Origin of the sequence: Actinomadura opuntiae (assembly GCF_030283205.1) — a bacterium.
Classification (GTDB): Bacteria; Actinomycetota; Actinomycetes; order Streptosporangiales; family Streptosporangiaceae; genus Spirillospora.
The window spans coordinates 400669-457274 of record NZ_JASNWF010000004.1 but is presented as its reverse complement, the minus strand read 5'-3'; the positions used below and the strand labels follow the sequence as shown (position 1 = coordinate 457274).

53 protein-coding genes (2 of these 53 only partly in view) are annotated in these 56606 nt (G+C 73.5%); 35 read left to right on the top strand and 18 right to left on the bottom strand.

The features are described from left to right. From QP089_RS10910 to QP089_RS10870, 9 genes are all read left to right on the top strand, one after another. On the top strand, positions 1-624 hold the 3' portion of the coding sequence (locus QP089_RS10910; protein WP_285911379.1) for an SCO6745 family protein. The gene continues 273 nt to the left of window position 1, outside the view; 624 of the gene's 897 nt are visible here — the last part of the coding sequence; the start codon falls outside the window, past its left edge; it ends in the stop codon at positions 622-624. A gap of 309 nt (positions 625-933) precedes the next feature. Next, on the top strand, positions 934-2178 hold the full coding sequence (locus tag QP089_RS10905; protein ID WP_285911378.1) for an HNH endonuclease signature motif containing protein: 1245 nt from the start codon (positions 934-936) through the stop codon (positions 2176-2178). A 49-nt stretch (positions 2179-2227) separates the two neighbouring features. Next, positions 2228-2602: a bleomycin resistance protein gene (locus QP089_RS10900; protein ID WP_285911377.1), complete on the top strand. Its 375-nt coding sequence runs from the start codon at positions 2228-2230 to the stop codon at positions 2600-2602. 28 nt (positions 2603-2630) lie between these two features. Beyond that, entirely contained in the window at positions 2631-2918 is a 288-nt protein-coding gene (locus tag QP089_RS10895; RefSeq protein WP_285911376.1) for a hypothetical protein, read from the top strand. Then, on the top strand, positions 2918-3394 hold the full coding sequence (locus QP089_RS10890; RefSeq protein WP_285911375.1) for an alpha/beta hydrolase: 477 nt from the start codon (positions 2918-2920) through the stop codon (positions 3392-3394). The genes QP089_RS10895 and QP089_RS10890 overlap by 1 nt, the downstream gene beginning before the upstream one ends. A gap of 66 nt (positions 3395-3460) precedes the next feature. After that, on the top strand, positions 3461-3994 hold the full coding sequence (locus QP089_RS10885) for a hypothetical protein (protein WP_285911374.1): 534 nt from the start codon (positions 3461-3463) through the stop codon (positions 3992-3994). Between the two features lie 401 nt (positions 3995-4395). After that, entirely contained in the window at positions 4396-4752 is a 357-nt protein-coding gene (locus tag QP089_RS10880) for a cupin domain-containing protein (protein ID WP_285911373.1), read from the top strand. A 62-nt stretch (positions 4753-4814) separates the two neighbouring features. Beyond that, entirely contained in the window at positions 4815-5906 is a 1092-nt protein-coding gene (locus QP089_RS10875; RefSeq protein WP_285911372.1) for an adenosine deaminase, read from the top strand. A 7-nt stretch (positions 5907-5913) separates the two neighbouring features. Then, complete coding sequence (locus QP089_RS10870) at positions 5914-6570, top strand: PH domain-containing protein (protein WP_285911371.1); 657 nt, start codon at positions 5914-5916, stop codon at positions 6568-6570. A gap of 23 nt (positions 6571-6593) precedes the next feature. On the opposite strand, the gene QP089_RS10865 is transcribed toward QP089_RS10870, so the two are convergent. From QP089_RS10865 to QP089_RS10855, 3 genes are all read right to left on the bottom strand, one after another. Next, the gene (locus tag QP089_RS10865) at positions 6594-8225 is read right to left on the bottom strand and encodes a phospho-sugar mutase (protein ID WP_285911370.1); all 1632 of its coding nucleotides are present in this window, start codon (positions 8223-8225) and stop codon (positions 6594-6596) included. Between the two features lie 2 nt (positions 8226-8227). Then, entirely contained in the window at positions 8228-9028 is an 801-nt protein-coding gene (locus tag QP089_RS10860; protein ID WP_285911369.1) for a purine-nucleoside phosphorylase, read from the bottom strand. A gap of 68 nt (positions 9029-9096) precedes the next feature. Continuing rightward, a complete protein-coding gene (locus tag QP089_RS10855) occupies positions 9097-9543 on the bottom strand; it encodes a gamma-glutamylcyclotransferase family protein (protein ID WP_285911368.1) in 447 nt (148 codons plus the stop codon). A gap of 170 nt (positions 9544-9713) precedes the next feature. Between QP089_RS10855 and QP089_RS10850 the strand changes: the two genes are divergently transcribed. Further along, positions 9714-11099 carry an NAD(P)H-quinone dehydrogenase gene (locus QP089_RS10850; RefSeq protein ID WP_285911367.1) on the top strand — a complete coding sequence of 462 codons (1386 nt, stop codon included), beginning with the start codon at positions 9714-9716 and terminating at the stop codon, positions 11097-11099. 23 nt (positions 11100-11122) lie between these two features. Here the strand turns inward: QP089_RS10850 and QP089_RS10845 are convergent, their stop codons facing one another. From QP089_RS10845 to QP089_RS10830, 4 genes are all read right to left on the bottom strand, one after another. After that, a complete protein-coding gene (locus QP089_RS10845) occupies positions 11123-11443 on the bottom strand; it encodes a DUF5313 family protein (RefSeq protein WP_285911366.1) in 321 nt (106 codons plus the stop codon). 3 nt (positions 11444-11446) lie between these two features. Next, entirely contained in the window at positions 11447-12838 is a 1392-nt protein-coding gene (locus QP089_RS10840) for a hypothetical protein (protein ID WP_285911365.1), read from the bottom strand. A gap of 137 nt (positions 12839-12975) precedes the next feature. After that, positions 12976-14742 (bottom strand): acetyl/propionyl/methylcrotonyl-CoA carboxylase subunit alpha, encoded by a 1767-nt coding sequence (locus QP089_RS10835; RefSeq protein ID WP_285911364.1) that lies wholly within the window; start codon positions 14740-14742, stop codon positions 12976-12978. 256 nt (positions 14743-14998) lie between these two features. Then, the gene (locus tag QP089_RS10830; RefSeq protein WP_285911363.1) at positions 14999-15244 is read right to left on the bottom strand and encodes a type B 50S ribosomal protein L31; all 246 of its coding nucleotides are present in this window, start codon (positions 15242-15244) and stop codon (positions 14999-15001) included. A 508-nt stretch (positions 15245-15752) separates the two neighbouring features. Between QP089_RS10830 and QP089_RS10825 the strand changes: the two genes are divergently transcribed. After that, positions 15753-16025 (top strand): WXG100 family type VII secretion target, encoded by a 273-nt coding sequence (locus tag QP089_RS10825; RefSeq protein WP_151543653.1) that lies wholly within the window; start codon positions 15753-15755, stop codon positions 16023-16025. A 180-nt stretch (positions 16026-16205) separates the two neighbouring features. On the opposite strand, the gene QP089_RS10820 is transcribed toward QP089_RS10825, so the two are convergent. Then, on the bottom strand, positions 16206-20729 hold the full coding sequence (locus tag QP089_RS10820) for an FtsK/SpoIIIE domain-containing protein (protein WP_285911362.1): 4524 nt from the start codon (positions 20727-20729) through the stop codon (positions 16206-16208). Between the two features lie 101 nt (positions 20730-20830). Then, positions 20831-21772 (bottom strand): NAD-dependent epimerase/dehydratase family protein, encoded by a 942-nt coding sequence (locus QP089_RS10815; protein WP_285911361.1) that lies wholly within the window; start codon positions 21770-21772, stop codon positions 20831-20833. 143 nt (positions 21773-21915) lie between these two features. On the opposite strand from QP089_RS10815, the gene QP089_RS10810 reads away from it, so the two are divergent. The 11 genes from QP089_RS10810 (at position 21916) to QP089_RS10760 (ending at position 32817) form a co-directional block, all read left to right on the top strand. Continuing rightward, the gene (locus QP089_RS10810) at positions 21916-22626 is read left to right on the top strand and encodes a TetR/AcrR family transcriptional regulator (RefSeq protein WP_285911360.1); all 711 of its coding nucleotides are present in this window, start codon (positions 21916-21918) and stop codon (positions 22624-22626) included. A 211-nt stretch (positions 22627-22837) separates the two neighbouring features. After that, positions 22838-23734: a hypothetical protein gene (locus QP089_RS10805; RefSeq protein ID WP_285911359.1), complete on the top strand. Its 897-nt coding sequence runs from the start codon at positions 22838-22840 to the stop codon at positions 23732-23734. A gap of 1 nt (position 23735) precedes the next feature. After that, positions 23736-24776, top strand: coding sequence for a hypothetical protein (locus QP089_RS10800; protein WP_285911358.1), 1041 nt, complete (start codon positions 23736-23738; stop codon positions 24774-24776). After that, a complete protein-coding gene (locus QP089_RS10795; protein WP_285911357.1) occupies positions 24777-26078 on the top strand; it encodes a TadA family conjugal transfer-associated ATPase in 1302 nt (433 codons plus the stop codon). Positions 26079-26097: 19 nt separating this feature from the next. Beyond that, positions 26098-27096, top strand: a complete 999-nt coding sequence (locus QP089_RS10790; RefSeq protein ID WP_285911356.1) for a type II secretion system F family protein — start codon at positions 26098-26100, stop codon at positions 27094-27096. Positions 27097-27109: 13 nt separating this feature from the next. Beyond that, the gene (locus QP089_RS10785; RefSeq protein WP_285911355.1) at positions 27110-28024 is read left to right on the top strand and encodes a type II secretion system F family protein; all 915 of its coding nucleotides are present in this window, start codon (positions 27110-27112) and stop codon (positions 28022-28024) included. Between the two features lie 49 nt (positions 28025-28073). Continuing rightward, entirely contained in the window at positions 28074-28286 is a 213-nt protein-coding gene (locus QP089_RS10780; RefSeq protein ID WP_285911354.1) for a Flp family type IVb pilin, read from the top strand. 23 nt (positions 28287-28309) lie between these two features. After that, positions 28310-28771 carry a TadE/TadG family type IV pilus assembly protein gene (locus tag QP089_RS10775; protein WP_285911353.1) on the top strand — a complete coding sequence of 154 codons (462 nt, stop codon included), beginning with the start codon at positions 28310-28312 and terminating at the stop codon, positions 28769-28771. Continuing rightward, on the top strand, positions 28768-29223 hold the full coding sequence (locus QP089_RS10770) for a TadE family protein (protein ID WP_285911352.1): 456 nt from the start codon (positions 28768-28770) through the stop codon (positions 29221-29223). The genes QP089_RS10775 and QP089_RS10770 overlap by 4 nt, the downstream gene beginning before the upstream one ends. Further along, positions 29220-29675, top strand: coding sequence for a TadE/TadG family type IV pilus assembly protein (locus QP089_RS10765; RefSeq protein ID WP_285911351.1), 456 nt, complete (start codon positions 29220-29222; stop codon positions 29673-29675). Before QP089_RS10770 ends, QP089_RS10765 begins: the two co-directional genes overlap by 4 nt. 64 nt (positions 29676-29739) lie before the next feature. Continuing rightward, entirely contained in the window at positions 29740-32817 is a 3078-nt protein-coding gene (locus QP089_RS10760) for a BTAD domain-containing putative transcriptional regulator (protein ID WP_285911350.1), read from the top strand. Between the two features lie 3 nt (positions 32818-32820). On the opposite strand, the gene QP089_RS10755 is transcribed toward QP089_RS10760, so the two are convergent. Continuing rightward, positions 32821-34011, bottom strand: coding sequence for a YncE family protein (locus QP089_RS10755; protein WP_285911349.1), 1191 nt, complete (start codon positions 34009-34011; stop codon positions 32821-32823). A 327-nt stretch (positions 34012-34338) separates the two neighbouring features. Between QP089_RS10755 and QP089_RS10750 the strand changes: the two genes are divergently transcribed. After that, entirely contained in the window at positions 34339-34557 is a 219-nt protein-coding gene (locus QP089_RS10750) for a hypothetical protein (RefSeq protein ID WP_285911348.1), read from the top strand. 24 nt (positions 34558-34581) lie between these two features. On the opposite strand, the gene QP089_RS10745 is transcribed toward QP089_RS10750, so the two are convergent. From QP089_RS10745 to QP089_RS10735, 3 genes are all read right to left on the bottom strand, one after another. Further along, positions 34582-35649, bottom strand: a complete 1068-nt coding sequence (locus tag QP089_RS10745; RefSeq protein WP_285911347.1) for an NYN domain-containing protein — start codon at positions 35647-35649, stop codon at positions 34582-34584. Positions 35650-35849: 200 nt separating this feature from the next. Further along, a complete protein-coding gene (locus QP089_RS10740; protein WP_285911346.1) occupies positions 35850-36089 on the bottom strand; it encodes an acyl-CoA carboxylase subunit epsilon in 240 nt (79 codons plus the stop codon). A 66-nt stretch (positions 36090-36155) separates the two neighbouring features. Then, positions 36156-37748: an acyl-CoA carboxylase subunit beta gene (locus QP089_RS10735; RefSeq protein ID WP_285911345.1), complete on the bottom strand. Its 1593-nt coding sequence runs from the start codon at positions 37746-37748 to the stop codon at positions 36156-36158. A 133-nt stretch (positions 37749-37881) separates the two neighbouring features. On the opposite strand from QP089_RS10735, the gene QP089_RS10730 reads away from it, so the two are divergent. Genes QP089_RS10730 through QP089_RS10720 form a run of 3 tightly spaced genes read left to right on the top strand, consistent with a single transcriptional unit; the run spans position 37882 to position 41300 of the window. Further along, the gene (locus QP089_RS10730; protein WP_285911468.1) at positions 37882-40488 is read left to right on the top strand and encodes a phosphoenolpyruvate carboxylase; all 2607 of its coding nucleotides are present in this window, start codon (positions 37882-37884) and stop codon (positions 40486-40488) included. Then, positions 40488-40931, top strand: a complete 444-nt coding sequence (locus QP089_RS10725; RefSeq protein WP_285911344.1) for a GNAT family N-acetyltransferase — start codon at positions 40488-40490, stop codon at positions 40929-40931. Before QP089_RS10730 ends, QP089_RS10725 begins: the two co-directional genes overlap by 1 nt. 36 nt (positions 40932-40967) lie before the next feature. After that, positions 40968-41300, top strand: a complete 333-nt coding sequence (locus QP089_RS10720; protein WP_285911343.1) for a TraR/DksA family transcriptional regulator — start codon at positions 40968-40970, stop codon at positions 41298-41300. A gap of 18 nt (positions 41301-41318) precedes the next feature. Here QP089_RS10720 and QP089_RS10715 read toward each other — a convergent pair whose 3' ends face one another. Continuing rightward, positions 41319-42092, bottom strand: a complete 774-nt coding sequence (locus tag QP089_RS10715) for an enoyl-CoA hydratase/isomerase family protein (protein WP_285911342.1) — start codon at positions 42090-42092, stop codon at positions 41319-41321. Between the two features lie 65 nt (positions 42093-42157). On the opposite strand from QP089_RS10715, the gene QP089_RS10710 reads away from it, so the two are divergent. Both QP089_RS10710 and QP089_RS10705 read left to right on the top strand, forming a co-directional pair. Continuing rightward, positions 42158-43021, top strand: a complete 864-nt coding sequence (locus QP089_RS10710; protein ID WP_285911341.1) for a biotin--[acetyl-CoA-carboxylase] ligase — start codon at positions 42158-42160, stop codon at positions 43019-43021. Positions 43022-43132: 111 nt separating this feature from the next. After that, positions 43133-44164 carry an adenylate/guanylate cyclase domain-containing protein gene (locus tag QP089_RS10705; RefSeq protein WP_285911340.1) on the top strand — a complete coding sequence of 344 codons (1032 nt, stop codon included), beginning with the start codon at positions 43133-43135 and terminating at the stop codon, positions 44162-44164. A 15-nt stretch (positions 44165-44179) separates the two neighbouring features. On the opposite strand, the gene bfr is transcribed toward QP089_RS10705, so the two are convergent. Both bfr and QP089_RS10695 read right to left on the bottom strand, forming a co-directional pair. After that, positions 44180-44677: a bacterioferritin gene (gene bfr, locus QP089_RS10700; RefSeq protein WP_285911467.1), complete on the bottom strand. Its 498-nt coding sequence runs from the start codon at positions 44675-44677 to the stop codon at positions 44180-44182. Positions 44678-44769: 92 nt separating this feature from the next. Beyond that, positions 44770-45105, bottom strand: a complete 336-nt coding sequence (locus tag QP089_RS10695; RefSeq protein WP_285911339.1) for a (2Fe-2S)-binding protein — start codon at positions 45103-45105, stop codon at positions 44770-44772. A 189-nt stretch (positions 45106-45294) separates the two neighbouring features. On the opposite strand from QP089_RS10695, the gene glgX reads away from it, so the two are divergent. The 5 genes from glgX (at position 45295) to QP089_RS10670 (ending at position 53713) form a co-directional block, all read left to right on the top strand. Then, positions 45295-47451, top strand: coding sequence for a glycogen debranching protein GlgX (glgX, locus tag QP089_RS10690; RefSeq protein WP_285911338.1), 2157 nt, complete (start codon positions 45295-45297; stop codon positions 47449-47451). Then, on the top strand, positions 47444-49696 hold the full coding sequence (treY, locus tag QP089_RS10685; protein ID WP_285911337.1) for a malto-oligosyltrehalose synthase: 2253 nt from the start codon (positions 47444-47446) through the stop codon (positions 49694-49696). The genes glgX and treY overlap by 8 nt, the downstream gene beginning before the upstream one ends. Next, positions 49693-51486: a malto-oligosyltrehalose trehalohydrolase gene (gene treZ / locus QP089_RS10680; protein ID WP_285911336.1), complete on the top strand. Its 1794-nt coding sequence runs from the start codon at positions 49693-49695 to the stop codon at positions 51484-51486. The genes treY and treZ overlap by 4 nt, the downstream gene beginning before the upstream one ends. Positions 51487-51662: 176 nt before the next feature. Continuing rightward, positions 51663-52334 (top strand): response regulator transcription factor, encoded by a 672-nt coding sequence (locus QP089_RS10675; protein ID WP_019629095.1) that lies wholly within the window; start codon positions 51663-51665, stop codon positions 52332-52334. 101 nt (positions 52335-52435) lie between these two features. After that, entirely contained in the window at positions 52436-53713 is a 1278-nt protein-coding gene (locus tag QP089_RS10670) for a sensor histidine kinase (protein WP_285911335.1), read from the top strand. Positions 53714-53757: 44 nt separating this feature from the next. Here the strand turns inward: QP089_RS10670 and QP089_RS10665 are convergent, their stop codons facing one another. Beyond that, positions 53758-54354 (bottom strand): GtrA family protein, encoded by a 597-nt coding sequence (locus QP089_RS10665; protein WP_285911334.1) that lies wholly within the window; start codon positions 54352-54354, stop codon positions 53758-53760. A gap of 300 nt (positions 54355-54654) precedes the next feature. Between QP089_RS10665 and QP089_RS10660 the strand changes: the two genes are divergently transcribed. Then, the gene (locus QP089_RS10660) at positions 54655-55848 is read left to right on the top strand and encodes a 5-(carboxyamino)imidazole ribonucleotide synthase (RefSeq protein ID WP_285911333.1); all 1194 of its coding nucleotides are present in this window, start codon (positions 54655-54657) and stop codon (positions 55846-55848) included. Positions 55849-55898: 50 nt separating this feature from the next. Beyond that, the gene (purE, locus tag QP089_RS10655) at positions 55899-56390 is read left to right on the top strand and encodes a 5-(carboxyamino)imidazole ribonucleotide mutase (RefSeq protein ID WP_285911332.1); all 492 of its coding nucleotides are present in this window, start codon (positions 55899-55901) and stop codon (positions 56388-56390) included. A 24-nt stretch (positions 56391-56414) separates the two neighbouring features. Here purE and QP089_RS10650 read toward each other — a convergent pair whose 3' ends face one another. Then, positions 56415-56606, bottom strand: the 3' portion of a protein-coding gene (locus tag QP089_RS10650) for a CoA-binding protein (protein ID WP_285911331.1). Its footprint extends 228 nt past the window's final position; 192 of the gene's 420 nt are visible here — the last part of the coding sequence; the start codon falls outside the window, past its right edge; its stop codon occupies positions 56415-56417.

Sequence of the window (56606 nt, the reverse complement as noted above, 5' to 3'; positions counted from 1 at the left end):
GCGGCTCGTCGTACCGCCATGGACGGGGCTCTGCGCCGGATTCTCGGTGAACGGATCGGCTCCCCTGAACTTCAGCGGGCGGCGCATTTGGCTCGTCGTGTCGCCGAGGCCGCGGACACGAGCGACCGCCCGATGGCCGCCGCCAATGCCGCGCTGCCGTGGCCGGACGAGCCGCACATGGTGCTGTGGCAGGCCGCCACGATCCTGCGGGAGCACCGTGGAGACGGGCACATCGCGGCGCTCCGGACCCACGACATCGGCCCCGCCGAGGCGCTGGTCTCGCACGCCGCTGTTGGGGCCGCTCCGGCCGAAGTGTTCGCCAGCCGGCAGTGGACGGATGAGGAGTGGGGCGCCGCCCGTGACCGTCTCGCCGTTCGCGGTCTCGTCGACGAGGAGGGGCGCGCGACGGAGGCAGGGGTTCGGTTGCGTGCATCGGTCGAGAAGCGCACTGACGAACTCGCCGCCGGGCCCTGGGAAGTGCTCACCGCCGAGGAGGTCGAGGAACTGGCGGATCTGCTGATGCCTCCGGTGCTCGACATCGTCGGGACGGGGCTACTGCCAATGCAGAGCACCCTCGGAATCGGTATGACGTACGAATACGACGATGTCGAGTCCGCTTCTTGAAGAATGGGCAAAAGGGGCGGTGGGGGCGGCGCTGCGTACGGGGCCGCCCCTCCAAAGTCAAGGGCGCCTTCGGCGTCGCTTCGCGATGGACTTCGTCCACCCTTGACTTTGGAGCCTCTGCGGCCCCTGAGGCAGCGCCAAGGGGCAGGCTCCGCCTGCCCCGCCTGGTCGCGCCGCCCCCACCGCCCGCCCACGTCCGCGTGTTCGACAAATCGATATGCCCGGCCATGCCTTCCCCTTTCCGTCGAGCAGGAGGAATTCGGCCGGTTTAGGTGTGCATTTGTCAGTCACTTAGGGTATGCTTTTGGTATGCAGTCAGTGACGGTCGACCTTGCGGGCGCGTCCACCATGGAATTGGTGAACGCGCTCTCGACGATCGCCACTGAACTCGCCCAGCGAGAAGCCCCTGAATCGGCGGCCGCGTGCCTGGAACTCACCGAAGACCTGGCCGCCGCCTGCGATATGCAAGAAAGCGCACTGGCCGGTTTCATCGGCCGCGTCGACGCCACCGGAGAACAGCAAAGGTGGGGATTCCCCTCCACCCGGGCGTGGCTGCGGTCGAGGCTGGGAATGCGGGAGAACCGCGCCAAGGAACGCCTGACGCTGGCGCGGCAGCGGCACCGCCTGCCGCAGGTGACCGAGCAACTGGCGGTCGGGGAGCTGTCCTACGGCTACGCCGCCACCATCAGCGACTCGGTCGCCCGCCTGGACGACGATGAATGCGCCGAGGCCGAACGGACCCTGCTGGGTTTCGTCGACCAGGGCTTCTCGCCGGGCAAGGTCGGCGTGTTCGGCCGCCGCATCCGCGACGTCATCGCCGAGAACAACGGCACCGACCGCGAACCCGACGATTCCCGGCGCGGCTACGCCAAGTCCTGGATCACCAGCACCGGCTCCCTGGACGGCGGCCGCTACATCAAGGGCTGGCTGAACGCCGAAGACGCCGCCATCTGGGACGGCACCCTCGCCCCGCTGGCCAAGCCGGCCGGACCCGACGACCACCGCGACGTCGCCGAACGCACCGCCGCAGCGCTGTCGAGCGCGCTGTCGGGCGGACACAAAGCCACCAAGGTCACCGTCATCTGCGACCTCGAAACCCTCACCGGCGGCAACGCCCCAGGCCACCTCACCGACGGCACCCCGATCCCGGCCGAACAGGTACGCCGCATCGCCCTGGCAGCCGGAGTCTCCCCACTGATCCTGGGACGCGGCCACAACCCCCTATACCTCGGGTACCGGGAACGGTTCGCCAGCCCCGCCCAACGCCGGGTCCTCGAAACCCTCTACCCCACCTGCGCGGTACGCGAGTGCGAGATCCCCGGGACGCTGTGCGAAGTCGACCACGTCCACGGCTGGGCCCTGGGAAACAGCCCCACCGACATCGACCAGCTCACCCTCACCTGCGGATGGCACAACCGCCTCAAACACACCAACCCTCACCAGATCGGCATCACCAAAGATCCAGACGGGCGATACGTCTACCGGCTCCTTCCACCCCGAGATAGAACGGCGCCTCGGGCTACCAGCCCACCCGGCTTCGGCTGGGCCGCCTGACGAGTTGGCGTACCTGCTGACTGTCGGCGGTGCGGTTTACGGTCGGGGCATGGACGAGTACGCGGTGCCGATCTTGCCCAGCCGGGATCTGGCGGAGACGCTGGAGTTCTATGGGCGCCTCGGATTCGAGTCGCGAGGTGCGCCGACGGAGCGGTACGGGTACGTGATCATTGGCCGGGGAAGTGTTGATTTGCACTTCTGGCATGATCCCGAAGTTGATCCGCTGACCACCGCGAGCAGTTGCTACATGCACGTCCGCGATGCCGATGCCCTGTACCGCGCATGGTCCGACATCGGCGTGCCCACGGACAGTGAGACGAGCAGCCGCCTGGTGCCGCCGAAGGACACCGATTACGGGTTGCGTGAGTTCGCCCTGGTCGACCGTAGCGGCAACCTTCTCCGGATTGGCTCTTCCATCTCCTGAGGATGCGGACGGGTGAAGGGGTGGGGGCGTGACCGAGAACTCGATCCACCGCATGCTGAACACCACCTACAGCCCGGCGCCGCCGCGCCCACCGGCGACCTCGCCTGCCGCACCGCCGGGTGGGGGTGCAGGGACCTCGGCGATGGATCCGGCCGCGATGAAGAAGATCTCCACGGAGTGGTCGCAGGCGCTGCGCCGGCTCGCCGACGAGGCCGACTTCCTCGGGCATGCGGTGACGAAGAGCGCCGCGAACCGTCAGTGGGCCGAAGCGGAGATCCAGCAGCGGATCGCGCAGACCCGCGTGGGAGCGCACTGATGGTGTCGTTCCGGCAGTTGCGGGACGCCAAGCCGGAAGAGCTGGATTCGGCATGGCGGTCCTGGCGGGGTCCGCATGGCCGCCTCCGCGTCCCGCACCTGCCATCTGGCACTCCGGCCGCCTTGCAGGAACTTGTCCTGATAGGTGTCCTCCGCTTGTTCAAGGAGCTCCACGAGCTTGCGCCTCACGGCCATCTGACGGCGGTCGGGCACAGTTATGAGTCCACGGTGATCGGCGAGGCGGCCCGGCAGCCCGGTGACCGGCTCAGGGGCGACGACATCATGGTCGCGGGCAGCCCCGGCATGCACGTCATGCACGCCGGAGACCTCGGGATAGGAGCGGGGCACGTCTATGCGCAGGAGGCGCGCGGTGACCAGGTGCCCGCCTTCGGTCGCTACGGCGGACATTTACACGTTCAACGGTCCGAGTACCAGTCTGGACGAGCAGGCACGGGTGGTCGCGGGAACCGCTACTGACGCAGATCCGAGTAATGATCCCAGCACCTATGGGAAGGCCGGCCACGGCGAGAGCAAGGACACCTGGTGGCAAAACATATTCTGATCATCAAGGCTGTCCTGGTGGGAGCGGCGCTGGCGGTCGCGGCGTCCTGCTCGCTCACCGGCCATCATCCTGAAGCGCATCCCCGGAAGGTCGGGAAGCGGGTCGAACGTCTCCATCGAGAGGTCGTCTCGGCGCTGGGGCGGGCCCCGACGTCGGACAGCGGTGCGTTCGCGCGTCTCTGCGTCGAGGACTGGGAGAAGGGGAAGAGCGTCAAGCCGGAGCCCGGTGACCCTTGGAAGGTCACGTACAACCAGTTCGAGTTCTACGTCGACATCAGGCTGGCGGTCAAAGCGCAGAACGACATTCCGTTGATCTATGGAGCGCTGGTCCGGAATCTGAAGAACGCGGGCGGTTGGAAGGTGGAGGAGCAGAAGAACATGGCAGGGTATCCGGGCGCGGTTTCGGGAGAGAAGGACGATGTGCAGTTGTCCGCTCACGACACTCCCGATGGCCGCGGGGGGCACATCGTCTACGTGTCCCTGCAGAGCGACTGCTACCGGCACCCCAATGCCTGAGGTGGGGTTGGGAGTGGAGCGGCCGCGGGTGGCGGCGGGGCGGGTGAGCGAGCTGGTCGCGGCGGTCGTGGAGAGTCTGGTGGGGTGGGGCGAGTTGAACAAGGCGGCCACGGAGGTCGGGCCGCAGCCGTGTGACGGCATCACGGTGCCCGATGTGGTGATCGGGGTCGTGCGTGATCGTCTGGTCGCTCGCGGGTGGCGCTTGCGGAGGGCGGGCCCGGGAGTCGTGATCGAGTCGCCGTATGCGGGTTATGGTGCGCGGCTGGTCGGGGTGGGGGAGCCGCCGGGGCCGCGTGTCGGGGTGTACGTGGCGTCGCCGTGCTTCCGCTGTCCGGAAGGGGCGTCTTGACCCTGGTCAGGGGAGGCGCGAGCGTGGGAAGTGACGATAAGGGGGGATCGTCATGATGGAGATCAAGAGCATTGAGAAGCCCGATGAGCGGCGCGACTTCCCCAGGGGGCACGTCGAGATCCTGGAGATGTCGGGGCTGGTGTTCGGCCGGGCGACGTTCGAGCCGGGCTGGCGCTGGACCGAGTCCGTCCGGGAGCTCGCGGGCACCGACCTTTGCGAGGTGCACCACAACGGCTACGTCGTCGAGGGCCGGATGCGGATACGCATGAGCGACGGCGCCGAGCAGGAAGTGGGGCCCGGCGACGTGTTCGTGGTGTCGCCCGGTCACGACGCGTGGGTCCTCGGGGACGAGCCCTGCATCGTGTTCGACTTCGCCGGCGGGATCGGCGACTACGCGAAGGCCCGCTAGGCGCTCGCCGTTGGCGAGAGTTGCCGAGGTCGAGAGGGGGTTACGGGCAGTAGATTCTAGAGATGGACGATCGGCCGACTCTTGAGGACATCCGGCGGGCACCGAAGGTGCTGCTGCACGACCATCTCGACGGCGGGGTGCGGCCCGCGACCATCGTGGACCTCGCCCGCGACAGCGGGTACCGGGGGCTGCCCACCACCGACCCGGAGAATCTGCGGGCCTGGTTCGAGGAGGCGTCCAACTCCGGGTCGCTGGAGCGGTACCTGGAGACGTTCTCGCACACCGTCGGGGTGATGCAGTCGGCCGAGGCGCTCACGCGGGTGGCCTACGAGTGCGCCGAGGACCTGGCGGCCGACGGGGTCGTCTACGCGGAGGTGCGGTACGCGCCCGAGCAGCATCTCAGCGCGGGCCTGACGCTGGAGCAGGTCGTCGAGGCGGTCCTGGACGGGTTCGCGAGGGCCCGGCGGGATTTCGGGATCCGGGTCGGGACGCTGGTGACGGCGATGCGGCACCAGGCGCGGTCGATGGAGATCGCGGAGCTGGCCGTCCGGTACCGGGACCTCGGCGTGGTCGGCTTCGACATCGCGGGCGCGGAGGCGGGCTACCCGCCGACCCGGCATCTGGACGCGTTCGAGTACCTCCAGCGGGAGAACGCGCACTTCACCATCCACGCGGGCGAGGGGTTCGGGCTGCCGTCGATCTGGCAGGCGATCCAGTGGTGCGGGGCGGACCGGCTCGGGCACGGCGTGCGGATCATCGACGACATCGAGGTGGACGGCGACGAGGCGCGGCTCGGGCGGCTCGCCGGGTACGTCCGGGACAAGCGGATCCCGCTGGAGATGTGCCCGACGTCCAACATCCAGACGGGCGCGGCGAAGTCGATCGAGGAGCATCCGATCGGGCTGCTGCGGCGGCTCAGCTTCCGGGTCACGGTGAACACCGACAACCGGCTGATGAGCGGGACGTCGCTGTCGCTGGAGTTCGCGAAGCTGCGCGACGCGTTCGGGTACGACTGGGACGACCTGCAGTGGTTCACGGTGAACGCGATGAAGTCGGCGTTCGTGCCGTTCAACGAGCGGCTGGAGCTGATCAACGGGGTGATCAAGCCCGGATTCGCGCAGCTCAAGTGGCGCGGTGCGCGGCCCCTGGCATGATCGGGCCATGCATGAATCGGCTCTGACCATTCGCTCCACCGGCGGACGCATCGCCGCGTACGTGTGGCTGGCGTTCGCCGGGCTCAACATCCTCGACCTGGTGTTCGGCATCACCGGCGACGCCACCTACTCGCTGACCGCCTTCACCATCGCGGTGCTGCTGCTGCTCGGCTGCGGGATCGCCTACACGGTCGGGCTGCGTCCGGCGATCATCGGGGACGAGGCGGCGGTGACGGTCCGCAACCCGCTGCGGGAGGCGCGGGCGCCGTGGGCGGCGGTCCGCGAGATCGAGGGGACGAACGCGGTCACGGTCCGGTTCGACGGCCCGGGCGGGCAGGAGCTGGTGACGCGGGCGTGGGTGCACCAGACGTCGCCGCGCGCGCAGGCGAAGGCGGAGTCGCGGGCCCGCAAGGAGCCGGGCCGGGTGCCGGCGTCGGCGCTGAAGGGGCGGACGCCGGCGGCGTACGCGGCGCGGCAGCTGAACGAGATCCGCGACCGGCAGCGGGCGAAGGCCCGGTCGGGGGCGCCCGGCAAGGCCGCCGAGGCGAAGGCGGAGCGGGCCGCCGCGACCGGGACGGTCACCTGGTCGATCCCGGCGGTGGCGTCGCTGGCGCTGCCGAGCGTCGCGCTGGTCGCGCTGGTGATCGCGGGCGCGGTGACCTGACGGCCAGGTCGTCGCCGGACGGGTCAGGTGAGGCCGAGCGCGGCGGAGACGTCCGCGCGGAGGGCTTCGAGGTCGGCGGCGGCGCGTTGCCGGGTCGCCGCGACGTCGCCGTCCACCGGGTGGACCACTTCCAGGTAGCACTTCAGCTTCGGTTCGGTGCCGGACGGCCGGATGACGACGCGGGCGCCGCCGAGGCGGAACCGCAGGCCGTCGGTGGGCGGCAGGCCGTCCGCGCCGCGCGACAGGTCGTCGAACGCCTCGACGGCGCGTCCGCCCAGCTCGGCGGGCGGGTTCGCGCGCAGCCGGGCCATCGCGCCGGCGATCAGCGAGAGGTCGTCGACCCGTACCGACAGCTGGGACGTGGCGTGCAGCCCGTACCGGCGGGCCTGGTCGTCCAGCAGGTCGAGCAGCGTGCGGCCGTCGCGGCGGGCCTCGGCGGCGAGCGCGGCGACCGCGAGGGCGGCACCGATGCCGTCCTTGTCGTTGACCAGGACGCCCCGGTCGTCGCCGACGCTGTAGCCGAGGGCCTCCTCGTAGCCGAATACGAGCCGGTCGCCCGGCGCGCCCGCCTTCATGATCCACTTGAAGCCGGTGAGGGATTCGGCCGACCGGACGCCGTGCTCCCGCGCGATCGACGCGAGCAGCGACGATGACACGATCGTGGTGACGACCAGGCGGTCGTCGCCGGAGGTGTGCCGCAGCACGTGCTCGGCGAGCAGGCCGCCGACCTCGTCGCCGGTCAGCGCCCGCCAGCCGTCCGGCGTCGGGACGGCGACGGCGCAGCGGTCCGCATCCGGGTCGTTCGCGATCACCAGATCGGCGTTCCGGTCGCGGGCGAGCGCGAGCGCCAGGTCGAGCGCGCCCGGTTCCTCCGGGTTCGGGAACGCGACGGTCGGGAAGTCGGGATCGGGATCGGCCTGCTCGGGGACGACGACCGGCGCCGCGAACCCGGCCCGCTCGAACGCCGCGAGCAGGACGTCCCGCCCGACGCCGTGCATCGGGGTGTAGACGATCGAGATGTCGCGGTCGTCGCCCAGGCGGAGGTCCGACACGGCGTCCAGGTAGAGGCGGGTGTCGTGGTGGACGGTCCACTCCGAGCCGAGCGGCAGCTCGTCCACCCGGCCGACCGCGTCGATCGCGGCGGAGATCTCCGCGTCCCGCGGCGGGACGATCTGCGCGCCGTCGCCCCAGTACACCTTGTAGCCGTTGTCGCGCGGCGGGTTGTGGCTGGCCGTGACCATGACGCCCGCGACGATGTCGTCGAACGACCGGGTGAAATGAGCCAGGACCGGTGTCGGAACGGGGTCGGCGAACACCTCGGCGCGCAGCCCGGCGCCCGTCAGTACCGCCGCCGTGTCCTGCGCGAACTGTCGCGACCCGTGCCGCGCGTCGAACCCGACGATCACCCGGCCGCCGCGCGGCAGGCACGCCGCCAGGCCCGCCGCCGCGCGAATCACCGTCACGCGGTTCATCCGGTTCGGTCCGGCGCCCAGCTCGCCGCGCAGGCCTGCCGTGCCGAACTCCAGCCGAGCCCCGAACCGGTCCGCCAGGGCCCGGTCGTCGCCCGCGTCCAGGACCGCGCGCAGCTCGGTGCGGGTGGCGGGGTCCGGGTCCTGCGCCAGCCACTCCTCGGCGTATCCGCGAAGATCGCTCATGCTCAGAGCTTCGTCAGGACGGTGCCGAGCAGCTCGCCCATCCGGCCCGCCGCCGCGCGGCCCGCCGCCAGGACCTCCTCGTGGTCGAGGGGCTCGCCCGACAGGCCCGCAGCGATGTTGGTGACCAGCGAGATCCCGAGGACGTCCGCGCCGCCCTGCCGCGCCGCGATCGTCTCCAGCACCGTCGACATCCCGATCATGTCGGCGCCCATCGTCCGCAGCATCCGGATCTCCGCCGGCGTCTCGTACGTCGGGCCCCGGAACGCCGCGTAGACGCCCTCCGACAGCGTCGGGTCGACCTCCTTCGCCAGCGCCCGCAGCCTCGCCGAGTACGCCTCGGTCATGTCCAGGAACGACGGCCCCGTCAGCGGGTTCGCGCCGGACAGGTTCAGGTGGTCGGAGATCAGCACCGGGTCGCCGACCCGCTGGTGCTCGGGCCGCAGCCCGCCCGCCGCGTTCGTCAGGACGACCGTGCCGACGCCCGCCGCCAGCGCCGTCCGGACGCCGTGCACCACCGCGTCGACGCCGTGGCCCTCGTACAGGTGCGTCCGGCCCAGGAACACCAGCGCCCGGTGCCCGCCGACCTCCACGATCCGGATCTGGCCGGCGTGGCCCTCGACGGCGGGCGGCGCGAACCCCGGCAGCACCGTGACCGGCAGCTCGTCGTCCGGCGCCCCGAGCGCGTCGGCCGCCGGGACCCAGCCCGACCCCATCACCAGGGCCACGTCGAAGGAGTCGATGGAGGTGCGCTGCCGCAGCTCGTCCGCCGCGGCCCGCGCCAGGTCAAAAGCGTCGTTGCTCACATCGCCGACACTACCGCCGACTCCCGGCCGGGCCGCGTGCGGTGCGGGCCGCGTGCGGTGCGGGCCGGTCAGTCGCCCAGGGACTTGCAGGGGCGGCTGCGCAGGTCCTTGACGTAGTCGTCGGGGGCGCCGGCGGCCTCCGCGGCATCGGCGAGGATGCCGAGGTAGTGCGCGGACGGGAGGCCGCCCTCGTAGTCGTCCAGGACGTACAGCCAGCACAGCGCGTCGCCGTCGAGCGTCTGCACCCGGACGCGGATCTTGCGGTAGACGCCGAGCGCGGCGCCCTCCCAGGCGTCCAGCTCCTTCTCGTCGAAGGACGGGACGTCGTAGATCACCACGAAGACCTGCTCGAAGTCGTCCTCGACCACGGTCGCGAGGGCGCCGTCGAACCCCTGCCCGCCGAAGGTCAGCCGCCAGCCGGCCAGCCAGCCGGTGCCGCGCATGGGGGAGTGCGGAGCCCGGCTCGCCATCTGCTCGGGGTCCATGTTGGAGGCGTACGCCGCGTACAGAGCCACGTTGGCCGAGCCTACGCCACGCGCGGGACCGCGACCGGAGCGGAGCGAGGATCGCGGGTCGCGCGTCTCGGGGGTCTGGGGGTCGTCCCCCAGAGGTGACGCGCCACGCGCGTCCCCGGATCGCGGGGCGCCGGTCTTATCACTGGTCCGAGTAGGAAACAATGGAACATGTGACCCGCATTGTGATCATCGGAGGAGGACCCGGCGGCTACGAGGCCGCTCTCGTCGCGGCGCAGCTCGGCGCGGACGTGACCGTCATCGAGCGGGACGGGCCCGGCGGCGCGTGCGTGCTCACCGACTGCGTCCCCTCCAAGACGCTCATCGCCACCTCGACCCGCATGGCGGTCATGTCGGAGTCGGCGGCCCTCGGCCTGCGCTTCAGCGGCGGCCCGGACGGCATCGTCGGCGGCCTCGAGGCCGACCTGGCCGACGTGAACAAGCGGGTGAAGGACCTCGCGCGGGCCCAGTCGTTCGACGTGGCGGAGCGGCTCGCCTACGAGGAGGTCAAGATCGTCCGGGGTGAGGCGCGGCTGGTGGAGCCGCACGTCGTCGCGGTCGGGGAGCGGCGGATCCGGGCCGACATCGTGCTGCTCGCGACCGGCGCGACGCCGCGGGTGCTGCCCGGCGCCGAGCCGGACGGGGAGCGGATCCTCAACTGGCGGCAGCTGTACGACCTGCCGGAGCTGCCGGAGGAGCTGATCGTGGTCGGGTCCGGCGTCACCGGCGCGGAGCTGGCCGGGGCGTACCTGTCGCTGGGGTCGAAGGTCACGCTGGTGTCGTCGCGGGACCGGATCCTGCCCACCGAGGACGCCGACGCCGCGTCCGTGCTGCAGGAGGTCTTCCTGCGCCGCGGGATGAACGTGATGTCGCGGTCGCGGGCCGCGAGCGTGGAGCGGTCCGGGGACGGCGTGATCGTCACGCTGGAGGACGGCGGCAAGGTCGAGGGCTCGCACTGCCTGATGACGGTCGGGATGGTGCCGAACACCACGGGCATCGGCCTGGAGGAGATCGGCGTCAACTGCGACAAGCGCGGGTTCGTCGAGGTCGACAAGGTGTCGCGGACGTCCGTGCCGCACATCTACGCCTCGGGCGACTGCACGGGCGTGCTGATGCTGGCGTCGGTGGCGGGGATGCAGGGCCGGATCGCGATGTGGCACGCGCTCGGCGAGGCCGTCCAGCCGCTGAAGCTGGGCTGGGTCGCGTCCAACATCTTCACCGACCCGGAGGTGGCGTCGGTCGGCGTGACGCAGCAGATGGTCGACTCCGGCGACGTCAACGCCCGGACGGTCATGCTGCCGCTGTTCACGAACGCGCGCGCGAAGATGCAGGGGTTCGAGGACGGCTTCGTGAAGCTGTTCTGCCGGCCGTCCACGGGGATCGTGCTGGGCGGCGTGATCGTGGCGCCGCGGGCGAGCGAGCTGATCCTGGGCGTGTCGATCGCGGTGCAGCAGCACCTGACGGTCGAGCAGGTCGCGCACACGTTCGCGGTGTACCCGTCGCTGTCGGGCAGCATCACCGAAGCGTCCCGCCGCCTCATGTCGGAGCACGCGTACTAGACGGCGGCGCGGCGAGGCGCGGGTCAGTGGTCGTCGGGGGAGCGCAGGCCGTGCCGGTGGAGGCGGGATCTGCGCAGGTCGGCGGCGCTGATCACGACGGTGAGGGTGCTGGTGAGGAACGCCAGCAGCGGGACGGCGGCGCGCATCCACGCCGGGCCGGGCAGCAGCGCCAGCAGCAGGCAGACCGGCACGATCACGCACAGGTGCCGCAGCAGCAGCCGGGCCCGCCAGCCCGCGTCGGTGAGGTCGTGGCGGACCCAGTCGCGGTTGCGGGGCGGGAGTCGGAAGCCCAGCGCGTAGCGGACCCGGCCTAACGGGCCCGGGTCGCCTGGTACGCGCGTCATGTCCTAGAAGCCGCCGAAGTCGTTGCCGCCGAAGTCGCCCCCGCCGCCGAAGTCGCCGCTGCCGAAGTCCCAGCCGCCGCCGACATCGCCGCCGTCGCCGCCGAAACCGCCGTCCCCGCCGCCGCCGAAGCCGTCGCCGTAGTAGCCGCCGCCGAAGCCGCCGCCCATCACCGAGCCGAGCGCGGTGCCGATCATCAGGCCGCCGAGCAGGTCGAACCCGCCGAAGCCGTAGTAGTACCCGCCGGCGTAGGGCGCGTAGGCGGGGCCCGCGTCCCAGTACGGCCGCCGGGCGCCGCCGTAGGGCACCATCCGGACGTCCGGGTCGTGGCCCTCCAGCACGGCGCGGGCGTCGGCCGCGCAGGCCGGCACGGACCGCGCCACGCCGCCTGGGGGCGCCCACGTCACGTCCTGGACGGACGGCCCGTGCTGCGGGTTGAAGAAGCACGGCGGGCGCCGTTCGGGCACGGCCTCGCCGGCGAGCCGGGCGCGGGTGGCCGTCATGTAGTACCGGCCGTCCTCCAGCGCGGTCGTGACGGCCTGCATGTCCGCGGGTTTCTGGGCGCGTTCGGTCGCCGCCTTGGCCTTGTCGTAGGAGTTCATGGCGCGCTCGTAGACGGCGCGGATCTCGGGGTCGAGGCCGCGGTCCATGACGTTGAGGTCGAGCCGCGCGATGTCCTCGCCGAGCAGGGTGACGTCCTCCTGGACGCCCTGCTTGAGGTCGGCCATCTGCCGGGCGTCGCGCGCGCGGCGCCGCCTGCGGGCGACCAGGACCAGGCTGACGACCCCCGCCGCGAGCAGGATCAGCACGCCGATCACCACGTACCCGACGACCGCGCTGGAGTGGGACTTGTCGTCGACCTTCTTCTCGGCGAGGTTCCCGAACTGGATCAGCCGCTGCTTGAGCGGCGACCCGTCGGTCCGGGTGACGAGCTGGTTGATCTCCGTGGAGCCGAGCTTCTTGGAGATGCCGCCCATCCGGGTGCCGTCCGCGGTGATCGCCACGTACGTCTGGCCCTTGCCGACGCGGTTGGCGACGGCCTTGAGCATCTGCCCCACCGCGGGCCCGGTGACGTCGTTGCGGACGACGACGGCGCGGATGTCGGCGTCGCCGTCCTTGCCGAGCGCCGAGGTGATCTCCTGGCGGTCGGCCTGCGACAGGTTCGCGCCGGAGTCGGTCGTCACGTACAGGCGCGAGCCGAGCAGGCCCTTGGCGATCTGGCCGACGGTGTCCGCCGGCAGGGCCGCCGCCGGGGCCGTGGCGGCCTGTGCCGGGGCGGTGCGGGCGGTCGCGGCCAGGCCGGGCGCCGCCAGGCCCGCCAGCAGGGCCACGGCGAGGATCATCGCCGCGGCGGCGGCGCGGAGCACCGGCCGGACGGTACGGATCGCGGAACTCATGGTTACCAGTCTGCCCCCTCACCCGTACCGACGACCGGGGCCGCATACGCGTTCCGTAAAAACCGCCTTTAGTGACAAACGCGACACCCCCGTCCGAACCGGCCGGACGGGGGCGCCACACGGTGCTGAGCGTGCGCTCAGTCCTTGATGTCGCAGATGACGGCGCCGGAGGAGACGGTCTGGCCGACCTCCGCGGACAGCCCGCTGACCGTGCCGGCCTTGTGCGCGGTGAGCGGCTGCTCCATCTTCATCGCCTCCAGGACGACGATGGTGTCGCCCGCTGCGACGGTCGCGCCGTCCTCCACCAGCGTCTTGACGATCGTGCCCTGCATCGGGCTGACCAGGGAGTCGCCGGACGCCTGGGCGCCGCCGCCCTTCTTGCCGCCGCGCCGCCGGCCCGGCGCCGCCTGGCCCGCCGCAGGGGCCGCGGACGCGCCCAGCCCGGCGGGCAGCACGACCTCGACGCGCTTGCCGCCGACCTCCACGGTGACGCGCTCGCGCTCGCCCGCCTCGGCCTCCTCGCCCGCGGCGGCGGGGTCGAACGGCTCGATCGTGTTGTCGAACTCGGTCTCGATCCAGCGGGTGTGCACGCTGAACGGCGTGTCGTCGTCGGCGGGGACGAACGCCGGGTCGTCCAGGACCGTCCGGTGGAAGGGCAGCACGGTCGGCATGCCCTCGATCACGAACTCGTCCAGCGCCCGCCGCGCCCGCTCGGCCGCCTGCCGGCGGGTCGCGCCGGTGACGATCAGCTTGGCGATCAGCGAGTCGAACGCCTGCGGGACGGTCTGCCCGGCGACGTAGCCGGAGTCCAGCCGGACGCCGGGGCCGTCCGGCGGGTCGAAGGCGGTCAGCGTGCCGACCGCGGGCAGGAAGCCGCGCCCGGCGTCCTCGGCGTTCAGCCGGAACTCGAACGAGTGGCCGCGCAGCGCGGGGTCGGCGTAGCCGATCTCCTCGCCCTCGGCGATCCGGAACATCTCCCGGACCAGGTCGACGCCCGCGACCTCCTCGGTCACCGGGTGCTCGACCTGCAGCCGGGTGTTGACCTCCAGGAAGGAGATCGTCCCGTCCTGCCCGACGAGGAACTCGCAGGTCCCGGCGCCGACGTAGCCGGCCTCCTTCAGGATCGCCTTGGACGAGCGGTACAGCAGCTCGACCTGCTCGTCCGACAGGTACGGCGCGGGGGCCTCCTCGACGAGCTTCTGGTGGCGGCGCTGGAGCGAGCAGTCGCGGGTGGACACCACGACGACGTTGCCGTGCTTGTCGGCCAGGCACTGGGTCTCCACGTGCCGCGGCTTGTCCAGGTACCGCTCGACGAAGCACTCGCCGCGGCCGAACGCCCCGACCGCCTCGCGGACGGCCGACTCGTACAGCTCGGCGACCTCTTCGAGCTTGCGGGCGACCTTCAGGCCGCGGCCGCCGCCGCCGAACGCCGCCTTGATCGCGATCGGCAGGCCGTGCTCCTCGGCGAACGCGACGACCTCGTCCGCGCCCGACACCGGGTCCTTGGTGCCGGCGACCAGCGGAGCGCCGACCTTCTGCGCGATGTGCCGGGCCTGCACCTTGTCGCCGAGCGCGGTGATCGCGGCGGGCGGCGGGCCGATCCAGGTCAGCCCGGCGTTCTCGACGGCCGCGGCGAAGTCGGCGTTCTCCGACAGGAAGCCGTAGCCGGGGTGGACGGCGTCCGCGCCGGCCTCGGCCGCGACCTTCAGCAGCTTGTCGATGTCCAGGTAGCTCTCCGCCGCGGTCTGGCCGCCCAGGGCGTACGCCTCGTCGGCGACCCGTACGTGCAGCGCCTCCAGATCGGGTTCGGCGTACACCGCCACACTGGCCAGCCCCGCGTCGCGACAGGCACGGGCTATACGAACCGCGATCTCACCGCGGTTGGCGATCAGGACCTTGCGCACGTGGGTCTCCTCCCTCAACCTCGCACGCAGTCTAGATAACCGCCGTTCGAGGTTTTCGTAAGCCCCTCCTTATTGCACCGGGATGCCAACTTTCAGGGGAGTTGCCGCTCAGTGGGACGTGCGCCCGGCCCCTGCTGGGCAGGGGTGCCGGGCATGCGGAGGGCCCGCACCTCGAGGAGGCGCGGGCCCTCGCCGCTGGACGCGCCCGGGGCCGCGCGGGGCGCGGTGGCGGCCCGGCGGGCGCGTCGCGGAGGTCTCAGCTCCGGCCGTACCGGCGGTTGAACTTCTCGACCGCTCCCGTGGAGTCCAGGACCTGCTGGCGGCCCGTGTAGAACGGGTGGCTCGCGGACGAGACGTCGACGTCGACCAGCGGGTAGGTGCGGCCGTCCGTCCACTCGATCGTCCGGTCCGTCACGGCCGTCGACCGGGTCAGGAAGGCGTGGTCCGCACCGCGGTCGCGGAAGACGACCGGCCGGTACTCCGGGTGGATCCTGTTCTTCATCGTTCCTCCCTGGTTCTCGGCTGTTCACCCCTCCCAACAGAGTGGGAACGGTTTTCATTCCCCAGGCGCTCGCCCGCGGTCCGCCGCACCTCGCCCGTCCTGGACGCCCGGCGGGCCGTCCGCGCCGGCGCCCGGCTCCCGCTGACCGGTCCTTTCTGGGCATTGTGGGGTGTTCTTCCGGAATGTCGGCGGACGGGCCGCTCTGAAATGCCCTTGACGTTCAGTCATTATTTGCGTCACGACCGCACCGGGCGTCGCCGCGCGCGCGGCCCGGTCGCGTTCAAACGTCCACCTGGCAGGGGTTGCCTGGCCACATCCGGTCACTCCCGGATGGCGGGATTATGGGCGTATCGGCGCCCGATCACCGGTCCGCCGCTGGATTCCCGTGATCGGGGAGGCGTAAGCTGTCGCCATTCTTTCGCAGTGCGGCAGGACCGGAAAACGTTCCAGTGAAGTCCCGCCCGTCCCCCGGCGGGCGCGGTGCGACCGGCGACGGAGGGTCGAAGCGATGAGCGGTGACAAGCGCGGCGCCAACCTCGGCGAGCTGGAGGAACTGTCCCGGATCTTCAGCAAGCACTCCAAGAACCTGGACGCCCTGATCAGGGACCTCAACGGCCGGACGGTCAGCAGCAGCGCCGCCTGGTGGGGGCCCGGCGCCGACCGGTTCCGCAGCGCCTGGGCCGAGGCCAAGACCGCCTTCGACAAGATGGCGCTCGCGCTGGAGCAGGGCAGCCAGGACATCCGCAAGTCCCAGCAGAACATCGAGGCCGCCACGCGCTGACGCCTCGCACGGACCGCGGGTCCCGGCCCATCCCCCCGAGGCCGGGACCCGCATCACCGTCCCCGCCCCCGGTTCCCCGCCGGGGCCGCGCGGGACGGTCGCGTCGTTTCGGGGGTGCGGTTCCTCGGCTTCGAGCTCGGCCTTGCACGCCCTCATGCGCCGCCATGTGGTCGCCGGTGGTCACTCGTTGCCGACCGGCGGCGGCAGCGCGACCTGGATCTGGGTGGTGGCGCCGGCGGCGACGAACAGCCCGCGGCCGGTCGGGCCCGCCAGCGGGGCGTTGCGGGGCAGGCGCAGGCCGAACAGGTCGCCGTCGTCGGGCGACTCGACCGACAGCAGGACCCCCGAGCGCGACCGGCGGGCGTCGGCGAGGAAGCCCCGGTAGCCGCGGCCGAGGTCGGCGGTGGTGCCGCCGACCACGACGGCGTGCTCGCCGTCGCGGGCGGTGCGCAGCAGGCCGGCCAGGGCGTCGTCCATGTCGGTCTCGTCGAGGAGTTCGGCGTCGTCGACGACGACGGCGTAGCGGTGCTCGTCGCCGATCGCGCGCTCCAGGTCGTCGGGGTCCGAGTCGGAGGTGAGCACGCCGAGGACGCCCTGGCGGCCGGACAGCAGGCGCAGCGGGGAGCGGCGCGGCGTGACCAGGACCACGGGGACCAGGCCGCCGCCGACCGCCGGGTCGAGCAGCGAATGGACGATCGTCCGCAGCGTGGTGGAGCGCCCCGAGCGGGGCGGGCCCGCGACGGTGAAGCCGGGGCCCTCGTTCAACAGGTCGGCGCCGACCGGGGCGAGGGTGTCGCCGCCGACGCCGACGAGGGCCCACAGCGCCGACGGCGCGAGGAACGCCTCGTCCAGCGCCATCGCCTCCCGGTAGGTGACGCGGACGGGCAGCTCGTCGACGTGCAGGGGCCGCTGCCGGCGCGGCAGGCGGCCGTAGCGGGCGACGCAGGTGCGGGCGATCTCCTGGAGCGCGGCGACCTGGGCGGTGCCGGACGGGTCGTCGCCGAGCAGCCCGATCTGGGACTCGCGGGGCGCGGCGCCGGGCGCGGCCGGTTCGAGGGCGCGGCCGGGCGGCATCGCGGCGGGGACCTGCCGGTCCTGCAGCCCGGCGTAGCCGTAGTCGTTGGGGTCGGCCATCCGCAGCACGAGGCGGCGGTCGAAGACGGTGGAGATCTGCCCGCCGAGGCCGGTGCGGTCGCCGGTGAACACGGCGCGCAGGCCGACGGCGGCGCCCTCGCGCAGCAGGCGGAGGGCCTGGTCGACGAGGCGGCCGTAGTCGTAGTGCTCGAACGCGCCGAGGAAGCCCTCCCAGCGGTCCAGGAGCAGGACCATCCAGGGGAGCCGGTCGGTGGCGGCGACGGCGGCGCGCTGCTCGGCGAGGGAGGCGAACCCGGCCTCGGCGAGGAGCTGCTGGCGGCGCGCGACCTCGGCGGACAGCGCGGTGAGCAGGCGCTCGCAGCGGTCGAGCTGGTCGCGGGTGACGACGGCGCCGCAGTGCGGCAGCGAGATCAGCGGGAGCAGCGCGTTGGCGCCGCAGTCGATGGCGTAGAGGTGCGCGTCGTAGGGGGAGCAGGCGCCGGCGAGGGACCCGGCGATGGTGCGCAGCGCGGTGGAGCGTCCCGACTGCGCGGACCCGGCGATGTACAGGTGCCCGCCGGACGCCAGGTCCAGGACGAGCGGCTCGCGCGACTGGACGGCGGGCAGGTCGGTGATCCCGAACGGGATCGCGGGCACGTCCACGACCGAGCCGCCCGCGGCGGTGCGCGGGGTGAGCCGGACGCGGTCGGGCAGCGGGTTCAGCCACGGCGACGGCTGGCGGGCGATCCCGGCGCGGCGGGCGGCCTCGTCGACGGCCTGGACGAGGACGGCGAGGTCGGTGACCGGCGCGTCGCCGTCCCCGCCGGCCGGGTCCGCGGCTGCGGGCAGCGGGTGGCCGAGGCCCTGCCAGGGCAGCGGCAGGACGCTGGTGTGCTGCCCGGCGGGCCCGGCGCGGCGCCCGCCGATCCGCGCGGACTGGACGGCGTGCGGCGCCGCCGCGCCGGAGCGGACGTAGCAGCGGCCCGGCGTGGCCTTCGGGATCCGGGCGGCCTCGGGGCCGTCGATGACGTCGGTGGACTCGTCGGGGTCAGTGACGCGCAGCGCGATCCGCAGGTTGGTGTTGGCGCGGATGTCGGCGGTGACGACGCCGGCGGGCCGCTGGGTCGCGAGGATCAGGTGGACGCCGAGGGACCGGCCGCGGCGCCCGATGTCGACCAGGCCCGCGACGAAGTCGGGCAGCTCGGTGACCATCGCGGCGAACTCGTCGATGACGAGGACGAGCCGCGGCATCGTTCCGGCACGGTCGTTGTGGTCGTCGATGTCCTTGGCGCCCGCGTGCAGCAGGATCTCCTCGCGGCGGCGGAGCTCGGCGGCGAGGGATTCCAGGGCGCGTTCGGTGGCGTGCCCGTCGAGGTCGGTGACCATGCCGACGGTGTGGGGCAGTCGCGCGCAGTCCTTGAACGCGGCGCCGCCCTTGTAGTCGATGAGGACGAACGTCATCTCGTCGGGACGGTTCGCCACGGCCAGGGACGCGATGAGCGTCTGGAGCAGTTCGGACTTGCCCGCGCCGGTCGTCCCGGCGATGAGGCCGTGCGGGCCGTCGGTGCGGAGGTCGATCTCGTAGGGCTGCCCGGGACGTCCGGGACGGTCGCCCGAGCCCAGGCCGATGGGCACCCGCGTGCAGCGGCCGCCCGTCCGCGACCAGGACTGGAGGATGTGCTCGGCGGTCGGCTCGGCCATGTCGAGCAGGTCCAGGAGCCGGACGTTCGACGGAATGGCCTCCTGGGCGTCCTCGCGGGAGACGTCCCGTACGGGCGCAAGCGCGCGCGCCACGCGTTCGGTCCAGGCCGGGGACACCTGGTCGGCGAGCACGGGGCCGAGGTCGTCGAGGCCCTGCCCGCGCAGGTGGACGAAGGACGGGTATTGCGGGTCCCACTCGGCGATGGCGTTGCACTCTTCGGGAAGGAGGCGCTCTTCGTCGTCCACGCAGATGGCGTGGATGCCGTACTCGACGCCGCGTGACAGCAGCATCGGCATGCCGGGGATGCGGCGCAGTGCGCGCGCGCCGTCCAGCACCAGCAGGATGTTGTAGGGGACGGCGTCGGCGGGCTTGCCCTGCCCGAAGAACGCCGATTCGGCCTGCGCGGCGCGGCGCCGTTCCGTCACACGGATCGCGAGCTCGGTGACGCGGTGCGCCGCGGATTCGGGGTCGGCGCCGACGAGCGCCACGCACTCCTCGCCCTCGCGCGGCGCGCAGTGCGGCAGCCACCGCACCCAGTTCCACTGGTCCCCGGCATGCTGGTCGGCGGACAGCACGATGATCGCGAGGTCGCGGGGGCTGTGCAGGACGGCGGCCTGCGCGACGAGCCAGCGGGCGAGCGCGCGGGACGCCGGGCGCGGCCCGGTCAGCCCGATCACGCCGAGCTCGCCGAGCGGCAGCGCGACCGGCACCAGGCGGGCGGCCGGGACCGGCAGCGCGCCGGCGTCGCCGCCCGCGGGGTCGGTCAGCTCGACGCGGGCGGGCAGGTCGGCGAGGCCGAGCCGCAGGTGCAGCGCGTCGGGGTCGTCGCGGCGGCGCTCCCACAGGCGGCGGCGCGGGCCGGTCGCGGTGAGCAGCACCTCGGCGGGGTCGGGGTGCAGGGCGCGGCGCTCGGCCTCGTCCTCGCGGCGCAGCCCGTCCAGCTCGCCGCCGAACGCGTCGGCCTTGCGCTGGTACTCCTTCAGCGCCTTCTTGTACGACTTGCGGCCGTGCATCCGGTCGCCGGCCCATTCGCCGACCGTCATCACCGGCCAGGCCAGCGCGAACAGCGCCCACCACCACTGGTGCAGCCCGAACGCCATGGCGAGGCCGAACACCGCGAACAGGATCGCGCCGAACAGCCGGAGGCGCTCGCGCGGATTCCGCTCGGGCCGCTTGGGGACCTCCAGCGTCCGGACGCGATGCGCGGGCGCGAGCCGGGGCGGCCGGTTGAACGCCAGGCCGCCCTCCGGCAGCGGCTCCAGGTGGGTGTCGGGCGCGGCGCTCGGCGCGAGGGTCAGCACGCTCGCGCCGACCGTCAGCATCCCGCCCATCGGCCAGGCGGTCCTGGCGGTCAGCGGTTCGCCGTCGAGCCTGGCGGCGCCCTGCATCGTCATCGCGGACGCCTCGACCTGCACCGCGTCGCGGCCGACCGTGAGCCGCAGCGACCGGGCCGGCACGGACGGGTCGTCGAGGACGACGTCGACGTCGTCGCCGGAGCCGATCGTGCTGACGCCGAGGCCGAGCCGGTGCACCGGCCCGGCGGCGGGCCCGCCGACGACCCGGACCTCGACCAGCCCGGCGGGCTCGGCGAGGACGGTCGCGGCGGCGGCGCCCCGCTCGACCGCGACGACCGCGCCGTCGCGCAGCTCCTTGGCGGCGAGGGCCTGCGGGTCGAGCATCCGGCCGTCCATCCACAGCGCCATGCGCTCGGCGGGCGACCCGCCGGACGCGGGCCGCGGCGCCCGCGGGCCCCCGGTGAGCAGCGCCTCCTTGGAGAACCGCGGAGCGGGCACCCCGCCGGCCGGCGCCGGCGCGTCGAGCGCGGCGGTCAGCGACCGCGCGACCCCGGCGACGGTGATTCCGGAGTCCATCGTGATCACGACGTCGCGTGGTCCGCCGCCGGTCAGCGCCGTGAATGAGATCCGCATCCGAGCCCTCCATCGCGCGCCGCCCCGCGCCGCCGGCGCTGCCAGTCCGGGCCAGCTTAATTACCGGCGCCGCCACTTTCCGGCGAAGCCGGTCCGGGGCGTCACCGCGCGGCCGGGCGGGAGTCGCGGGAGGCGGCGACGACGGTTTTGAGGGCGTCGTCCAGCGGGGTCGGCGCCATTCCGAAAGTGGTCTCGAACGCGGAGGAGTCCAGGATGTAGGGCTTGTCGAACTGGTACCTGGTCTCCCGCAGTTCCCTGGCCATCGGGTTGAAGAGGCCGACCGCGTTGAAGATCGGGCGCGGCACCTCGTAGATGCGCGGCGCGGGCGCGCCGGCGATCCGGCACAGCCGCTCGCCGACCTCCAGCGTCGAGACCGCGGGGCCGGTCGGGATGTGCCAGGCCCGGCCGTAGGCGCGCTCGTCCGTCCCGGCGATGGCGAGGGCCTCGGCGACGTCCGGCAGGTACGTCCAGGCGTGCGGGACGGACGGGTCGCTGAAGTAGGGGACGCGCCTGCCCGCCAGCAGCGGCTTCACGAACCGCGCCTCGCCGATGTACGCCTGGTCGGTGCTGCGCGGGCCGTAGTAGTCGGAGCCGCGCAGCTCGGTGGCGCGGATGCGGCCGGCCTCGTGCGCGGCGAGCATGTCGTGCCACATCTTCGCCCGCACCCGCCCCTTGACGCCGGTCGCCGCCATCGGCAGGTCCTCGGTCATCGGGCCGTCCACCGGCCCGTACCCGTAGAGGCAGCCGAGCGTGACCAGGGCCGCGCCGGTGTCCTCGGCGGCGCCGAGGAAGGACGCGGCCATCGGCGGCCAGTCCTGCACCCAGCGGTGGTACCGCGGGTTGACGCAGTTGTAGATCGTGTCGGCGCCCGTCGCGACGGCGGTCAGCCGGGCCCGGTCGGCGACGTCGGCGGCGACCCGCTCGACGCCCTCCGGCCCGGATCCGGAGCGGGTCACGACGGTGACGTCGTGGCCCATCCCGGTGAGCCGCTCGGCGAGGTGCGAACCGACCTGGCCGGCTCCGACGATCACGTGCTTGCCCATCGCTGTCTCCTTGCGTGCGGTCGCGGCGACCGCGGTCGTGGTGTGCTCGGTGCTCCCTTGCGAGAGCAATGCTCTCTCTTGTGAGCACCGTTCGTCAAGAGCAGTGCTCTCGTTTTGTTCCGGTGCTCTGCTAACCTCCCGGCATGAGCGGACGGACGGCACGGGAACGGGTGCGGGCGGAGCTGATCCGGGAGATCAGCGGGATCGCGCGCGAGCAGCTGGCGACCTCGGGCGCGGCGGGGCTGTCGCTGCGCGCGGTCGCCCGCGAGATGGGCATGGCCTCCTCGGCGATCTACCGCTACTTCCCCAGCCGCGACGACCTGCTGACCGCGCTGATCATCGACGGGTACAACGCGGTGGGCGAGGCGGTGGAGCGCGCCGACGAGACTGCGCGCGAGGAGGGCGCGTCCCACGCCGGACGGTGGCTCGCGGTGTGCCGGGCCGTCCGCGAATGGGCGCTCGCGCACCCGCACGAGTACGCGCTGCTGTACGGATCGCCGGTGCCCGGCTACGAGGCGCCGCAGGACACCGTCCCCGCCGCCATGCGCGACTCGGTCGTCTTCGTGCGGATCGTCGCGGAGGCGCACGCCGCGGACGCGCTCGACCCCGCCGGGCCGTGCCCGCCGGTGCCGTCCCGGGTGGCCGGGGACATGGCGCGCGCGCGGGAGACGATCCCCGCGGCCGTGCCCGACGACGTGCTCGCGCGGGCGTTCACCGCGTGGGCCGGCCTGTACGGGACGGTCAGCTTCGAATTGTTCGGGCAATTCACCAACGTGATCGACGAGCGGGCCGCCTACTTCGACCACGCCATGGCGCTGCTCGGCCGCCTCGTCGGCTTCCAGAACGCGCCGTGACGGCGCCGCGGATGGGGTCAGTGACAGATGTGACTGGTGGTAAGTAGCGAAGTGATCAACGAATTCGCAGGTCACCGCGGTATCGCCAGAGAACGGCCCGCCGACCCTCACCGAATCCATTGACGCGGCCTTGCCCGCACCGCAAGCATGGATCGCCCGGTGATGCGGAGACCTCCTGAGGCGGGGTCCGCAGGAGGGCGGGAAGGGGCACGTGCGCAGCGCGATGAAGGCCAATCGGCAGGCTCTCGCCGGCGGCTCGTCCGGCGCCCCCTCCGGCGGCTCCTCCGGGCCGGGCGCGGGCGGCGGGCTCGGCCGCTCCGGGCTCGGTACGTCCGGCGGGCAGCGGCTGCCCGTCTCCCCGCGCGAGCGCAAGCCGGCGCTGGCCGCCCTGGCGGTGCTGCTGATCCTCGGCGGCGCGCTCGCCAGCGCCTACCTGGTGATGGCGAGCGGGCAGCGGGTGTCGGCGATCCGGATCGCGCAGCCGGTCGCGGCCGGGCAGCGGATCCCGCAGAGCGCCCTGGAAGAGGTGCAGGTCGGCGACACCGGCGTCCAGTTCGTCAACTGGTCCGAGCGGCTGAACGTGTCGCGCTACTACGCGGCCGTCCCGCTGGTGAAGGGCGCGCTGCTGACCAACGGCATGATCAGCCGGACCGACGAGGCGGCGAAGGGCCGGCTCGTCGTCGGCCTCGCGCTCAAGCCGGGCCAGCTGCCCTCCGGCGGCGTCGAGAGCGGCAAGAAGGTGACGCTGTACGCGGTCGGCAGCGGCGGCGGGCCGCGCGCCGGGACGGTGCTCGCCGCCGAGGCCATCGTGATCAACGTGGGCGGCGGCGGGGGCAGCCGGCTGCGCTCCGACCAGACGAACGTGGACGTCGCCATCGCGCCCGCCGACGCCGCGCAGGTGGCGCAGGCCGCGTCCGCCGGGACGGTAGCGATCGCGCTGATCCCCGAGGGGACGAAGGCGCCCGGGCAGGCGTCCGGCGGCGGGGCGCAGGGCAAGCAGTCGCCCGTGCCCGGCGACTCCCAGCCGCCCGCCGGAACCGGCGGCGAGGGCACCGGCAATGGCACGCCGGGCACCGGCAACGGCACTCCGGGCACGGGCGGGAACTGACGTGGCACTGATCGCGCTCGCGGCCGACAAGGGGGCGCCGGGCGTCACGACGGCGGCCGTGGCCCTCGGCGCGGTGTGGCCGCGCCCGGTGCTGGTCGCCGAGTGCGACCAGGCGGGCGGCGACCTGGTGTACCGGCTGCCCGCCGCGGCCCCCGGCGGCGAGGGCGACGGCGGGATGCTGAACCCCGCGCGCGGGCTGCTCAGCCTCGCCGCGACCGCCCGCCGCGGGCTGCGCCCCGACCAGGTCGCCGAGCACTGCCAGCGGCTCGTCGGTGGCCTCGACGTCCTCGTGGGGACCACCAACGCCGAGCAGGCGCAGGCGATGACGTGGCTGTGGGGGCCGCTCGGCCGCGCGTTCGCCGGCCTGGCCCCGGTCGACGTGATCGCCGACTGCGGGCGGCTCGGCGCCGGCACCCCGCTGCTCGGCCTGCTGCGCGAGGCCGACCTGGTCGTCCTGCTGACCCGTGCCACGCTCGAGCAGGTCGCGCACCTGCGCGAGCGCGTCGCCGCGCTCAGCGCGGAGCTGCGCGGCGGACCGCCGATCGGGGTGCTGGTGCTCGCCGACCCGCGCGACTTCCGCGGCTCCATCGCCGAGGTCGACCGGATCATCCTCGGCGCGCGCGGCCGGCAGGTCCCCGACCCGGCCGCGGCGCCCGGGCCGCCCCCGCCCGACGTGCGGGTGCTCGGCGGCCTCGCGCTCGACCCGAAGGGCGCCGACCTGCTGTCGGGCCGGTGGGGCGGCCGGCTGGACCGGTCACTGCTGATCCGCTCGGCCCGCGAGGTCGCCGGCGACCTGACCGCGCGGATCGCCGCAGCGTCCCCTGTGTCCCCCGCGTCGTCCCCCGCGTCCGCCGGGACGCCCGAGCACCCCGGCGCCGCGGCGCCGCCCCCGCCCGGCGACGCGCCGGCGGCCGGGGCCCCGGCCGCCGGGCCGCGCGAGAGCGGGCCGCACGCCGTCCCGAACGGGCGGCCCGCCGCTCCGCCGGACGCGCGCCCCGACCAGGTCCCCGCGGGTGGGCGACACGAGGAGCGGGGGCGCTAGGTGGACCACGTCCTCGTCAAACGGCTCCGCCAGGAGGTCGGCGACCGGCTCGCCCAGCAGCGCCGGATGGACGCCGCACACGGCCTGCCGCCCATGTCCGGGGAGGACGAGCGGCAGTTCGCCCGCGCGCTGATCGGCCAGGTGCTGGAGGAGTTCGCGCGCGGCGAGATCACCTCCGGGCGGCGCCCGCCGAACGCCGAGGAGGAGGAGGCGCTCGCCGCCGGGGTGCACGCCGCGCTGTTCGGGGTCGGCCGCCTCCAGCCGCTGCTGGAGGACCCCGAGATCGAGAACATCGACATCAACGGCTGCGACCGGGTGTTCATCGGCTACGCCGACGGCCGGGAGGTCATGGGCGAGCCGGTCGCCGAGACCGACGAGGAGCTCGTCGAGCTGATCCAGATCCTCGCCGCCTACAGCGGGCTGTCGTCGCGGCCGTTCGACACCGCGAACCCGCAGCTGGACCTGCGGCTGCCCGACGGCTCGCGGCTGTCGGCCGTGATGGACGTGACGCTGCGCCCCGCGCTGTCGATCCGGCGCGCCCGGCTCGGCAAGGTCTTCCTCGCCGACCTGATCGGCAACGGCACCTTCAGCCCCGAGCTCGGCCGGTTCTTCCGCGCCGCCGTCCTCGCCCGCAAGAACATCATGATCGCGGGCGCGACGAACGCGGGCAAGACGACGCTGCTGCGCGCCGTCGCCAACGAGATCCCGGCGCACGAGCGGCTCATCACCGTCGAGCGGGCCCTGGAGCTCGGCCTGGACGCCTTCCCCGAGCTGCACCCCAACTGCGTGGCGTTCGAGCAGCGCCTCCCGAACTCCGAGGGGCAGGGCGCGATCTCGATGGCGGAGCTGGTCCGCCGGTCGCTGCGGATGAACCCCTCGCGCGTCATCGTCGGCGAGGTCCTCGGCGACGAGATCGTCACGATGCTGAACGCGATGACGCAGGGCAACGACGGGTCGCTGTCGACGATCCACGCCAACTCCTCGGCGGAGGTGTTCAACCGCATCTCCACCTACGCGATCCAGTCGGAGGAGCGGCTGCCCGTCGAGGCCACGCACATGCTGATCGCGGGCGCGATCGACTTCGTGGTGTTCATCGAGAAGCGCAACGACTACGCCTCCGGCGGGCGGCTGCGCCGCTACGTCGCCAGCGTCCGCGAGGTGACCGGCGTGGACGGGCGGGTGCTGTCGTCGGAGGTGTTCGCGCTCGGGCCCGGCGGGGCCGCGGTGCCGGCCGCGCCGATCGCGTGCGTCGACGAGCTCGCCGAGCACGGCTACGACCCGTCCCACGGAGGTGTCTGGTGAACCGCGCGGGAGGTGGGTGATGTACTCCGCGGACGTGCTGCTCGCGATCGTCGCCGGCGCCGTGGTCGGCGGCGGGTTGCTGCTGCTCGGCGTGGCGATCCGCGGTCTGCCCGCGCGGACCCGCCCGGCGCGCGGCCGCAGCCGCGAGGACCTGGTCCGCACCCTCACCACCCGCACCGCAGTCGCGATCATCACCGGGGTGCTCGTCCTGGTGGTGACCCGCTGGCCGATCGCCGCCGCCGGGACGGGCGCGCTCGTGCTCGCCTGGGACGGCCTGGCCGGCGGCGCCGCCGAGGAGCGCAAGGGCATGGCGCGGCTGGAGGGCCTCGCCGCCTGGACCGAGTCGCTGCGCGACACCATCGCCGGCGCGGTCGGCCTCGAACAGGCCATCCCCGCCTCGCAGCGCGCCGCCGCGGCGGCGCTGCGGCAGCCGCTGCGCGACCTCGTCGACCGGCTGCACACCCGCGTCCCGATGCCGGAGGCGCTGCGCCGGTTCGCCGACGACATCGACGACCCGTCCGCCGACCTCGTCGTCGCCGCGCTCATTCTGAACGCCAAGCTGCGCGGGCCCGGCCTGCGCGACATGCTGACCGCGCTCGCGACGTCCGCCCGCGCCGAACTCGACATGCGGCGCCGCGTCGAGGCCGACCGCCGCTCCACCCGCCGCAGCGTCCGGATCGTCGTCGGCGTCTCGGTCGGCACGGCCCTCGCGCTCGCCGTGTTCAACCACTCCTACGTGCAGCCCTACGACGACTTCCTCGGCCAGCTCGTGCTGTGCGTCGTCGTCGCCCTGTACGCCGCCGCGTTCCTGTGGCTGCGCCGCCTCGCCAAGTACGACCTGCCCGGACGGTTCCTCAGCGAGCCGCGGCAGGCGGGCCCCGGCGTGCCCGGCGAGGTGCCCAGCACCGTCGCGGCCTGGCAGGCCGGACGCGCCGCCCAGGCCGGGCGCACGGGCACGACCCAGGACGTCCCGCTGCGCGGCCGCCACACCATGGACGCGGGCGGCGGTCCGGCATGAGGGGCGGTGACGCGTGACCGGTGCGATCCTCGCGGGCGCCGTCGTCGGCCTCGGCCTGTACGGGCTCGTCCGGGCGCTGTTCCCGGCGCGGCCCGGCCTCGCCGCGCGGATGGCCGCGCTCGACGCCGCCCGCCGCCGCGACCTCGAGGACGCCCGGGCCGGGACGTCCCCGCCGCTCGGCCGGGTCGGCGGGATGCGCGCCCGGCTCGGCCGGGAGCTGGCGGAGTTCTGCGAGTCGCGCGGCTGGAAGATGCGCTCGATCCGCGCCGACCTCGCCATCACCGAGCGGTCGCTGGAGGCGTTCCTGGCGACCAAGTTCCTGCTGCCCGCCGCCGCGCTGCTGTTCATCCCGCTGATCGTCGCCTACTTCGCGCTGCTCGGCTTCGGCTCGTCCGTGCAGGTCCCGGTGTGGATCTGCGTGCTGTTCGCCGCGCTGTTCTTCTTCTTCCCCGACATGCAGCTGCGGCAGGAGGCGCAGGCCCGCCGGCAGGACTTCCGGCACGTCGTCGGCGCGTTCCTCGACCTGGTCTCGATGAACCTCGCGGGCGGGCGCGGCGTCCCGGAGGCGCTGATGAGCGCGTCGAACGTCGGGGACGGACCGGCGATGCGCCGGATCCGCGACGCGCTCGGCAACGCCCGCCTCACCGGGCAGACGCCCTGGCAGGCGCTCGGCCGGCTCGGCGACGACCTCGACATCGCCGAGCTGCGCGACCTCGCCGGCGCGCTCGCGCTGGTGTCCGACGACGGCGCGCAGATCCGCGCGTCGCTGTCCGCGCGCGCCGCCTCGATGCGCAGCCGCGAGCTTTCGGACCTGGAGGGCCGGGCGGGCGAGCGGTCGCAGTCCATGCTCGTCGCGCAGCTGTTCCTGTGCGCCGGCTTCCTGGTCTTCCTGGCCTATCCGGCCCTGATGCGGGTGCTCGCCTCGTGACGCCGCATCCCGCCGGGCCCGTCCCCGCAGTCCCCCTGGAGGTGGCACGATGAACCCGCTGAACGATCCCGCCCTGGTCTATCTGCGCGCGCTGCTGGCCACCCGGCTGGCGCGGCTGCGCGACGAGGAGGAGCGCACCAAGGGCGCGTCCGCGATCGAATGGGCGATCATCACCGCGATCCTCGCCCTGATCGCGATCACCATCGGCGCGATCATCCAGAAGAAGATCCAGGACAAGGCCAACAGCATCAACACGGGATGACCGGAATGCGGTCCCGTGCACCCGTGCGACCGGCGCGGCGGTGGGCCGTCGCGGCGGCCCGGCGGCTGCGGTCCGACCGGGGCGCGTCGTCGATGGAATGGGCGCTGCTCACGCCGGTGCTCATCCTCGTGCTGCTCGCCGTCGTCCAGTTCACGATGGTGTTCCACGCCCGGCACGTCGCGCTGGCCGCCGCGCAGGCCGGCGCCCGCGTCGCCCGCACCGAGCCCGTCGGCGGCGGCTGGCAGGACGCGGCGGTCGCCAAGGCCACCGGCGACATCGACCACGTCGGCCCCCACTTGATCAGCGGCCTGCGCGTGGACACCGGCGAGGTCAACGACGAACGCTGGGTCGAGGTCAGCGGCAACGCCGTCCAGGTCATCCCGTTCCTGACCTTCCACGTGTCGCAGCGGTCGCAGGGCCCGATCGAATGCTTCCGCCCGGACGTCGGCGCGGGCCTCGCCTGCCAGCAGGGCGCGGGCCGGTGAAGGGGCGGCGCGGCGACGACCGGGGCTCGATGTCGCTGGAACTGGTGCTGGTCACGCCGCTGTTCGTGGCGTTCCTGCTGTTCCTCGCCGGAGCCGGGCGGATGGTGGACGCGCAGAGCCAGGTGGACGGCGCCGCCCGCGACGCGGTGCGCGCCGCGTCCATCGCCCGCGACGCCGGCTCCGCGCAGGAGCTCGCGCAGGAGACCGCCACCGCCGGGCTCCGCGACTCGCACTGGTGCTCCGGCGGGCCGTCCGTCCAGACCGACGTGTCGGACTTCGCACCCGGCGGCCGCGTCGCGGTGACGATCGTCTGCGACGTGAACCTCTCCGACCTGGCGTTCATCGGGCTGCCCGGCAGCAAGCGGCTGCAGGGCCGGTCGGTCGCCCCGATCGACACCTTCACCTTCCGGGGCGGCGGGGACGCCCCCGCGGAACCGGAGGACGGCCGATGAGACGCGCCCTGCGCCGCGCCGCGGCACGCGCCCGGGTACGGGACGACCGCGGCACGATCGCGATGTACACCGTCCTGTTCACGCCGATCGTGCTGATGCTGGCGGGCCTGCTGGTCGACGGCGGCCTGGCGATCCACGCCCGGCAGCGCGCCGCCGACCTGGCCGAGCAGGCCGCCCGCGCCGGCGCCAACGAGATCGACACCGACGCGCTCCGCGCGACCGGCGAGCCCGTCCTCGACCCGGGCCGGGCCCGCACCGCCGCCTGCGACCTGCTCGGCGCGTCCGGCACCGAGGTCGCCGCGTCCCGGTGCGACGCCGACCAGCAGCAGGTCACGGTCACCGTCGAGATCACGGTGAAGCCGCAGATCCTCGGGATCATCCCCGGCCTCGGCTCGTTCACCCTGTCCTCCACGGAGACCGCCCACCCCGTCACCGGAGGAAACGGCCCGTGAGGACCACCGAGAACGGCTTTACCATGGGTGCGACGTCCGAGGACCGGAGAACGGTGGGGGCGCGATGGTGACGCGGCACGGGCAGCGCCCTTCGGCGCGGTCGCGCGGACCCCTGTATGGCAGGCGGCGTAGTGCCGGGGACGTTCTCGCCGGGATCGGTGCGCTCGTTGCGCTGGCCGCGCTTCTGGCCGGGGTTCCGTACGCACTGCTGACGTTCTTCGGCTCGCCGCTCCCGTCGCACCTGCCCGCCGCGTCCGACCTCGGCCACCGGGTCGGCCCCGGCTCGCTCATCGGCATCCTCGTCGTGCTGGTCTGGCTCGCCTGGATCCAGCTCGCGCTGTGCGTGGTCGTCGAGGTGTACGCGGGGATACGCGGTGTCGGCGTGCCCGCGCGGGTGCCGCTCGCCGGCGGCACGCAGTCGCTGGTGCACCGGCTCGTGGTCGCCGCGCTGCTGCTGTTCACCGCCACGTCGGTGATCGTGCCGGCGCTCTCGGGCGGGCTGGCGCAGCGTCCCGCGCACGCACAGGCGCAGGAGCACCGCCGGGTACCGGACGCGCAGGACCACCGGCCCGCCGAGGCCGCGCCGCCGCCCGCCGACACCCGCACCCAGTCCCTCGCCGAGGAGCCGGTCAGCACCAAGATCTACCGGGTGCATCCGCCGGAGGGCCGCCACCACGAGAGCCTCTGGGAGATCGCCGAGAAGTGCCTCGGCGAAGGACGCCGCTACAAGGAGATCTACGACCTCAACAAGGGGCACGTGCAACCGGACGGGACGCGCCTCACCATCGCGAGCCTGATCCGCCCCGGCTGGATCCTGGAGATGCCGGCGGACGCCAAGCACGCGCAGGCGATCCCCGTCCAGGACCTGCACGACTACTACCGGTACGGGCACGCCGTCCCCGACCACGAGCAGCACCCGCAGGAGCCCGCGCCCTCGACGCCCGCACCGCAGAAGCCGGCCCCGCAGCCCTCCGCTCCGGCGACCCCGGCGCCGCAGCCGTCCCAGACCCAGGCGCCTGCGCACACCCCGGCGCCGCAGACGCCCGCGCCCCAGCCCACGCACACGCAGGCGCCCGCGCACACACCCGCGCCATCGCACACACCCGCGCCCTCACACGCGCCCTCGCCATCCCACCAGGCCGAGACGCCCTCGCACCCGCCCGCGCACGGCGGTGCCACGGACGGGCCGTCCGGCGCGATGGGCGGCGGCGCCGGGAGCGGCGGCGCGACCGTCCCCGGGCAGACCAGGACCTCCTACGAGGAGCCCGGCCGGTCGTTCGAGGTGACGTGGCCGCAGGGGCTCGCCGCGGCGTCGCTGCTGGCCGCCGGGCTGCTCGGCGCGCTCGGCCGGCGCCGCCGCGCGCAGATGTGGAACCGCGCGTTCGGGCACATGATCGTCCGGCCGGAGGGCGCGGCGGCGGAGGCCGAGCGGGCACTGCGGTTCGGCGCCGACCCGGACGGCGCGCGGCTGCTGGACCTCGAGCTGCGGCACCTGTCCAAGTCGATGGCCGCCGGCGGCCGCGCCCTCCCGACCGTCTACGGGGTGCACCTCGGCAGCGGCAGCATCGACCTGTGGATCGCGCCCGCCGACCGCAACCCGCCGGCGCCCTGGCAGGCGTTCGACGACGGGCAGGTGTGGCGGCTGCGCGCCGACGCGGCGGCCGGGCTGGAGGCCTCCGACCTCGCCGACGTCCTCGCCCCCTACCCGGGCCTGGTGTCCATCGGCACCAACGACAACGGCCGCATCCTCGTCGACCTGGAGGCGGCGCACGGGCTGATCGCGCTGCGCGGTCCCGACGCCGACCGGCGCGCCGCGCTCGCCGCGATCGCGATGGAGCTGGCGACGAACCGGTGGTCGGACCACATGCGGATCACGCTCGTCGGGTTCGGTTCCGAGTTCGGCGACGGCCTCGGGCGGATCGCGCCGGACCGGATCCGGTCCGTGCCGAACCTCGCGGACGCGCTGCCGGAGCTGGAGGGGCGCAGCGAGGAGGTGCGGCAGGCGCTCGCCGCGTCCGGCGTCGACTCGGTGCTCACCGGGCGGTGCCGCGGCGTGTTCGGCGAGGCGTGGATGCCGCACTACCTGATCATGGCGGACCCGCCGACCGAGCAGGAGGCCGACCGGCTCGTCGCGCTCGCCCGCACCGGCACCCGGATGGCCGCCGGGTACCTCGTCCCCGGCGACGTGCAGGGCGCGACCTGGACCTGGGACGTCGACGAGCGGGGCCGGCTGCACGCCGGCGTCCTCGGCTTCGAGGTGGACGCCCAGCTCGTCCGCGACGACCAGTACCGCGCGGTGTTCGAGCTGTTCCGGACGGCCGGCCGGGCCGAGTCGGTGCCGCTGCCGGACCTCGCGGCCGGCCCGCAGCCGCCCGCCGCGCAGCAGTCGTCGGTGGACGTCCGGCTGCTCGGCCCGATCGAGGTCGAGGCGCCCGGCCCGATGGACGAGAGCCGCCGCGAGCTGTGCACCGAGGTGCTGGTCTACCTGGCGGCGCACCCGAACGGCGTGCACCCGACGGTGCTGTCCGGCGCGATCTGGCCGCGCGGCGTCACCGCAGGCGTCCGCGACGCGTGCGTGGCCCGCGTGTCGGACTGGCTGGGCCGCGACGCCCGGGGCCGCCCGAACCTGTACTACGACGAGCGCGGCCGGATCAGGCTCGGCTCGGAGGTCCGCGTCGACCTCGCGGTGTTCCGGTGGCTGGTGTGGCGGTCGGCCGCCGAGCCCGCGTCGGAGATGGCCTACATGGCGTACGCGCTGGACCTCGTCCGGGGCCCGCTGCTCGCCGGCCGCCCGCGCGGCCGGTACGCCTGGCTCGCCGCGCACGACCTGGAGTACGAGGCGACCGCGCGGGTCGTCGACGTCGCGCACCGGCTCACCGTGCTGCGGCTGGACGAGGGCGACGCGCGCGGCGCCGTCGCCGCCGCCCGCGCGGGGCTGCGGCTCGCGCCCGAGGACGAGGGCCTGTGGCGCGACCTGCTCCGCGCCACCCACGCGACCGGCGACCAGGCACAGGTCAAGGTCGCGGTGGACGAGCTGCGCGGCCGCATCGGCCGCGACCCGATGATCGACCAGCTGCAACCCGAGACGGAGGCGCTGGTGGAGGAACTGCTCCCCGAATGGCACCGGGTCGGCTCTCCCTGACGGTCACCGGTAGAGGCCGGTGCCGCCCAGCGCGAACCGGCCCGGCTGCGGATGCACGCACAGCCCCGCCGGACGCCCCTTCACCCGCGCGTGCCGCAGTACCCGGCCCGTCCTGGTCGACACCGCGTAGACGAGTCCGCCCGGGTCGGCGAGCCACAGTGCCCGGCCGTCCGACGACACGCCGCCCGGGACCGTGTTCCCGCCGCCCGGCAGCGGCCACCGCGCGGTGACGCGGCGGGTCCGGAAGTCCACGGCGGCCAGGGTCCCGCCGCCCGACACGAACAGCCGCCGCGCGTCCCGGCTGATCGCCAGGCCCCTTGCGCCCGGCGCCGTCCGGACGAACCCGCGGGCCGCGAACGTCTGCGCGTCCACGGCCCAGATCCCGCCGCGCGCCGCGTCCGCGACGAGGAACGTCCCGCCGTCCGGGGACAGCCGCAGGTCGCCGGGCCGCGCCCCGGCCGGCAGCCGGACCGTGCCCGCGACCCGTCGCCCCGCCACGTCCAGCCGCACCAGTGCCCCCGCCGCCGTGCAGCTCATCACCAGGGACGCCCCGTCGAGCGTGAAGTCGCCGTCCGCCGCCGCGCACGGCAGCGGCACCGCGGCTCTCGGCCGCATCGTCCGCGGGTCGCGGACCTCGATCCGCCTCGGCCGCCCCGCCGCGACCAGCGCCGTCCGCCCGTCCGGCGTGAAGTACAGCCCGGCCGGGTCGGCGACCCGCACCGGCCGCCCCCGCCCGCCCGACCGCGCGCCCACGGGCACCAGCGCGTCGTGAACGGTGTCTGCGATCCACAGCTTCCGCATGTCCCATGACGGGACGACCTGCGACGCCACCGCGCCGGCGCCGAACCGGCCGACGGGGCGCATCGTCCGCGGGTCGATCACCTCGATGCCGTGCCCGTCCGCGACGTACAGCCGCGCCGGCATGTCCCGCGCGCTCGGCGCGATCATCCCCGGCCCGGTGGCCGCGTACACCCGTCCGCCCGCAGGCGCGACCGGCACCGCCCCCGGCGGATCCGCCGCCTTAGGCCCCGCCGTCGTGGGACGCACGTAGGGCGCGGCCCCGCCGAGCCCCACCACCGGCTCGTCCGCCCCACCCTCACCGGGCCGGTAGAACTCGGGCGACTCGCACCCCGAGACCATCGCGGCCGCGATGAGCGGAGCGAGCGCGCCGAACAGCGTCCGGCGACGTCCCATGGCACGGCCTCTTCCCATCACGGCGGCCGACTGTACCCCGCCCGCAACACAGTGCGCCCGAATAATTACCAAACGTGTCCATCCCTCGAGCGGCTTCGTCCGCCCGCACGGCCGATGGCATAGTCACGGGGCACGGACGAAACGGGCGGAGCGGTGATGGAGCTCCCGCATTTCGCGCCGCCGGGAACGCCGCTCCCGCAGGACGGGAGGCCCCGCCGCGCCCCCGCGACCATCGGCTGACTGGCCCTCACGTCCGGCGGTGTTTTCATCTCCCGCCGGGAGGAGTCGTTCCTGCTGCCGGCCGCCGCGATCGGGTCGTTCGGGCTAGTGCCGGCGAAGGGCGTCCGGACGCTGAACGTGCGGTTCGACCCGGCCGCGGTCCCGGACGTTCCCCCGCACGTCGCGCGGCTGCGGACCGAGCCGGCCTCCGGCGAGCTGCGGCTGGTCGTCGTGGGGGAGCGCAAGCCGTTCGCCTCCCCGGAGCTCGCGGGGCGGGCGCGCGAGTACGTCGCGCGGCACGGGCTCGGGGAGTGGCGCGACGGCTAGTCGGACGCGGCCGGGCGGACCCGGCTAGTCGGACTTGCCGAAGCCGATGCCGAACTCGCGGTAGACGCGCTCCCAGAAGCCGTCCCGCAGCCAGGTGCGGGCCTCCTGGTAGGGGCGCAGCGACGAGCCCAGCGTCTTCTCCGCCTCGATCAGCAGCTCCTTGTCGATGACGGGCGGCAGGATCGGGCCGGGGAGCAGGTCGCGGATGTTGTCGCGGCCCCGCTCGAAGATCCACTTCTGGGCGACGTGCTCGCCGATCTCCAGCATGTGGTCGCGGTCGGGGCCGAGCCGGCCGTCGGACTGGGCGGCGGACGCCGCGTTCATCGAGGCCGCCACGGTGGCCGGGGTCACCGGGGTGCCGCCCGGGACGGGCACGGCGGTGCGGACGGCCGCGGCGGGCGCCGGCTTGACCGCCGGGGGGCGTCCCGCGAACACCTGCGACGGCGACGGGACCGGCGAGGTGCGGTGCGCGGCGGCGGCCGCGTCGCGGACCGCGGCGGCGGTGCCGGGCGCGGGCACCGGCAGCACCTTCGCCTTGGTGAAGTAGGGGCGCAGGAAGTCGGCGGACAGCACCTCGACCCGGTCGGACTCCCACACCAGCCACTCGGCCTGGTTGGAGCCGTGCGTGGGCTCCACGCCCCACAGGTGCACGCGGACGCCGTAGCGCTGCGCGGCCTCCACGGCGGGCAGCATGTCCTCGTCGCCGGCCAGCAGGACCGCATCGGTGATCGCGCGGTGCCGCGCGAGCGCCTCCAGGTCGGCGCGCAGCTGGGCGTCCACGCCCTTCTGCTGGCCCTGCGCGTTCAGGTTGCCCAGCCGCAGCTTCACCAGCGGCAGGTTGGCGATCACGCGCTGGTCGACCGTGGGCTGCTTCTTCGGCGCCGCGTCGAACCAGTAGACGCGCAGCAGCTCGCCCAGCAGCTGGTCGTCGGCGTGGCTGGTCAGCGCCTTGATCAGCTGTTCGGCGGCGACCCGGTACTCGCGCCGGGAACCGCACCCGAGCAGCAGGGCCCCGGAGGCCGCGTAAAGGTACCCCGCGTCGACGAAGATGGCGTAGCGCGCGGGCTGTGGGACGAACTCCGAGGTGGCCATGGCCTTCCACCTTATTCGTGCGGAGACCTCCGCTGGGCGCGAACCACGGTTACGTGTCGCCCGATGCCATTCCCCGCCGGGGCATCAACACCCCCCCATAGGGCGTGACATCGGACGCGACCCGGGCGCGTCGCAGCCGTCCCGTACGCGGGACGGAGCCCTCCGCGCAGGTACCGGGACCTGCGGCCCGGCGGGCGCGGTCAGCGGGGCTGGGCGCTGGCCCGCCAGGCGCCCGGCGCGCGCGGCGGCAGGCCGCCGGACGCGGTGGCCCGGACGAGCCGGGACCGGTCGGCCCAGCGGGACGTCCGGCGCTCGCCGCCGGAGCGGGCCGCGGCGGCGGCGCGGGCCCGCGCGGTCAGCACGGCGACCAGCGCGGCGATCTCCTCGGGGGACGGGTCGCCCCGCACCACCTGCAGGAACGGCTTGTCTTCAGCGGTCACGGGTCCTCCTCGGCGTCCGGGGCCGGACCCGGCGGCCCGGCCCCGGCACGGCGTCCGTCCGGCGGGTCAGAGCGGGATGTTGCCGTGCTTCTTCGGCGGCAGCGTCTTGCGCTTCTCGCGCAGCGCCCGCAGAGCCTTGACGACCTGCCCGCGCGTCTCCGACGGCTTGATCACCGCGTCGACGTAGCCGCGGTCGGCGGCGACGTAGGGGTTGGCGAGCGTGTCCTCGTACTCGGTGATCAGCTCGGCGCGGCGGGAGTCGGGGTCGTCGGCGGCGGCCAGCTCGCGCCGGTACAGGATGTTCACCGCGCCCTGCGCGCCCATCACGGCGATCTGCGCGGTCGGCCACGCCAGGTTGACGTCGGCGCCGAGGTGCTTGGAGCCCATGACGTCGTACGCGCCGCCGTACGCCTTGCGGGTGATCACGGTGACCAGCGGGACGGTCGCCTCGGCGTAGGCGTACAGCAGCTTGGCGCCGCGCCGGATGATCCCGTTCCACTCCTGGTCGGTGCCGGGCAGGAAGCCGGGGACGTCCACGAACGTCAGCACCGGGATGTTGAACGCGTCGCAGGTGCGGACGAACCGGGCGGCCTTCTCGGAGGCGTCGATGTCGAGCGTGCCGGCGAACTGCATCGGCTGGTTCGCGACGATGCCGACCGAGTGCCCCTCGACGCGGCCGAACCCGCAGATGATGTTCGGCGCGTACAGCTCCTGGACCTCCAGGAACTCGCCGTCGTCCAGCACGTGCTCGATCGCGGTGTGCATGTCGTACGGCTGGTTCGGGGAGTCGGGGATGAGGGCGTCGAGCTCCTCGTCGAGCTCCGCGGTGTCGACCGGCACCTCGAAGGCGGGCGCGTCCGCGAGGTTGTTGGACGGCAGGTAGGACAGCAGCGCCTTGACGTACTCGAACGCGTCCTCCTCGTCGGACGCCTTGTAGTGCGCGACGCCGGACTTGGAGTTGTGCGAGTGCGCCCCGCCCAGCTCCTCCATGGTCACCTCTTCGCCGGTGACCGTCTTGATGACGTCCGGCCCGGTGATGAACATGTGCGAGGTCTGGTCGGCCATGACGATGAAGTCGGTGATCGCCGGGGAGTACACCGCGCCGCCCGCGCAGGGCCCGAGCACCAGCGAGATCTGCGGGATCACGCCGGAGGCGTGCACGTTCCGCTTGAAGATCTCGGCGTACAGGCCGAGCGCGACCACGCCCTCCTGGATCCGCGCGCCGCCGGAGTCGTTGATCCCGATCATCGGGCAGCCGGTCTTCAGCGCGTGGTCCATCACCTTGACGATCTTCTCGCCGAACACCTCGCCGAGGGATCCGCCGGAGACCGTGAAGTCCTGGCTGAAGACCGCGACCTGCCGGCCGTCGACCGTGCCGTACCCGGTGACGACGCCGTCGCCGTAGGGCCGGTTCTTCTCCATCCCGAAGTTGGTGGACCGGTGCCGCGCCATCTCGTCGAACTCGACGAACGAGCCGGGGTCGAGCAGCGCGTCGATCCGCTCCCGGGCCGTCATCTTGCCCTTGGCGTGCTGCTTCTCGACGGCGCGCGCCGAGCCCGCGTGCACCGCCTCGTAGCGGCGTCGTTCCAGGTCCGCGATCTTTCCCGCCGTCGTGTGGATGTCGTACTCGACCGCGGGTTCAGGGGCTTCCATCGCCATGCGGGCCAGGGTAACCGGACGCTGACCCGGGCCATGCGGGCGGGGCCCGCTGACCGGGATGAACCCGGCCGTACCCGGGCTCGTTACGCTGGGGCGCGTGGCTACGAAGACGCGAGACATCCTCCGGCAGGACATGCCCGAACCGCTGCGCCGCGACGTCCGCCTCCTGGGCGCGATGCTCGGCGACGGGCTCGTGGAGTACGGCGGCCAGGGGCTGCTGGACGACGTCGAGCGGCTGCGCCACGCGGTGATCGCGGCCCGGCGCGGCGAGACGTCCGCCGACGCGGTCGCGGCGATCGTCGACGGCTGGACGCTGGAGCGCGCCGAGCAGGTCGCCCGCGCGTTCACCGTGTACTTCCACCTGACGAACCTCGCCGAGGAGCACCACCGGGTCCGGACGCTGCGCGAGCGCGACGCCGGCGGGACCGTTCCCGGCTCGGTGGCGGCGGCGGTCGAGGAGATCCGCACCGAAAAGACCAGCACCGCGGGCGGCGACCGGCTCGCCGAGGTGATCGGCGGCCTGGAGTTCCGGCCGGTGTTCACCGCGCACCCGACCGAGGCGCGCCGCCGCGCCGTCGTCACCGCGATCCAGCGGATCAGCGACCTGCTGACCGCGCTGAACGCCGGGCAGGGCGCGAGCGAGCGGGAGGAGACCGAGCGGCGGCTGCGCGAGGAGATCGACCTGCTGTGGCGGACGGCGCTGCGCCGCGGCGCCCAGATGGACCCGCTGGACGAGGTCCGCACCGCGATGGCCGCGTTCGACGAGACGATCTTCCGGGTCGTCCCGCACGTCTACCGGGCGCTGGACCGGGCGCTGGACGGCGAGGACACCGGCACCCGGCCGCCGAAGGCCCGCCCCTACCTGCGGTTCGGCAGCTGGATCGGCGGCGACCGGGACGGCAACCCCTACGTCACCGCGCAGGTCACCCGCGACGCGATCATGATCCAGGCCGACCACGTGCTGCGCGCGCTGGAGACCGCGTGCGCGCGGATCGGCCGGGAGCTGACCGTCCACGAGTCGACGACGCCCGCGTCCGAGGCGCTGCGCAACGCGCTCGCCGCCGCCCGCACCGCGCACCCGTCCCGGCTCGCCGAGGGCGCCAAGCGGTCGCCGGGCGAGCCGCACCGCCAGTTCCTGCTGTACACGGCGAACCGGATCGCCGCGACCCGCGAGCGCGACGCCGACCTCGCCTACGGCGACCCGGAGGAGCTGCTCGCCGACCTGCGGACCGTCCAGGAGTCGCTGGCCGCCGCGGGGGCCGTCCGGCAGGCGTACGGGCGCGTCCAGCAGCTGATCTGGCAGGTCGAGACGTTCGGCTTCCACCTCGCCGAGCTGGAGATCCGCCAGCACTCCGAGCTGCACGAGAAGGCCCTCGCCGAGGTGCGCGCGGGCGGCGAGCTGTCGGAGATGACCGAGGAGATCCTGGAGACCCTCCGGGTCGTCGCGTGGATCCAGAAGCGCTTCGGGGTGCGCGCCTGCCACCGCTACATCGTGTCGTTCACCCGCTCCGCGCAGGACATGGCGAACGTCCACGAGCTGGCCGCGTCCCTCGGCGACGGCGCGCCCGTCCTCGACGTCATCCCGCTGTTCGAGACCGGCGAGGACCTGGAGCGCGCCCCGTCGGTGCTGGAGGGGATGCTGGAGATCCCGGCCGTCCGGCGGCGGCTGGACGACACCGGCCGCCGCATGGAGGTCATGCTCGGCTACTCCGACTCCGCCAAGCAGCTCGGCCCGGCCAGCGCCACCCTGCGGCTGTACGACACGCAGGAGGCGCTCGCCGCGTGGGCGGTCCGCAACGGCATCACGCTGACGCTGTTCCACGGCCGCGGCGGGTCCCTCGGCCGCGGCGGCGGCCCCGCCAACCGGGCGATCCTCGCGCAGGCGCCCGGCTCGGTCGCGGGCCGCTTCAAGGTCACCGAGCAGGGCGAGGTGATCTTCGCCCGGTACGGCCGCACCGAGATCGCCGAGCGGCACATCGAGCAGGTCACCAGCGCCGTGCTGCTGGCCTCGACCGACGCCGTGCAGGAGCGCGCCCGCGAGGCCGCGGCGCGGTTCCGCCCGCTCGCCGACAAGATCGGCGAGGCGGCCAAGGACGCGTTCCGGTCGCTGATCGAGACCGACGGGTTCGCCGCCTGGTTCGCCCGCGTCAGCCCACTGGAGGAGATCGCCGAGCTGCGGATCGGGTCGCGCCCGGCGCGCCGCAAGGCCGCCCGCGGCCTGGAGGACCTGCGCGCCATCCCCTGGGTGTTCGCCTGGACGCAGACCCGCGTGAACCTGCCCGGCTGGTACGGCCTCGGCAGCGGCCTCGCGGCCGTCTCCGGCGACGGCCGCGACCTCGGCGAGCTGCGCGAGGCCTACGAGGCCTGGCCGCTGTTCAACACGCTGCTCGACAACGCCGAGATGAGCCTCGCCAAGTCCGACCGGGCGATCGCCGAACGGTACCTGGCCCTCGGCGAGCGCCCCGAGCTGTCGGAGGCGGTCCTCGCCGAGTACGACCGCACCCGGCGGCTCGTCCTCGCGGTCACCGGCCACGAGCGGCTGCTGGAGAACCGCCGCGTGCTGTCGCGCGCCGTCGAGCTGCGCAACCCCTACGTGGACGCGCTCTCCCACCTCCAGCTGCGCGCCCTCACCGCGCTGCGCGCCGGGGACGTCACCGACGAGGAGGAGCGCAGCCACCTCGAGGCGCTGCTGCTGCTGTCGGTCAACGGCGTCGCCGCCGGCCTGCAGAACACCGGCTGATGGCGGAGGTCAGGCCCGCGACGGCCGCCGACCGGCCGCGCGTCGAGGAGATCGTCCAGGCCGCCTACGCGCCCTGGGCAGAGATTATCGGCACGCCTCCCATGCCCCTGGACGACGACTACGCCGCGCGGATCGGCGCCGGGCAGGTGTTCGTGACCGGCCCCGGCCCGGACGGCCTGATCGTCCTGGTCCCCGAGGACGGCGTCCTGCTGGTCGACAACGTGGCCGTGGACCCGGACCTGCACGGCACGGGCGTCGGCAAGCGCCTCCTGGCGTTCGCCGAGGCCCGTGCCCGCGACCTCGGCCTGCCCCGCCTGCGGCTGATCACGAACGAGCGGATGACCGGCAACATCGCCCGCTACGAGCGCCTCGGCTACCGCGAGACCGGCCGCGAGACCCTCAAGGGCCGCAACGTCGTCCACATGGCCAAACCGCTGGGCTGAGGAATCGGGCCGCGCGCGGGGAACGTTGAACGCGGTGTGACCACAGCGGAGGAACGCCTGATCGCGGACCGCGCGGGCACGCTGGAACTCCTGGCGTCGCTGCGCCGCGACTGGGACGGCGTCGTCGAGGCGTCGGCGCAGAGCAACGCCGACGACGAGCACGACCCGGAGGGCGCCACCATCGCCTTCGAACGCGCCCGGATCGAGGCGTCCCTCACCCGCGCCCAGACGCACCTGGCCGAGATCGAGGACGCGCTCCGCCGCCTCGCCGCCGGCGCCTATGGAACCTGCGAACGCTGCGGCGGCCCGATCGCGGAAGCGCGCCTGGTTGCCCGCCCCACAGCCCGCACCTGCGTCACCTGCCCCTGACCCCGCGCGTCCGTGGGTCTAGCTCGGCCAGTTCGGCTTGCGCTTGTCGTTGAACGCGGCGATGCCCTCGCGGCGGTCGGCGGAGAACGCGACCGTGCGCCAGGCGTTGTCCTCCAGGTCGAGGCCCGCCTCCAGCGGGACGCCGGCGCCGAGGCGCAGGGCGCGCTTGGCGGCGCGGACGGCCGTGGGGGAGTTCTTCGCGATCACCTCGGCGATGCCGAGCGCCTCCTCGCGGACCGTCCCGGCGGGCACCTTCCGGTCGGCGAGGCCGTACTCCAGAGCCTCCTCGATGCCGAGGCGGCGGCCGGTGAACACCAGGTCGGCGGCCCTGCCGGGGCCGAGCTTGCGCAGCGCCAGCTGCGTCCCGCCGCCGCCGGGGACGAGGCCGACGCTCACCTCGGGCAGCCCGAACACCGCCGACTCGTCCGCCACGATCAGGTCGGCCGACAGCGCGAACTCGCAGCCGCCGCCCAGCGCGTACCCGTGCACCGCCGCGATCACCGGCTGCGGCAGGTTCAGCACGCCGCCGAACGCCGCGCGGAAGACCGGCCGCTGCGCGAGGAGCTCCTCGTCGCTCATCCCGTTGCGTTCCTTGAGGTCCGCGCCGACGCAGAACGCCTTCTCGCCGGCCGCGCTCAGCACCACCGCGCGGACGGACGCGTCCGCCGCGACCTCCGCGCACACCGCGGCCAGCCGCCGCGCCATCGCCGTCGACAGGGCGTTGAGGGCCTCGGGCCGGTCCAGCACGATCTCCGCGACGTGCCCGTCGCGCCGCAGCGTCACACCATCCATGCCGCGAACCCTAACGGCGGGTGGCGGGGCGGAGGGAGCGGGGGCCGGTGGGGTTGGATGGACGGGTGAGCGAATCGTCTTATGGGGACCTCGACCGCCCGCCGCTGCACGAGGCGGCGCTGCAGCGCGCGCTCGTCCAGGACGGCGGGCTGTGGCGCGAGGTGCGCGTCGTGCCGGAGACCGGGTCGACCAACGCCGACCTCGCCGCCCGCGCCCGCGAGGGGGCGCCGGAGGGGACGGTGCTGGTGACGGAGCTGCAGACGGCGGGACGGGGGCGGCTCGGCCGGTCCTGGACGGCGCCGCCGCGCTCGGGGCTGATGTTCTCGATGCTGCTGCGGCCCTCGGTACCGGTGCCGCTGCTCGGCTGGCTGCCGCTGCTGACGGGCGTCGCGGTCGCCACGGCGGTCCGGCGGATGACCGCGTTCGGCGAGTCGGGCGACCGGTTCTTCGGCGGCGCGGACGGCGACGTGACCGTGGACGCCCGGCTGAAGTGGCCGAACGACCTGCTGGTCGGGGACCGCAAGCTCGCCGGCATCCTCGCCGAGAAGGTCGACGGCGCGCTGATCGTCGGCGTGGGCCTGAACGTGGGGCTGCGCGAGGACGAGCTGCCGGTGCCGACCGCGACGTCGCTGGCGATCGAAGGCGCGCCGCTCACCGACCGGGCCCCGCTGCTGCGCGCGATCCTGCGCGAGATGCGGACCTGGTACGGCGAGTGGGCGATGCTCGGCGGCGATCCGGAGTCCAGCGGGCTGCGCACCGCCTACAAGGACCTGTGCGCGACGCTCGGCCGCCGCGTCCGGGTGGAGCTGCCCGCGGAGCGGGCGCTGGAGGGCACCGCGCGGGACGTGGACGGGTCGGGCCGGCTGGTGGTGGAGGGTCCGGGCGGGGACGTCGCGGTGAACGCCGGCGACGTGGTGCACGTCCGGTGAACACCGCAGGTCGGTGCGCTGCGTCACGCCGGATCTGCAACGATATGGGGGGTACCGATCCACGACGCCGGCGGCGGGGGTCCCGCGCGCCGGCGGACTGAGGGGCGGAAGATGGCGCGCGGACTGCCGGATCCGAAGGAGATCGAGGAGCTGCTCCTCGGTGGCGAGCTCCGCTACACGCGCGTCGACACCGTCCGGCTGTCGGGGGTGTCGCGGGAGTTCACCGGGCGGCTGTGGCGCGCGTTCGGGTACCCGTCGATGCCCGACGACGCGGTCGCCTACACCGAGGGCGACGTGGCGGCGCTGTGCCGGATCCGCCGCCTCATGGAGGAGGGCGTGCTCGACGAGGACGGCGTGATCCGCCTCATCCGGGCGTTCGGGCAGACCATGACGCGGCTGGCGGAGTGGCAGGTCAGCCTGATGAAGGAGATGATCGCGCCGGATCCGAACGAGGCGCCCTCCGCGGAGGCGGTCGGCACGATCGTGGAGATCGCCGACAAGCACATCGAGGAGTTCGAGCCGCTGGTCGTGCACGCCTGGCGGCGGCAGCTGGCCGCGGCGGGGACGCGGGCGATCGCCGCGGCGGCGACCCGCGAGGACGGGGAGCCGGCGGGCCGCCCGCTGGCCACCGTCGGGTTCGCGGACATGGTGTCGTTCACGCAGGTCAGCCGGGAGCTGGAGGAGATCGAGCTGGCCCGGGTGGTGGAGTGGTTCGAGGAGACCGCCGCCGACATCATCGCCGCGTGCGGCGGCCGGCTGGTGAAGACGCTGGGCGACGAGGTGCTGTTCAGCACCGAGTCGCCGACGGTCGGCGCGGAGATCGCGCTGACGATCGCGGCGGCGATCCAGGACGAGACGGAGGTGCCGGACGTGCGGGTCGGGGTGGCGCACGGGCCGGTGCTGCCACTGATGGGTGACGTGTTCGGCACCACGGTGAACCTGGCGGCGCGGCTGACGTCGCTGGCCCGGCCGGGCTCGGTGGTGATCGACCGCGAGCTGGCGGCGCGGCTGGAGAACGAGCCGGCCTACCGGATCACCCGGATCGTCCGGCGGCCCGTCCAGGGGCTCGGCATCGTGCAGCCGTACGTGCTGCGCCGCGCGCCGCTTCCCCAGGACGGGCCGCCGGGCGGCGGCGGCCGGTAGCCGCCGCGCGGCGGGTCACGCCGGCTTGCTGATCTCCTCGCCGGGAGCGTCGGTGAGGCGCTGCAGGTAGTTCTGCTCGCCGAGCGCCTGGACGAGGCTCAGCTCGGTCTCCAGGTAGTCGATGTGGTACTCCTCGTCGGCGAGGATGTCCTCGAAGATCCGCGCGGAGGTGACGTCGCCGCGCGAGCGCATCAGCTCGATGCCGGGCCGCAGCCGCGCGACGGCCTCCATCTCGACCTCCAGGTCGGCCTTGAGCTGCTCGACCACCGTCTGGCCGATCCGCAGGGTGCCGAGCTTCTGGTAGTTCGGCAGGCCCTCCAGGAACAGGATCCGGTCGGTGAGCCGCTCGGCGTGCCGCATCTCGTCGATCGACTCGTCGCGGGTGTGCTTCGCTATGCGGGTGAAGCCCCAGTTCTCCTGCATCTTGGAGTGCAGGAAGTACTGGTTGATGGCCGTCAGTTCCGCGGTGAGCTGCTCGTTGAGCAGCGCGATGATGTCCTTGTCGCCTTCCATGCGCCTCATGCTTCCACAGTGGGCAGCGGCAACCGCCGCAGCGGCGCGTGTTCGCCGGCCGGTGGCGGGCCGTGCGGGGAGGCGCGGGCGGCTCAGGCGGCGGTGGGCGGCGCGGTTCCCCTCTCGGCGGGCGGGACGGCCGCGTCCGCGGCGGGCCGCTCCACGGCGCCCGGAAGGACGGGCGCGCCGGGTGCGTCGGGTGCGTCGGGCACGGCGGCGAGGGGCATCGGGCCGCCGGTCAGGGCGTCCGCGAGCTCGCTCGCGGTGCGGTACTCGCTGACCATGGCGTGCAGCCGCTTGGTGCAGGAGCCGCAGCCGGGCTTGAAGCCGCAGGCCGCCTTGACCTCCTTGGCCGTGCCGCAGCCGCCGCCGGCGAGGCAGCCGTGCACGTCGTCCTCCGTGATCGCGTTGCAGACGCAGACGTACATCCGGTGACGAACCTTCCGTGCGACTAGCAGGACCGACGTGCCTGACCTGGCCCTTTAGGGCACCCTCATTAAGGTAAGGCTCCCCTAAGGTAACCCAACGATGTCCGATCTGGCCAGTGGCCTCCCAAACGGTGTGATTCAACCCTCATGGGGAAGGGCTTCCGTCGGTACGACGGGAGGGCGGGACTTGTGGCACAGGTATGGCCGGGCGATGCGTATCCCCTCGGAGCCCGGTTCGACGGCGCGGGAACGAACTTCGCCGTCTTCTCCGAGGCGGCCGAGCGGGTGGAGCTCTGCCTGTTCGATGGACCCACGGGCGATGGAGAGGAGACGCGGCTGGCGCTGCCTGAGGTCGACGCGTTCGTCTGGCACGGCTACCTGCCGGGGGTGATGCCGGGCAGGCGCTACGGATTCCGGGTGCACGGCCCGTACGACCCGCCGAGCGGGCAGCGGTGCAATCCGGCCAAGCTGCTGCTCGACCCCTACGCGCAGGCGATCGAGGGACGCGTCGACTGGGACGAGTCGTGCTTCGGCTACCGGTTCGGCGACCCCTGGTCGCGCAACGACATGGACTCGGCCGCGCACACCATGCGCTCGGTGGTGGTCAGCCCGTACTTCGACTGGGGCGACGACCGCCCGCCCCGGATCCCCTACCACGAGACGGTGATCTACGAGGCGCACGTCAAGGGGCTCACCGCCCGCCATCCGGAGATCCCGGCGCCGCTGCGCGGCACCTACGCCGGCCTCGCCCACCCGGTGATCATCGACCATCTGAAGTCGATCGGCGTCACGGCGGTGGAGCTGATGCCGGTGCACCAGTTCGTCCACGACGACGCGCTGATCCAGCGGGGGCTGCGCAACTACTGGGGCTACAACACCATCGGCTTCTTCGCGCCGCACGGCGAGTACTCCTCCTCCGGGGAGCGCGGCGAGCAGGTGCTGGAGTTCAAGGCGATGGTGAAGGCGCTGCACGAGGCGGGCATCGAGGTGATCCTCGACGTGGTCTACAACCACACCGCCGAGGGCAACCACCTCGGGCCGACGCTGTCGTTCCGGGGCATCGACAACGCCCAGTACTACCGGCTCACCGACGGCGACCAGCGCTACTACATGGACACCACCGGCACCGGCAACAGCCTGCTGATGCGCAGCCCGCACGTCCTGCAGCTGATCATGGACTCGCTGCGGTTCTGGGTGACGGAGATGCACGTGGACGGGTTCCGCTTCGACCTGGCGGCGACCCTGGCCCGCGAGCTGCACGCGGTGGACCGGCTGTCGGCGTTCTTCGACCTCGTCCAGCAGGACCCGGTGGTCTCGCAGGTCAAGCTGATCGCCGAGCCCTGGGACATCGGGGAGGGCGGCTACCAGGTCGGCAACTTCCCGCCGCTGTGGACCGAGTGGAACGGCAAGTACCGCGACACCATGCGCGACTACTGGCGCGGGGAGCCGGGCGCGCTGCCCGGCTTCGCGTCCCGGCTCACCGGGTCGTCGGACCTGTACGCCGACGACGGCCGCCGCCCGATCGCCTCGATCAACTTCGTGACCTGCCACGACGGGTTCACCCTGCACGACCTGGTGTCGTACAACGGCAAGCACAACGACGCCAACGGCGAGGGCAACCGGGACGGCAGCGACGACAACCGCTCGTGGAACTGCGGCCACGAGGGCGAGGTCGGCGACCTGGAGATCATCACGCTGCGCGAGCGGCAGAAGCGCAACTTCCTGACCACGCTGTTCCTGTCGCAGGGCGTCCCGATGCTGCTGCACGGCGACGAGCTGGGCCGCACGCAGGGCGGCAACAACAACGCCTACTGCCAGGACACCGAGATCTCCTGGGTCGACTGGACCGGCCTGCGCGATGACACGTTCTTCGACGAGCGCGGGCCGCTGCTCGACTTCGTCCGGCGGCTGTCGAAGCTGCGGACCGACCATCCGGTGTTCCGGCGCCGCCGGTTCTTCGTCGGCGACCGGCTGTCGACGGCGCGCGGCGGCGAGCCCGACGCGCTGCCCGACCTGGTGTGGTTCACCCCCGGCGGCGCCGAGATGACCGACGAGGACTGGTCCGCCGGGTTCAACAAGTCGCTGAACGTGTTCCTGAACGGCGAGGCGATCGGCGAGCCCGACCGGCGCGGCCGGCAGGTGCGCGACGACTCGTTCATGCTGCTGATCAGCGCGCACGACGGGGAGCTGACGTTCACCCTGCCGCCCGTCGCCTACGGGCAGATGTGGGCCAAGGTGCTCGACACGGCCGACCCGCTGCTCGCCGAGGAGGAGTCCCCCGTGGTGAAGGCCGGAGAGTCCGTGCGGGTCGCCGCCCGCTCCATCCAGGTGCTGCGCCGTGTCTGACGCCGGTTCTGACGCCGTTCCCCCCGAGCAGGCCGAGCCCCCGTCCGGCACGTACCGGCTCCAGTTGCGCGGCACGCCCGACGAGCACTTCGGCTTCGACGAGGCCGCCGCGCTCGCCCCCTACCTGGCGGCGCTGGGCGTGTCGCACGTGTACCTGTCGCCGATCCTGCAGGCGGCGCCGGGCTCGACGCACGGCTACGACGTGGTCGACCACTCGAAGCTGTCGGACGAGCTGGGCGGCGCCGAGGCGTTCGGCGCGATGGCGGAGCGGTTCCGCGCGCACGGGCTGCGGGTGCTGGTCGACCTCGTCCCGAACCACATGGCCGTGCCGGTGCCGCCCGACCTGAACCTGCCGCTCAACGCCGTCCTGGCGGAGGGGCCGTCGTCGCCGTACGCCAGGTGGTTCGACGTCGAGTGGGAGGCGGGCGGCGGGCGGATCGTCCTGCCGGGGCAGGGGGAGCCGAACTACCGCCGGTTCTTCGACATCTCGGGGCTGATCGGTCTCCGCCAGGAGGACCCGGAGGTCTTCGAGCGGACGCACGCGCTGCTGCTCGGCCTGGTCGGGCAGGGGCTGGTGGACGGCCTGCGCGTCGACCACCCGGACGGCCTCGCCGACCCCCGCGGCTACCTTCGCCGCCTCGCGGGCGCGGCGCCGGACCGCTGGCTGCTGGTGGAGAAGATCACCGAGGGGGCGGAGCGGCTGCCGGTGGACTGGCCGTGCGCGGGCACGACCGGCTACGACTCGCTCGGCATGATCGGCGGCCTGTTCGTCGACCCGGCCGGGGAGAAGCCGCTCACCGACCTCTACGTGTCCCTGACCGGCGGCCCGGCGGCCTTCGAGGAGGTCGAGCACGACGCCCGCCTGCACGCTGCGACACATGGCATGAAGCCGGAGATGGACCGGCTGATGCGCGTCCTCGCCCGCGTCGTGGGGCGGCGCGACGCGGACCTGGAACGGGCCCTGCGGGAGCTGCTCGTGGCGATGCCCGTCTACCGCGCCTACGTCGTCCCCGGTGAGAACCCGCCGCCGCAGGCCGTGGACGTCCTGCACGAGGCCGCCCAGAGAGCGCGCGGGCACCTGCCGGAGAATCTGCATCCGGCATTGGAAACGGTGGTCGACCTGGCGCTCGGACGGGGCGAGAAGGCCGATCCCGAGTTCATCGTGAGGTTCCAGCAGACGTCGGCGCCGCTGGCCGCGAAGGGCGTGGAGGACACCGCCTTCTACCGCTGGAACCGCATGGCGGCGCTGAACGAGGTGGGCGGCGACCCTGGACGGTTCTCCGTGAGCCCGGTCGACTTCCACGCGCACTGCATCCGGCTCGCACGGGACTGGCCGTCCACGATGACGACGCTGTCCACGCACGACACCAAGCGCCAGGAAGACGTGCGGGCGCGGCTGGCCGTCCTGTCGGAACTGCCGGAGGAGTGGGCCGACGCGGTGAACCGGTGGCGCTCCTGGTCGGGCCCCGCCGAGTCGCCGATGGAACCCGACCTGGAATACCTGCTCTGGCAGACGCTCGTGGGCGCGTGGCCGATCACCGCCGACCGTCTGCAGGAGTTCCTCGTCAAGGCCATGCGCGAAGCCAAGACGCGGACGTCCTGGGCGGAGGAGGACTCCGCCTACGAGAACGCGGCCCTCGGCTATGCGCGGCGCGTCCTGGAGGACCCCGACCTGGTCGCCGACGTCACCGCCTTCATCGCGCGGCTCGAACCGTACGCGCGGGTGAACGCGCTGGGGCAGAAGCTCGTCCAGCTGGCGATGCCGGGCGTCCCCGACGTCTACCAGGGCTGCGAGCTGACCGGTCTGGCGCTCGTCGACCCCGACAACCGGCGGCCGGTGGACTACGGGCGGCGCCGCGAGCGGCTGAACCGGCTCGACACCGGCCGCCCGCCCAAGGACGCCGACGACGAGAAGCTGCTGCTGACGTCGCGGACGCTGCGGCTGCGCCGGTCGAACCCCGAGTGGTTCGGCCCCGCGGCGGGCCACGAGCCCGTCCCGACGATGGGGCCCGCCGCCGACCACGTCGTGGCGTTCCGGCGCGGCGGCGCCGTCGCGCTCGCCACCCGGCTGCCGGCCGGCCTGGAGCGCCGGGGCGGCTGGACCGGAACGGAGGTGGACGTCGGCCGGCAGGGCTGGCGCGACGTCCTGACCGGCGTCACGCACTGGGGTCCGCGCCTGGACGCCGCCTCCGTGTTCGCGCATCTGCCCGTCGCGCTGATCGTCCCCCGGGAGATCGACAGGTGAGTAAGCGTTTCGAGGTCTGGGCCCCCGAGGCCCGGCAGGTCGACGTCGTCATCGCCGGCGACCGGCATCCCATGGCGCGGGCGGAGGGGCGGTCCGGCTGGTGGGCGGCCGAGGTCGCCACCGCCGGGCACGGAACCGACTACGGCTTCGCCCTGGACGGCGCCGCCGAGCCCCTCCCCGACCCGCGTTCCCTGTGGCAGCCGGACGGCGTGCACGGGCCCAGCCGCGTCTACGAGCACGGCAGGTTCGACTGGACCGACGGGCAATGGCGTGGACGCCCGCTGCCCGGAAGCGTCCTGTACGAGATGCACGTCGGCACGTTCACTCTGGAAGGGACGTTCGACGCGGCGATCGAGAGGCTCGACCATCTCGTCACCCTCGGAATCGACGCGGTGGAGCTTCTGCCCCTGGCGTCCTTTCCAGGACGCCACGGATGGGGGTACGACGGCGCCTGCCTATGGGCACCCCACGAGCCGTACGGCGGTCCGGACGGGCTGAAGCGTTTCGTTAACGCCGCCCATGCACGCGGCCTCGCCGTCGTACTGGACGTCGTCTACAACCATCTCGGGCCCGACGGTAACCACCTGGGCGACTACGGCCCTTACTTCACCAGCGCGCACAGCACTCCTTGGGGCGACGCGGTCAACTTCGACCAGGACGGCTCGGACGAGGTTCGTGCCTTCGCGATAGAGAACGCGTTGATGTGGCTGCGCGACTACCACTTCGACGGGCTGCGGCTGGACGCCGTCCACGCCATCACCGACCACAGCGCCGTCCACATTCTGGAAGAGATGGCGGCCGCGGTATCGGCGTTGTCCGCGCACGTGGGGCGTGAGCTGTTCCTCATAGCGGAATCCGATCTGAACAACCCGCGCCTTGTCACGTCCAGGGAAGCGGGCGGATACGGGCTCGACGCGCAGTGGAGCGACGATTTCCACCATGCGCTGCATGCCGCGCTGACCGGGGAACGGCAGGGCTATTACTGCGACTTCGGTTCCATGGAAACCCTCAAGAAGGCGTTGACCAAGGTGTTCGTCCACGACGGGACGATGTCGACCTACCGGGGGCACCGCCATGGGCGTCCCGTGGACGTCGAAATGATGCCCGCGCACCGGTTCCTCGGTTTTCTGCAGAACCACGACCAGGTCGGTAACAGAGGCGCAGGGGACCGTATAGGCGCCGTCCTCGCCGGGAATGGGCTGCCCCCTGGACTGCTCAAGGTGGGCGCGGCGCTGCTCGTGCTGGCGCCGTTCACGCCGATGCTGTTCATGGGCGAGGAATGGGGCGCGTCCACCCCTTGGTGCTACTTCACCGACCACCGGGACCCGGAGTTGGCGCGGGCCGTCAGCGAGGGGCGGCGCAGGGAGTTCTCCCGGCACGGCTGGAGCGGCGAGGTCCCCGATCCACAGGCTGTGGAAACCTTCCGGCGGTCCGTCCTCGACTGGGACGAGCCCGCCAAGGAGCCGCACACCGGCCTGCTGGACTGGCACCGGTCGCTGATCGAGCTGCGCCGCGAACGGCCCGAGCTGAACGACCCGCGGCTGGCGGCGGTGTCGGTCGAGACCGGCGACGGCGAGGCCGGGACGGGGCGCTGGCTGACGCTGCGGCGCGGCGCCGTGCGCATCGCGGCGAACCTGGGGGAGGAGCCCGTCCGGCTCCCGCTGCCTGGGGCCGCGGGCCGGGTGCTGCTCGCCTCGGATCCGGCAATACGGATGGAAACCGGCGTCAACGGCGATTCCAACTCGCCGGTCCTGGCCCTCCCCGGAGCGTCGGCGGCGGTCGTGGAGTGACCGTCCGCGGCACCGCGCCGGACGCCCGGCGGACCGGGGCCGGAGGCGCGATGCCCGGCTTGGTCCCGCTTCCCCCCGGTTGATGGGTGTTCGAGGATGTACTACGAGTGGCAAACCGCAGGTCAAGAGCGCGGCGGCACCCGGGAAACGTTCAAGAATGGTCATACGATCGGTTCATGACCTCAGTACTGCTCGCCGAGGACGACACGTCCATCTCCGAGCCTCTCGCCCGCGCGCTGCGTCGCGAGGGGTACACCGTCGAAGTCAGCCCCGACGGCCCGCAGGCGCTGGAGCGGGCGCTCGGGGGCGGCGTTGATCTCATTGTCCTCGACCTCGGCCTGCCCGAGCTGGACGGCCTGGAGGTGGCCCGCCGGGTCCGTGCCGAGGGGCATGGAGTGCCCATCCTGATCCTCACCGCCCGGGCCGACGAGGTCGACACCGTCGTCGGCCTCGACGCGGGCGCCGACGACTACGTCACCAAGCCGTTCCGGCTGGCCGAGCTGCTCGCCCGGGTCCGCGCGCTGCTGCGCCGCGGCAGCACCGAGACCCCGATCGTCCAGGGGGTGCGGATCGACGCCGAGTCGCGCCGCGCCTGGATGGGCGACCAGGAGCTGCAGCTGACCACCAAGGAGTTCGACCTGCTGCGCGTCCTGGTCCGGGACGCCGGCAAGGTCGTGACCCGCGAACAGATCATGCGCGAGGTGTGGGACACCAACTGGTGGGGTTCCACCAAGACCCTCGACATGCACATCTCCTGGCTGCGCCGCAAGCTCGGCGACGACGCCGGCAGCCCCCGCTACATCACCACGGTGCGGGGCGTCGGCTTCCGGTTCGAACGCGGCGACTGACAGGCCCCAACCGGCCGCCACGGCCGCGCGGTCAGCCCCCGGGCCTTCCCGAGAGGCCCGGGGCGCCCCGCCCGGGCGTGGCCCCACCATAAGGAGCCCAGATGAGGCGCCGACTCCTCCTGTCGACGCTCGCGGTGGCGGTGGTCGCGATCCTGTTGCTCGGCATACCCCTCGCCTACGCCGCCCACAAGCTCATCTACGAGGAGGCCGGGCAGTCCCTCGACCGGGAGGCGTCCGCCATCGCCGGCGGCGTCGCCTACACGCTCGAGGCGCGCCAGCCCGTCACCGGCGCCGCGATCGCGCGGGAGTACCCCGGGCGGTACATCGCGGTGACCCTGCCGGACGGCCGCGCCGTCGAGGCGGGGCCGCGTCCCGCGCAGGGCGCGCGGCGGCTCACCGCCGCCGCGTCCGGGCAGGGCGTGCGGGTGCGGATGTCGCGGCCCGCCTCGCAGCTGAAGGACCGGGAGCTGCGGCTGCTGCTGCTCATCGGCAGCCTCGCGCTGCTCGGCGTCGCCGTCACGGTCGGCCTGGCGATGGTCCAGGCCCGCAAGCTGACGCTGCCGCTGCAGGACCTCGCCGAGACCGCCGACCGGCTCGGTACCGGCAACGCCCGGCCGCGCCGGCGCCGCTACGGCATCCCGGAGGTCGACCGGGTCGCCGAGGTGCTGGACCGCAGCGCCGTCCGCATCGCCGACCTGCTCGCCTCCAGCCGCGAGTTCGCCGCCGACGCCTCGCACCAGCTGCGCACCCCGCTGACCGCGCTGTCCATGCGGCTGGAGGAGATGATCGAGGCCGCCGACTACCCCGACGTCGTCCGGGAGGAGGGCGCCGCGGCCGTCGCGCAGACCGAGCGGCTCGTCGCCGTCGTCGAGCAGCTGCTCGCCCGCGCCCGGCACGACCGCACCGGCGGCGCCGTCGCGTCCCCGATCGACGACATCATCCGCCAGCAGGTGGAGGAGTGGCGGCCGATCTTCCGGCGGGACGGCCGGGACGTGCGGATCGTCGGCGAGCAGGGCCTGGTCGGCATGACCAACCCCGAGGGGCTGTCGCAGATCGTCGCGACGCTGCTGGACAACTCGCTGATGCACGGCGCCGGCACCGTCACCGTGCACACCAAGCCGGGCGCCAGCTCGGTCGTGGTGGAGGTCGGCGACGAGGGGCCGGGGATCCCGCCGGAGCTGGAGCCGCGGATCTTCGAACGCAGCGTCAGCGGCGGCCGCGGCACCGGCCTCGGCCTGTACCTGGCCCGCTCGCTGGCCGTGGTGGACGGCGGGCGGCTGGAGCTGCTGCAGTCCCGTCCGGCGGTGTTCGGGGTGTTCCTGCGGGAGGCCGCCGAGGCCCGGCTGGCCGGGGAGCGCGTCGTCCTGGGGCCCGCCTGACCGCCGGGCCGTCAGGCGGGCGGGCCGTCAGGGGAACCGGGTCGTCAGGAGAACTGGGCGTAGTCGCCCGCGGTGTCCTGGTCGAGCGGGTGCCCGAACCGGCCGGGCGCGTCGGGCCGCGCGGCCGGGAAGGGCCTGCTGCCCGCGGCGTGCACCCCGGGCGGCTCGGGCGCCTCCGGCAGCCCGGACGCCGGGTCGACCGGCGGCGCGCTGGCGGGCAGGAACACCCACTTCTTGTACGACCAGAAGCGGAACAGCGTGGCGACGGCGGTGCCGACCACCAGCGAGATGTTGTACGGGATCGCGCCCGTCAGCCCCAGCACGTAGTGGGTGAAGCCGATGAACATCTCCGTGATCACCAGGCCGACGCCGTTCAGCGCGAAGAACAGCGCGTACTCGCGGCCGAGGCCGGTGCGGTCGCGGTGCCGGAACGTCCAGTACCGGTTCGCGAGGTAGGCGAACGTCGTCGCGACGACGGTGGCGACGCCGTTGGAGGTCAGCGGGCCCATGCCGAGGCCGCTGTTCATCCCGTTGCCGATGCCGACCGTGATCACGAAGGCGATCGCGCCCACGCTGCCGAACTGGGCGAGCTCGCGCAGCAGGTGCGCGAAACGCCGGTTGAGAGTGGCGACCAGGCTCACGAAGGGGAACCGTCCTTCCGGACCTCGGCTGGTGGTGCCGCGGCCGATGGCGCGGCGGCTGCTGCGGGAGCACAACGAGAATAGACGCCCCCGGCCCCCGCGACGTCGGAACATGAACGTTCGGGGTTTTCCTCGCGTTCCCTGCCCCGGGTCCGGAGATCCACACACCCTACGACGCCCGGAACGGGTGATTCGTTCGGGTCGGGGGGCCGATAGCCTTCTGACGTGAGCATTCCAGGTCGCGACCCATCGAACGGGGACGGTTCCCGGCGCCCCGCGGACCGGTCTCCCCGGCGTGACATGCCCGTCGTCGGAATGGCGGGAGGCGGCCAGCTGGCGCGGATGACCCAGCAGGCCGCCATCGCCCTCGGCGTGCCGCTGCGCGTCCTCGCGGGCTCGGCGGGCGAGTCGGCGGCGAAGGTCGTCTCGGACGTGCGGGTCGGCGACGACCGCGCCCTCGACGACCTGCTGGCGTTCGCCGAGGGCTGCGCCGTGGTGACGTTCGACCACGAGCACGTCCCCGGCCCGCACATCGCGAAGCTCGAGGAGTCCGGGACGCCGTGCCGGCCGGGCTCGGCGGCCCTCGCGCACGCCCAGGACAAGCTGGTCATGCGCGAGCGGCTCAGCGCGTCCGGCCTGCCCTGCCCCGCCTTCGCGCCGCTGCCGGCGACCGCGCCGATGCCGGCGCTGGAGGCGTTCGGGCACGAGCACGGCTGGCCGCTGGTGCTGAAGGCCACCCGCGGCGGCTACGACGGCAAGGGCGTCTGGGTCGTGGACAGTCTTGACGTCGAGACGGTCGAGCTGGTCGAGCGGCTCGTCGGCGGGGGCGTCGAGCTGATGGTCGAACAGCACGTTCCGTTCCGCCGGGAGCTGGCCGCGCTCGTGGCGCGCTCCCCGTACGGGCAGGGCGCCGCGTATCCGATCGTGGAGACCGTCCAGAAGGACGGGATCTGCGTCGAGGTGATCTCGCCGGCGCCGGGGCTGTCCGGCGAGCTGGCCGCCGAGGCGCAGAGCCTGGCCCTGCGGATCGCCGACGAGCTCGACGTCGTCGGGCTGCTCGCGGTCGAGCTGTTCGAGACCGAGGCGCCGCGGACGGGCCGCCAGGGCAGCGGCCGCGGGCTGCTGGTCAACGAGCTGGCGATGCGCCCGCACAACTCCGGGCACTGGACGATCGAGGGCGCCCGCACGTCGCAGTTCGAGCAGCACCTGCGCGCCGTCCTGGACCTGCCGCTCGGCTCCACCGAGCCCACCGCCCCCTACACGGTGATGGCGAACGTCCTCGGCGGCGACGACCCGGACGTCTACTCCCGCTACATCCACGTGATGGCGCACGACCCGGGCGTCAAGGTGCACATGTACGGCAAGGAGTCCCGCCCCGGACGCAAGATCGGGCACGTCACGGTGCTCGGCGACGACCTGGCCGACCTGCGGGAACGGGCCCGCCACGCGGCCGACTTCCTGCGCTGGGGCCCGGCGATGAAGGACAGGACATGAGCGGAGCGAACCGGGGGGCGTGGGGGGTCGTCCCCCCACAGGAGGAACGCATGAGTCCGCTGGTCGGTGTGGTGATGGGCAGCGACTCCGACTGGCCGGTCATGAAGGCCGCCGGGGAGGCGCTGGAGGAGTTCGGCGTCCCCTACGAGGCCGACGTCGTGTCCGCGCACCGGATGCCGCACGACATGATCGCCTACGGCGAGCGAGCCGCCGGGCGCGGGCTCCGCGCGATCATCGCGGGCGCGGGCGGCGCCGCGCACCTGCCCGGCATGCTCGCCTCGGTGACGCCGCTGCCGGTGATCGGCGTGCCCGTCCCGCTGAAGTACCTCGACGGCATGGACTCGCTGCTGTCGATCGTGCAGATGCCCGCCGGCGTCCCGGTCGCGACGGTCGCGGTCGGCGCCGCCCGCAACGCCGGGCTGCTGGCCGTCCGGATCCTCGCCGCGTCCGACGAGGGCCTCCAGGCGAAGATGAAGGACTTTCAGCAGTCGCTGTACGACCAGGCCAAGGCGAAGGGCGAGCGGCTCCGAGAGAGCCTCTGAGTCGCGTCGGCGGGGTGGGGCCCGTCAGTGCCGGCGGGCCCACTCCACGGCGGGGCAGCGGTCCATGACCACGTCGAGCCCGGCGTCCTTGGCGCGCCGGGCCGCCGCTTCGTCGACCACGTCCAGCGGCAGCCACACGGCCTTCGCGCCCGCCGCGATCGCCTCGTCGACGACGGCCCCGGCGTGCTCGGAGCGCCGGTACACGCCCACGACGTC

What these genes read in the sequence shown, in the direction of transcription:
- purE (WP_285911332.1), top strand. Translation starts at nt 55,899, where the DNA reads ATGAGTCCGCTGGTCGGTGTGGTGATGGGCAGCGACTCCGACTGGCCG.
- QP089_RS10890 (WP_285911375.1), top strand. Translation starts at nt 2,918, where the DNA reads ATGGTGTCGTTCCGGCAGTTGCGGGACGCCAAGCCGGAAGAGCTGGAT.
- QP089_RS10870 (WP_285911371.1), top strand. Translation starts at nt 5,914, where the DNA reads ATGCATGAATCGGCTCTGACCATTCGCTCCACCGGCGGACGCATCGCC.
- QP089_RS10675 (WP_019629095.1), top strand. Translation starts at nt 51,663, where the DNA reads ATGACCTCAGTACTGCTCGCCGAGGACGACACGTCCATCTCCGAGCCT.
- QP089_RS10790 (WP_285911356.1), top strand. Translation starts at nt 26,098, where the DNA reads ATGTACTCCGCGGACGTGCTGCTCGCGATCGTCGCCGGCGCCGTGGTC.
- QP089_RS10830 (WP_285911363.1), bottom strand. Translation starts at nt 15,244, where the DNA reads ATGAAGAACAGGATCCACCCGGAGTACCGGCCGGTCGTCTTCCGCGAC.
- QP089_RS10810 (WP_285911360.1), top strand. Translation starts at nt 21,916, where the DNA reads ATGAGCGGACGGACGGCACGGGAACGGGTGCGGGCGGAGCTGATCCGG.
- QP089_RS10780 (WP_285911354.1), top strand. Translation starts at nt 28,074, where the DNA reads ATGAACCCGCTGAACGATCCCGCCCTGGTCTATCTGCGCGCGCTGCTG.
- QP089_RS10865 (WP_285911370.1), bottom strand. Translation starts at nt 8,225, where the DNA reads ATGAGCGATCTTCGCGGATACGCCGAGGAGTGGCTGGCGCAGGACCCG.
- QP089_RS10715 (WP_285911342.1), bottom strand. Translation starts at nt 42,092, where the DNA reads ATGGATGGTGTGACGCTGCGGCGCGACGGGCACGTCGCGGAGATCGTG.
- QP089_RS10825 (WP_151543653.1), top strand. Translation starts at nt 15,753, where the DNA reads ATGAGCGGTGACAAGCGCGGCGCCAACCTCGGCGAGCTGGAGGAACTG.
- QP089_RS10845 (WP_285911366.1), bottom strand. Translation starts at nt 11,443, where the DNA reads ATGACGCGCGTACCAGGCGACCCGGGCCCGTTAGGCCGGGTCCGCTAC.
- QP089_RS10705 (WP_285911340.1), top strand. Translation starts at nt 43,133, where the DNA reads ATGGCGCGCGGACTGCCGGATCCGAAGGAGATCGAGGAGCTGCTCCTC.
- QP089_RS10670 (WP_285911335.1), top strand. Translation starts at nt 52,436, where the DNA reads ATGAGGCGCCGACTCCTCCTGTCGACGCTCGCGGTGGCGGTGGTCGCG.
- QP089_RS10745 (WP_285911347.1), bottom strand. Translation starts at nt 35,649, where the DNA reads ATGGCCACCTCGGAGTTCGTCCCACAGCCCGCGCGCTACGCCATCTTC.
- QP089_RS10660 (WP_285911333.1), top strand. Translation starts at nt 54,655, where the DNA reads ATGCCCGTCGTCGGAATGGCGGGAGGCGGCCAGCTGGCGCGGATGACC.
- QP089_RS10735 (WP_285911345.1), bottom strand. Translation starts at nt 37,748, where the DNA reads ATGGCGATGGAAGCCCCTGAACCCGCGGTCGAGTACGACATCCACACG.
- QP089_RS10900 (WP_285911377.1), top strand. Translation starts at nt 2,228, where the DNA reads ATGGACGAGTACGCGGTGCCGATCTTGCCCAGCCGGGATCTGGCGGAG.
- QP089_RS10840 (WP_285911365.1), bottom strand. Translation starts at nt 12,838, where the DNA reads ATGAGTTCCGCGATCCGTACCGTCCGGCCGGTGCTCCGCGCCGCCGCC.
- QP089_RS10730 (WP_285911468.1), top strand. Translation starts at nt 37,882, where the DNA reads ATGCCCGAACCGCTGCGCCGCGACGTCCGCCTCCTGGGCGCGATGCTC.
- QP089_RS10905 (WP_285911378.1), top strand. Translation starts at nt 934, where the DNA reads ATGCAGTCAGTGACGGTCGACCTTGCGGGCGCGTCCACCATGGAATTG.
- QP089_RS10760 (WP_285911350.1), top strand. Translation starts at nt 29,740, where the DNA reads ATGGTGACGCGGCACGGGCAGCGCCCTTCGGCGCGGTCGCGCGGACCC.
- QP089_RS10755 (WP_285911349.1), bottom strand. Translation starts at nt 34,011, where the DNA reads ATGGGACGTCGCCGGACGCTGTTCGGCGCGCTCGCTCCGCTCATCGCG.
- QP089_RS10815 (WP_285911361.1), bottom strand. Translation starts at nt 21,772, where the DNA reads ATGGGCAAGCACGTGATCGTCGGAGCCGGCCAGGTCGGTTCGCACCTC.
- QP089_RS10725 (WP_285911344.1), top strand. Translation starts at nt 40,488, where the DNA reads ATGGCGGAGGTCAGGCCCGCGACGGCCGCCGACCGGCCGCGCGTCGAG.
- QP089_RS10765 (WP_285911351.1), top strand. Translation starts at nt 29,220, where the DNA reads ATGAGACGCGCCCTGCGCCGCGCCGCGGCACGCGCCCGGGTACGGGAC.
- QP089_RS10695 (WP_285911339.1), bottom strand. Translation starts at nt 45,105, where the DNA reads ATGTACGTCTGCGTCTGCAACGCGATCACGGAGGACGACGTGCACGGC.
- QP089_RS10820 (WP_285911362.1), bottom strand. Translation starts at nt 20,729, where the DNA reads ATGCGGATCTCATTCACGGCGCTGACCGGCGGCGGACCACGCGACGTC.
- bfr (WP_285911467.1), bottom strand. Translation starts at nt 44,677, where the DNA reads ATGGAAGGCGACAAGGACATCATCGCGCTGCTCAACGAGCAGCTCACC.
- QP089_RS10880 (WP_285911373.1), top strand. Translation starts at nt 4,396, where the DNA reads ATGATGGAGATCAAGAGCATTGAGAAGCCCGATGAGCGGCGCGACTTC.
- QP089_RS10875 (WP_285911372.1), top strand. Translation starts at nt 4,815, where the DNA reads ATGGACGATCGGCCGACTCTTGAGGACATCCGGCGGGCACCGAAGGTG.